The 57,671-nt window shown below is 39.5% G+C and carries 49 protein-coding genes (2 of these 49 cut by a window edge); 14 read left to right on the top strand and 35 right to left on the bottom strand.

All coding sequences use genetic code 11. The features are described from left to right. The 6 genes from R2R28_RS06330 to R2R28_RS06305 form a co-directional block, all read right to left on the bottom strand. Positions 1-823, bottom strand: the 5' portion of a protein-coding gene (locus R2R28_RS06330; protein ID WP_316824867.1) for a gliding motility-associated C-terminal domain-containing protein. Its footprint begins 116 nt before the window's first position; 823 of the gene's 939 nt are visible here — the first part of the coding sequence; it begins with the start codon at positions 821-823; its stop codon lies off the left edge, out of view. Between the two features lie 18 nt (positions 824-841). Continuing rightward, positions 842-1,561, bottom strand: a complete 720-nt coding sequence (locus R2R28_RS06325) for a hypothetical protein (protein WP_316824866.1) — start codon at positions 1,559-1,561, stop codon at positions 842-844. A 36-nt stretch (positions 1,562-1,597) separates the two neighbouring features. Next, positions 1,598-3,775: an Ig-like domain-containing protein gene (locus tag R2R28_RS06320; protein WP_316824865.1), complete on the bottom strand. Its 2,178-nt coding sequence runs from the start codon at positions 3,773-3,775 to the stop codon at positions 1,598-1,600. A 481-nt stretch (positions 3,776-4,256) separates the two neighbouring features. Beyond that, positions 4,257-5,693: an AAA family ATPase gene (locus tag R2R28_RS06315; RefSeq protein ID WP_316824864.1), complete on the bottom strand. Its 1,437-nt coding sequence runs from the start codon at positions 5,691-5,693 to the stop codon at positions 4,257-4,259. Between the two features lie 181 nt (positions 5,694-5,874). Next, a complete protein-coding gene (gene glgB / locus R2R28_RS06310) occupies positions 5,875-7,836 on the bottom strand; it encodes a 1,4-alpha-glucan branching protein GlgB (protein ID WP_316824863.1) in 1,962 nt (653 codons plus the stop codon). 58 nt (positions 7,837-7,894) lie between these two features. Continuing rightward, the gene (locus tag R2R28_RS06305; protein ID WP_316824862.1) at positions 7,895-10,357 is read right to left on the bottom strand and encodes a glycoside hydrolase family 31 protein; all 2,463 of its coding nucleotides are present in this window, start codon (positions 10,355-10,357) and stop codon (positions 7,895-7,897) included. Between the two features lie 335 nt (positions 10,358-10,692). Between R2R28_RS06305 and R2R28_RS06300 the strand changes: the two genes are divergently transcribed. The 5 genes from R2R28_RS06300 to R2R28_RS06280 all read left to right on the top strand — a co-directional run bounded on the left by R2R28_RS06300 (position 10,693) and on the right by R2R28_RS06280 (position 14,317). Further along, the gene (locus R2R28_RS06300) at positions 10,693-11,331 is read left to right on the top strand and encodes a hypothetical protein (RefSeq protein ID WP_316824861.1); all 639 of its coding nucleotides are present in this window, start codon (positions 10,693-10,695) and stop codon (positions 11,329-11,331) included. Further along, positions 11,328-12,179 carry a nucleotidyl transferase AbiEii/AbiGii toxin family protein gene (locus R2R28_RS06295; RefSeq protein ID WP_316824860.1) on the top strand — a complete coding sequence of 284 codons (852 nt, stop codon included), beginning with the start codon at positions 11,328-11,330 and terminating at the stop codon, positions 12,177-12,179. The genes R2R28_RS06300 and R2R28_RS06295 overlap by 4 nt, the downstream gene beginning before the upstream one ends. Positions 12,180-12,221: 42 nt before the next feature. Then, the gene (locus R2R28_RS06290; protein WP_316824859.1) at positions 12,222-12,455 is read left to right on the top strand and encodes a hypothetical protein; all 234 of its coding nucleotides are present in this window, start codon (positions 12,222-12,224) and stop codon (positions 12,453-12,455) included. Beyond that, positions 12,455-12,712: a nucleotidyl transferase AbiEii/AbiGii toxin family protein gene (locus tag R2R28_RS06285; RefSeq protein WP_316824858.1), complete on the top strand. Its 258-nt coding sequence runs from the start codon at positions 12,455-12,457 to the stop codon at positions 12,710-12,712. Before R2R28_RS06290 ends, R2R28_RS06285 begins: the two co-directional genes overlap by 1 nt. Positions 12,713-13,189: 477 nt before the next feature. Further along, positions 13,190-14,317 (top strand): TlpA disulfide reductase family protein, encoded by a 1,128-nt coding sequence (locus tag R2R28_RS06280; RefSeq protein ID WP_316824857.1) that lies wholly within the window; start codon positions 13,190-13,192, stop codon positions 14,315-14,317. 109 nt (positions 14,318-14,426) lie between these two features. On the opposite strand, the gene R2R28_RS06275 is transcribed toward R2R28_RS06280, so the two are convergent. Continuing rightward, positions 14,427-17,348: a TonB-dependent receptor gene (locus tag R2R28_RS06275; protein WP_316824856.1), complete on the bottom strand. Its 2,922-nt coding sequence runs from the start codon at positions 17,346-17,348 to the stop codon at positions 14,427-14,429. Between the two features lie 220 nt (positions 17,349-17,568). On the opposite strand from R2R28_RS06275, the gene R2R28_RS06270 reads away from it, so the two are divergent. Genes R2R28_RS06270 through R2R28_RS06260 form a run of 3 tightly spaced genes read left to right on the top strand, consistent with a single transcriptional unit; the run spans position 17,569 to position 21,367 of the window. Beyond that, the gene (locus R2R28_RS06270; protein ID WP_316824855.1) at positions 17,569-19,998 is read left to right on the top strand and encodes a penicillin acylase family protein; all 2,430 of its coding nucleotides are present in this window, start codon (positions 17,569-17,571) and stop codon (positions 19,996-19,998) included. A 6-nt stretch (positions 19,999-20,004) separates the two neighbouring features. Further along, complete coding sequence (locus tag R2R28_RS06265) at positions 20,005-20,364, top strand: hypothetical protein (RefSeq protein ID WP_316824854.1); 360 nt, start codon at positions 20,005-20,007, stop codon at positions 20,362-20,364. A gap of 19 nt (positions 20,365-20,383) precedes the next feature. Further along, positions 20,384-21,367 carry an acyl transferase gene (locus tag R2R28_RS06260; protein WP_316824853.1) on the top strand — a complete coding sequence of 328 codons (984 nt, stop codon included), beginning with the start codon at positions 20,384-20,386 and terminating at the stop codon, positions 21,365-21,367. On the opposite strand, the gene R2R28_RS06255 is transcribed toward R2R28_RS06260, so the two are convergent. The 8 genes from R2R28_RS06255 to R2R28_RS06220 are packed head-to-tail and all read right to left on the bottom strand — an operon-like array spanning position 21,368 to position 25,550. After that, positions 21,368-21,805 (bottom strand): Fur family transcriptional regulator, encoded by a 438-nt coding sequence (locus R2R28_RS06255; protein ID WP_316824852.1) that lies wholly within the window; start codon positions 21,803-21,805, stop codon positions 21,368-21,370. Positions 21,806-21,825: 20 nt separating this feature from the next. Beyond that, positions 21,826-22,275 carry a hypothetical protein gene (locus R2R28_RS06250; protein ID WP_316824851.1) on the bottom strand — a complete coding sequence of 150 codons (450 nt, stop codon included), beginning with the start codon at positions 22,273-22,275 and terminating at the stop codon, positions 21,826-21,828. After that, the gene (locus R2R28_RS06245) at positions 22,272-22,709 is read right to left on the bottom strand and encodes a hypothetical protein (protein WP_316824850.1); all 438 of its coding nucleotides are present in this window, start codon (positions 22,707-22,709) and stop codon (positions 22,272-22,274) included. Before R2R28_RS06245 ends, R2R28_RS06250 begins: the two co-directional genes overlap by 4 nt. Beyond that, on the bottom strand, positions 22,706-23,143 hold the full coding sequence (locus R2R28_RS06240; protein ID WP_316824849.1) for a hypothetical protein: 438 nt from the start codon (positions 23,141-23,143) through the stop codon (positions 22,706-22,708). The genes R2R28_RS06245 and R2R28_RS06240 overlap by 4 nt, the downstream gene beginning before the upstream one ends. A gap of 4 nt (positions 23,144-23,147) precedes the next feature. After that, positions 23,148-24,362, bottom strand: a complete 1,215-nt coding sequence (locus tag R2R28_RS06235; protein WP_316824848.1) for an ABC transporter permease — start codon at positions 24,360-24,362, stop codon at positions 23,148-23,150. Next, positions 24,362-24,988, bottom strand: coding sequence for an ABC transporter ATP-binding protein (locus R2R28_RS06230; protein WP_316824847.1), 627 nt, complete (start codon positions 24,986-24,988; stop codon positions 24,362-24,364). The genes R2R28_RS06235 and R2R28_RS06230 overlap by 1 nt, the downstream gene beginning before the upstream one ends. After that, on the bottom strand, positions 24,981-25,145 hold the full coding sequence (locus R2R28_RS06225; protein WP_316824846.1) for a hypothetical protein: 165 nt from the start codon (positions 25,143-25,145) through the stop codon (positions 24,981-24,983). The genes R2R28_RS06230 and R2R28_RS06225 overlap by 8 nt, the downstream gene beginning before the upstream one ends. 9 nt (positions 25,146-25,154) lie before the next feature. After that, entirely contained in the window at positions 25,155-25,550 is a 396-nt protein-coding gene (locus tag R2R28_RS06220) for a MerC domain-containing protein (RefSeq protein WP_316824845.1), read from the bottom strand. Between the two features lie 85 nt (positions 25,551-25,635). Here R2R28_RS06220 and R2R28_RS06215 point away from each other — a divergent pair, with 85 nt between their 5' ends. Further along, positions 25,636-26,838, top strand: a complete 1,203-nt coding sequence (locus R2R28_RS06215) for a GTP-binding protein (RefSeq protein WP_316824844.1) — start codon at positions 25,636-25,638, stop codon at positions 26,836-26,838. 424 nt (positions 26,839-27,262) lie between these two features. On the opposite strand, the gene tyrS is transcribed toward R2R28_RS06215, so the two are convergent. Beyond that, positions 27,263-28,549 carry a tyrosine--tRNA ligase gene (gene tyrS / locus R2R28_RS06210; protein ID WP_316824843.1) on the bottom strand — a complete coding sequence of 429 codons (1,287 nt, stop codon included), beginning with the start codon at positions 28,547-28,549 and terminating at the stop codon, positions 27,263-27,265. Positions 28,550-28,599: 50 nt separating this feature from the next. Beyond that, complete coding sequence (locus R2R28_RS06205; RefSeq protein ID WP_316824842.1) at positions 28,600-29,901, bottom strand: patatin-like phospholipase family protein; 1,302 nt, start codon at positions 29,899-29,901, stop codon at positions 28,600-28,602. 118 nt (positions 29,902-30,019) lie between these two features. On the opposite strand from R2R28_RS06205, the gene R2R28_RS06200 reads away from it, so the two are divergent. The 4 genes from R2R28_RS06200 (at position 30,020) to R2R28_RS06185 (ending at position 34,424) form a co-directional block, all read left to right on the top strand. Beyond that, positions 30,020-30,697 (top strand): hypothetical protein, encoded by a 678-nt coding sequence (locus R2R28_RS06200; protein ID WP_316824841.1) that lies wholly within the window; start codon positions 30,020-30,022, stop codon positions 30,695-30,697. 240 nt (positions 30,698-30,937) lie between these two features. After that, positions 30,938-32,950, top strand: a complete 2,013-nt coding sequence (ligA, locus tag R2R28_RS06195) for an NAD-dependent DNA ligase LigA (RefSeq protein ID WP_316824840.1) — start codon at positions 30,938-30,940, stop codon at positions 32,948-32,950. 89 nt (positions 32,951-33,039) lie between these two features. Beyond that, complete coding sequence (dapA, locus tag R2R28_RS06190; protein WP_316824839.1) at positions 33,040-33,927, top strand: 4-hydroxy-tetrahydrodipicolinate synthase; 888 nt, start codon at positions 33,040-33,042, stop codon at positions 33,925-33,927. 224 nt (positions 33,928-34,151) lie between these two features. Next, positions 34,152-34,424 carry a hypothetical protein gene (locus R2R28_RS06185; RefSeq protein WP_316824838.1) on the top strand — a complete coding sequence of 91 codons (273 nt, stop codon included), beginning with the start codon at positions 34,152-34,154 and terminating at the stop codon, positions 34,422-34,424. Between the two features lie 40 nt (positions 34,425-34,464). Here R2R28_RS06185 and R2R28_RS06180 read toward each other — a convergent pair whose 3' ends face one another. The 17 genes from R2R28_RS06180 to mraZ form a co-directional block, all read right to left on the bottom strand. After that, the gene (locus R2R28_RS06180) at positions 34,465-34,938 is read right to left on the bottom strand and encodes an N-acetyltransferase family protein (RefSeq protein ID WP_316824837.1); all 474 of its coding nucleotides are present in this window, start codon (positions 34,936-34,938) and stop codon (positions 34,465-34,467) included. Positions 34,939-35,131: 193 nt separating this feature from the next. Then, positions 35,132-36,106, bottom strand: coding sequence for a helix-turn-helix domain-containing protein (locus R2R28_RS06175; RefSeq protein WP_316824836.1), 975 nt, complete (start codon positions 36,104-36,106; stop codon positions 35,132-35,134). Positions 36,107-36,466: 360 nt separating this feature from the next. Further along, positions 36,467-36,643: a histone H1 gene (locus tag R2R28_RS06170; protein ID WP_316824835.1), complete on the bottom strand. Its 177-nt coding sequence runs from the start codon at positions 36,641-36,643 to the stop codon at positions 36,467-36,469. A gap of 258 nt (positions 36,644-36,901) precedes the next feature. Further along, on the bottom strand, positions 36,902-38,143 hold the full coding sequence (locus R2R28_RS06165) for an aminotransferase class I/II-fold pyridoxal phosphate-dependent enzyme (protein ID WP_025144499.1): 1,242 nt from the start codon (positions 38,141-38,143) through the stop codon (positions 36,902-36,904). Positions 38,144-38,311: 168 nt separating this feature from the next. Then, on the bottom strand, positions 38,312-39,943 hold the full coding sequence (gene ftsZ / locus R2R28_RS06160) for a cell division protein FtsZ (RefSeq protein WP_316824834.1): 1,632 nt from the start codon (positions 39,941-39,943) through the stop codon (positions 38,312-38,314). A gap of 130 nt (positions 39,944-40,073) precedes the next feature. Further along, positions 40,074-41,432 (bottom strand): cell division protein FtsA, encoded by a 1,359-nt coding sequence (gene ftsA, locus R2R28_RS06155; protein ID WP_086545007.1) that lies wholly within the window; start codon positions 41,430-41,432, stop codon positions 40,074-40,076. A 5-nt stretch (positions 41,433-41,437) separates the two neighbouring features. Then, complete coding sequence (locus R2R28_RS06150; RefSeq protein WP_316824833.1) at positions 41,438-42,661, bottom strand: cell division protein FtsQ; 1,224 nt, start codon at positions 42,659-42,661, stop codon at positions 41,438-41,440. Further along, entirely contained in the window at positions 42,654-44,009 is a 1,356-nt protein-coding gene (gene murC, locus R2R28_RS06145) for a UDP-N-acetylmuramate--L-alanine ligase (protein WP_316824832.1), read from the bottom strand. The genes R2R28_RS06150 and murC overlap by 8 nt, the downstream gene beginning before the upstream one ends. Positions 44,010-44,176: 167 nt before the next feature. Further along, positions 44,177-45,289, bottom strand: coding sequence for an undecaprenyldiphospho-muramoylpentapeptide beta-N-acetylglucosaminyltransferase (gene murG / locus R2R28_RS06140; RefSeq protein WP_316824831.1), 1,113 nt, complete (start codon positions 45,287-45,289; stop codon positions 44,177-44,179). A 332-nt stretch (positions 45,290-45,621) separates the two neighbouring features. Beyond that, positions 45,622-46,809: an FtsW/RodA/SpoVE family cell cycle protein gene (locus R2R28_RS06135; RefSeq protein ID WP_316824830.1), complete on the bottom strand. Its 1,188-nt coding sequence runs from the start codon at positions 46,807-46,809 to the stop codon at positions 45,622-45,624. A 14-nt stretch (positions 46,810-46,823) separates the two neighbouring features. Next, on the bottom strand, positions 46,824-48,212 hold the full coding sequence (murD, locus tag R2R28_RS06130) for a UDP-N-acetylmuramoyl-L-alanine--D-glutamate ligase (protein WP_316824829.1): 1,389 nt from the start codon (positions 48,210-48,212) through the stop codon (positions 46,824-46,826). 61 nt (positions 48,213-48,273) lie between these two features. Continuing rightward, on the bottom strand, positions 48,274-49,521 hold the full coding sequence (gene mraY, locus R2R28_RS06125) for a phospho-N-acetylmuramoyl-pentapeptide-transferase (RefSeq protein WP_025144491.1): 1,248 nt from the start codon (positions 49,519-49,521) through the stop codon (positions 48,274-48,276). After that, the gene (locus R2R28_RS06120; RefSeq protein WP_316824828.1) at positions 49,521-50,978 is read right to left on the bottom strand and encodes a UDP-N-acetylmuramoyl-L-alanyl-D-glutamate--2,6-diaminopimelate ligase; all 1,458 of its coding nucleotides are present in this window, start codon (positions 50,976-50,978) and stop codon (positions 49,521-49,523) included. The genes mraY and R2R28_RS06120 overlap by 1 nt, the downstream gene beginning before the upstream one ends. A 73-nt stretch (positions 50,979-51,051) precedes the next feature. After that, positions 51,052-53,154 (bottom strand): penicillin-binding protein, encoded by a 2,103-nt coding sequence (locus R2R28_RS06115; RefSeq protein WP_316824827.1) that lies wholly within the window; start codon positions 53,152-53,154, stop codon positions 51,052-51,054. After that, on the bottom strand, positions 53,144-53,566 hold the full coding sequence (locus tag R2R28_RS06110) for an FtsL-like putative cell division protein (RefSeq protein ID WP_316824826.1): 423 nt from the start codon (positions 53,564-53,566) through the stop codon (positions 53,144-53,146). Before R2R28_RS06110 ends, R2R28_RS06115 begins: the two co-directional genes overlap by 11 nt. Next, positions 53,563-54,468: a 16S rRNA (cytosine(1402)-N(4))-methyltransferase RsmH gene (rsmH, locus tag R2R28_RS06105; RefSeq protein ID WP_316824825.1), complete on the bottom strand. Its 906-nt coding sequence runs from the start codon at positions 54,466-54,468 to the stop codon at positions 53,563-53,565. Before rsmH ends, R2R28_RS06110 begins: the two co-directional genes overlap by 4 nt. Beyond that, on the bottom strand, positions 54,458-54,925 hold the full coding sequence (gene mraZ, locus R2R28_RS06100) for a division/cell wall cluster transcriptional repressor MraZ (protein ID WP_316824824.1): 468 nt from the start codon (positions 54,923-54,925) through the stop codon (positions 54,458-54,460). The genes rsmH and mraZ overlap by 11 nt, the downstream gene beginning before the upstream one ends. Before the next feature lie 483 nt (positions 54,926-55,408). Between mraZ and R2R28_RS06095 the strand changes: the two genes are divergently transcribed. Further along, positions 55,409-56,980, top strand: coding sequence for a PepSY-associated TM helix domain-containing protein (locus R2R28_RS06095; RefSeq protein WP_316824823.1), 1,572 nt, complete (start codon positions 55,409-55,411; stop codon positions 56,978-56,980). Between the two features lie 117 nt (positions 56,981-57,097). Here R2R28_RS06095 and R2R28_RS06090 read toward each other — a convergent pair whose 3' ends face one another. Continuing rightward, positions 57,098-57,671, bottom strand: the 3' portion of a protein-coding gene (locus tag R2R28_RS06090; RefSeq protein ID WP_316824822.1) for a DUF1080 domain-containing protein. Its footprint extends 401 nt past the window's final position; only the last 574 of its 975 coding nucleotides appear in the window; its start codon lies off the right edge, out of view — the gene reads right to left on this strand; it ends in the stop codon at positions 57,098-57,100.

Raw genomic sequence — 57,671 nt, 5'->3', positions numbered from 1 at the left:
AATAGCCGCTTTTTTCATATACTGTACTTCCCCAGCGGTTAATAATGGTTAGTTGGTTTTCACTGTAACGGTCGAGGCGTTCAATAAAGAAGGTTTCATTTTTCCCATCGCCGTTTGGCGTAAATACATTCGGGATTTTAAGACCGGTAATTTCTTTGGTATCTACCGAGATGTTATTGGCAGGATCCGGATCGATTTCATTGATGGTTACGGTAGCACTATTTACCACCTTACCTGGTTTCATGGCCCTCACGTTAATCGTTAGTTCTACAAAACTGCCATTTGCCAAAGTAGGTATTACCCACGAAAGGATTTTACCGGTTTCGTTATAAGTTGCCACACCAACCATAGGCTGATCGATGCTTACCATCTGGAGGTTTTCCGGAAGTTCGTCTTTCACCTGTATATTGGTAGCTTCACCTAACCCATTATTTCTGACCAATAAATTGTATTTAAACACCTCTGTATTAACAACCTGCCGGCTTTCTGATCTTTTCATGATCGAAACATCTGCAGATACAGCAGTTAACATCACTACTTCCATTTCTTCTGATAGATCAGAGTTGCAGCCGCCTAAACTAAAGGTTATTACCGTATATTTCCCTGCGGTTTTTACGACATAATCTTGTCCGGTAGCTCCAAAAATGGCGTCACCATTTCTGAACCATTGGTAACTGGATGCCCCGGTTGCATTGGCCCTGAGTTTAACAGTAGTACCAGGTTTAATATTCACAGCGTTCGGATTTCCAGATTGCGCAAAGCATGCTGCCGCCGGAAACAGCAGCACGCCGAACGTAATTATTCCTAACCTGTTAAACTTCATGAGGCTTAAACCAACAATTTAAGGTGCTACGGCAATGGTTGCTTTGCCCGGTTTAAGCGTAACAGTGATGGCTTTTGAGGCAGTTGCAGTACAGGTTGTGGCAGGTACAATCGGAACAGCACCTGTTGCATAACTTCCAACAGCAGTAAAATTATAAGCACCTGCAGCTACACCAGCTTTAAGTGTAAAAGTATCTCCTGATGCAGAGGCAGCACCCAAAGTTGTAATATCTGCTACTGCAGTACCTGCAAGGGTTGCCGACCATGTGTAAGCCATGGTTACACCTGTTGGCAACGTAATTGAAGCATCTTTACTTGCCGTAAACACAGTTGATGCAGTTTGATCAGTACAGTAAATGCTCCCTGGCGCAGATACAGCAATTAACGGTGTAGGTAATTTCTCTACCACGGTATTATCTGATGCATCACTAGGACATAAGTTGGCATCAGCAGGCTGGACCTGAACTGAATATGTGTGGGTACCTGCGGCTAAACCTGCTGCAATTTGATAAAAGGCGTTACTTCCATTGTACACAACCGCAGCCTCAGCAACACCATCAACGGTCCACACAATTTTGTCTCCAGTAACAGGTGCATAACCTGTAAAGGTTGGGTTTAACTTAACCGTACCCGTTCCGCATAAGTATACGTTCGGTGTTTGTGCAAATGCACTTATTGGTAATAAGAACATTAAGAATACGAAGATCCTTAAATTGCGTTTTGTAGATTTTTTTGTCATGATTTTAATCTGTTAGGGATTTATGGTTTATTTTTTTTAATTGATGGATACTGTAGGTTTATGCGGCACCAGCTTTACCCTAAAATTGAAAGGGATAGCCTGCTCACAGCCGTTTGCATTTTTTATGGTTAAAATTCCCTGGTACACCGCAACAGGTGTGCTGGAAGGTATGGTGATGGTAATTTCGTTTGCCGGTAAAGTTTGATTTGAAACTGCCGGTAAAAGCCCGCCCATCCATGAGATGCTATAAGTGATGGGATTAAAAACCGGATTGGTGTACGTAATTTTTGTTGTGCTTAACCCTTCACAGATTCCAGGGTCAGTCATTAGGGTTAAGTTTGGCTGTGGATTTACGGTTAAATTAAAATCTACCTTTTTAGCACAATAAGTAACATCGTCGGCAACAGTATAACTGATTACTACATTGCCGGCAGAAACCGCGTTTACCAGGCCCCCAGCATTTACCGTTGCAATACCTGCATCACTGCTGCTCCATGTTCCGTTGGGATAAACATTTGTTAATGTTGTACTTGTTCCTCCGCACATGGTTGTAACACCGGTAATAGCAGGCACGGGCGCGTATTGTTTTACTTTAACCTCTACTGCCCTGGCTCCTCCTGCATTTTTGCATCCGGAGAAAGTATTAACTGCTTCAACATAATAAGTGGTGGTAGTTGTGAGTGCTGGTGTGGTATAGGATGTACCCACGTTAAATGGCGCTCCACCGGAAGATGACGTATACCAGTTATAGGTAAAGCCGGCATCCGGACTGGTAACAGCAAGTACAGTAGAAGATCCATTACAAATAGTTGCTCCCGCAACGGTAAGTGTTGGCAATGGATTAACCTTAAGTTTTACCCTTAAACGCTCTGATACTGCCGTAATACAATAGGTCCTGCTGGATTGCACATAATAATTATAATTACCTGCAACCAAACCTGTTGGCGTATAGGCTAAACCCGTATGTAAGAGATTACCACCCGTTTCAGCATCGTACCATTTGTATTCGGTACAATCCTGAGGATTATTTACCTCAAAAGTGGTACTTCCTCCTTCACAAATTACTCTGCTATCTTCCGCAACAGGATCGATCAAGGTACGTGGTTTTGCTAATTTTCTCTTGATATCATAAACCCTGAGCGAACCCAATACGCCAGCCAGGCCTCCGGTAGTAATTTCTAAGCGGTCGTACACCTGGCTAATCGGAAAGGTTAACACATATTGATCTGTTGCACCTGGAAAAAGTTTCAGGTTTAGAAAAGTTCCGGTATTATCAAAGGCAGCACCAGCTTTTGCACCATTTAAATAAGGTTGTATGGTAAAGCCGGTCAGCAGGTTCAGGCTTAATAAACCTCCTCCGGGTTTGCCGAGAATAATACTTACCGAATCACGCGGTTGTGAAGGTTTATTAAATATTGCCGTGAGGAAAATTTTATTTAAAACAGATGCGCCAACATCCATCAGGGCGTAACTGTCCTTATCGCTATCAATTGCATTGAAAGGGTCAGTTACCTTTCCGGTAGCATTTAATACTCCGCCTATAATAGTGGGCTGCACACCAGATAATACATCAATTACTTCATCACAATCGATTTTCGCCGTTGTCGTTTCCATAATATAAGCATGGAACAGTTTTGCGGATAAGGCCACAGAAAGTAAATTACCTGAAACTTTAACGTAAATCCCATTGTATAGCTGGCCTGGCGTAAGTGTAATCTCTACCTCACCCGAACCACTGATTACACCCGCAATATTGGTGGAATTATAAATGGGCGTCATACTGCTTGCCGTATATCCTGCATCATGCCCGGGCCCGATTATCCCCAAGAAAGGCCAATCCGCACCAATGGTTTGTAGGCCGGTAAAACTTCCTATTTCTACCCCGCTTAATACGCTTAAAACCTCTGTTGGTAATGAAATTTTAATGGTAACCGGGGTATTTGCAGGGATAGACCGCGGGCCGGTACCACTTACATCGCTAAATTGCAAAAATTGAGTTGAAGAAGCTAAACCTGCCAAACCAAGCCCAACCCCTAAGGTTGATGCATCTTTAACCTGCCCGTTAACCGCATTTGGTGCATCAGAAATGGTTCCCATAATTAAAGAACCACCCAATATTTTAAAGCCATACTGAATCGAACCCTGAAAATCGGCGTAAGTACGCTTCGTATTTTCACATGGTGTGGTAACCTGCGCATATAAATATACAGGCATAAAACCAAGTACAAATACCAGGAAGGATAGACAAGAGCGCCTTTTCAATGTATTCGGGATGTGACGTAAAACAGTTTGTTTGTTAATGCAAAAGTAGGGTTGGCCAGCAGGAGATTAGCCGTTCACTTTATTCATTAAAACTTTTCAGAATACGTAACATGCTGTTTTATTGATATTTATCAACAAAACTGACATTTTTCGGTTAAGAACACAAAATTTAGGCTTAATGGTAAATTAACCTTCTGTAAGGTTGAATAAAAGTTAGCGCAACCACAGGATGGATGCTGTATTTCCCTTGATAAAAAAAGGAATTTGGGCCTACCGATTGATCGAAACAAATTATTTAGTAAATAATATTTGCAAGAGAAAAGAGTTATCGTATCTTTGCACCCTCTCTGGAAGCTTCCACTCCAGAGTTTAAGAAAGCTTTCCAGCAATGGGAGGCTTTTCTTATTTAAACAGGGTTGAGAATCATTGGCCACTAATGATTAAACAATATATCCATCGTAATCTCTTTTTGCACCAACCCCGGATAGTTCTCTCCGTTTTTCACCCCATAAGTTGTAATCATGCTTAAAAACAATACTTTTCTTGTTCTGGTTTGCGATTGAAACACCTTTAGTTTGTTATTTAACTCTTTTTCGTAAGACTTGCTGATTTCAAAAGGTGCAACTGAAAACTTCATTTCGCAGATATTGATGCAGGAATCGTTACGATCAATCAAAAGATCAATCTGCGCTCCTTGCTCCTCTTTGTTTTTAGGCAGATATCGCCATACTGATATTTCGGCATAAACATTTTCTATTCCTATTGCCTTTTTAATCTGCGCAATATGTTTCATGCAAATACTTTCGAAAGCATATCCACTCCAGCTTTTCCACGAGGTGCCCGAATAGAATTTTAACCAGGTACCTGTGCCCATGGCTTTATTGCCATTAATAAATTTGAGGTAAAAAATCGAATACTCATCGGTGAGTTTGTATAGGGCATCTTTGGTCGTTTTATCGAAAGGAATATATGGAGTGATAAAACCAGATTCGGCTAGTTCAGCCAGCAATTGTGTGGCATAACCACCACTGCTCAGCTTACAGGCATTGATAATTTCGGTGCGTGTTAAACCTTTGCTTTTTTTAGCCAGAGCCTGCACAATATCGATGTGGTTTTCGGCCTTATCGAATAAGGAATAATATAGATTCTTAAATTCTTCGAGCAGTAAGCCATCCTTGGTAAAAAATAACCTGTCTATAATCTGCGCAACACTTTCTCCAGGTTCTATCTCCTTAAGGTATTGCGGTATGCCACCCATAGCCATGTAAACCTGCAAAAGCTGGTATTTATCGAGTTTTATTTTCCTGTATTTAAGGTATGCTGCTGTTTCGCCAATAGTAAATGGCAAAAGCCTGATTCTTCTGGTAACACGGTTATGTAAACCCCCACGATTATTGATCACTTTATTGATCATCCAGGAGGCGGCCGAACCGCAGATCACTACAATAAGTTTCTTTTCCCTGGAAGCCCAGCTGTTCCAGAAGTTTTCGAAGGCAGGCAAAAACCCTGATCGTGCCGTATTGATCCACGGAAATTCGTCGATAAATATGATGGTCCTTTCTTTTTTGACTAAAGGCGTAAGGTATTGAGTGAGCATTTGGAAAGCGGCGATCCAGCTTTCGGGCCTGGCAAGTGGAAGGCCACCTGTTACTTTGGTCAGCACCAGGCTAAAGTTTTCCAGTTGCTGGCTTAAGGTTGCATTATGGATTCCTGAGAATTCGAATGCAATATCTTTACTAAAGCCATTTCTGATTAAATAAGTTTTTCCGACCCGCCTGCGCCCATACATGGCAATCAGTTCAGCGTCACCAGACTTTTCAATCTTATTTAACAGCAATTTCTCGTCGGCCCTGCCTACAACCTGCTCCATAAGCCATCAATTTATAATCACAAAGATAACAAATTTATGAGTTTTGGCGCAATATAAAAAGCTATATCACGCCAAAACTATATTTTTAATGATGGTTTTGGCGTGATATAAAAAGCTATACTACGCCAAAACTATGTTTTTATTGATGGTTTTGGCGTGATATAGAAATAAAAAAAGTGTTTTATTTACTCTTGAAAATAACCACTGCTAAGGGTGGCAGGTCAACAACGATGGCATATTCCTGCCCGTTATAGCCCTCCAAATGAGGTACTATATCGCCACGGTTATTAATTCCGCCACCGTAATATACAATATCGTCGGTATTAAAAATTTCTGTCCACTTGGTTTTAAAAGGAACACCAATTTTATAATTTTCGCGAACAACAGGGGTAAGGTTAACGGCAATGATCAAAGTATCTTTTGCTTTCGGGCCTTTGCGCATATAGGTAAACACCGATTCGTTTGCATTATCAGCATCAAGCCATTGAAAACCTTCGTAACTAAAATTAAAATGATACAATGCAGGTTCTTTGCGGTACAGGAAGTTTAAGGCTTTAACCGTTTCCTGCATGCCTTTGTGTGGTGGATATTGGAGTAAATGCCAATCTAACGACTGGGTAAAGTTCCATTCGTTGGTTTGGCCAAATTCGTTCCCCATAAACAAAAGTTTTGCTCCCGGATGGGTAAACATATAACCATAAAGCGCTCTTAAGTTGGCAAATTTCTGCCAGTCATCTCCAGGCATTTTATATAACATAGGCGATTTACCATGCACCACTTCATCATGCGAAAAAGGCAGCATAAAGTTTTCGGTAAAGGCATAAGTCATGCTAAAGCTTAACTGGTGGTGGTGGTGTTTCCGGCCAAGGGTATCTATTTTGAAATACTTCAAGGTGTCGTTCATCCAGCCCATCATCCATTTCATGCCAAAACCCAGGCCACCATTATGCACCGGGTGGGTTACGCCCGGATAGGTACTGCTTTCTTCGGCAATGGTTTGTACACCATCAAATTCACCATATACTGCTACATTCAGGTCTTGCAAAAACTGAATTGCGCCAAAATTTTCACTGCCTCCATATTCGTTGGTTGCGGCATCACCATCTTCTCTCGAAAAGTTAAAGTATAACATCGAGGCTACAGCATCAACCCTTAATCCGTCTGCATGGTACTGATCAAGCCAAAATATGGCATTACTGATCAGGAAAGAGCGTACTTCGTTACGGTCGTAATTGAAGATATATGATTTCCAATCGGGGTGAAAACCTTTCTTCATATCAGCATGCTCGTACAAATGCGTTCCATCAAACTCATACAAACCGTGCCTGTCGCCCGGAAAATGGGAAGGAACCCAATCCAATATTACAGCAATATTGGCTTTATGCAATTCATCGATCAGGTACATTAAATCCTGTGGTGAGCCATAACGCGAACTTGCGCCAAAGTATCCGGTAATCTGATATCCCCAGCTTGGGAAGTATGGAAATTCCATTACCGGCATCAGTTCTACGTGGGTAAAACCCATTTCTTTAACATAAGGTACGAGCCTGTGGGCTACTTCCCTGCAGTTCAATACCCTTTCCGGATTATCAGGATCGCGCTCCCATGAACCTAAATGTATTTCGTAAACGGATATTGGTTGATCTAAAGCATTTAATTTGGCTCTTTTATTGAGCCAGGTTTTGTCTTTCCAGGTGTAATCGGTATCCCAAACAATACAGGCCGTTTGTGGCGGATGCTCCCATCGGCGGGCATAAGGATCTCCTTTAAGGTGTTCAGATTCATCAAAGCCCTTAACAAAATATTTATATACTTCGCCTTTGGCAATGCCGGGAATAAAACCTTCCCAGATACCTGATTTATCCCAACGTTTGTACAGCGGATGTGATTCGTTATCCCAATCGTTAAAATTACCAACAACGCTTACCTTAGTGGCATTTGGTGCCCAAACCGAGAAATAAGTTCCAGCGGTTTCCTCAACACTAATGAGATGAGAACCCATTTTTTCATACAGCCTAAAATGTTTTCCAACAAGGAAAAGATCAATGTCGTAATCGGTAAATAAACTGTGTACCCAAACGGATTTCTTTTTATCGATTTTAGGTAACGCTGCTTTTTTTGCAGGAACTTTTTTTGCTGACATAGATATTTTGGCTAGATAAATGAAGCCCCAAACACTAAACAGCATTTGGGGCTAAATGTTACAGACTTAAAATCTGAATTTCCAGGAAATTTTTATTGCACTTGAAATGCAGGATGTTCTGATCGTCGGTGTAAAAGTCTTCAACTTCTTTATTATCAACAATGATCTTTTTAACCTGGAATTTTACGCCAATAATATTGCAAAGATAAAATTCGTAATTTGGTGTATATAAGCCTTCGCTACGTTGATTTACTTTAATGGCCTGATGATCGCCTTTTACGGTAAATTTCTTTTCCAGGTAAATATCCTGTTCGTAGGCAAAAGTATCGCCATGATCTTCGTACATGTACGAGTTCACTTCGTAATCACTGTGGTAGATATTCAGGGTTACCTCGGTAATCGATTTTTCATCTACATATTGCATTACCGGATACTCTGGCAAAACAGAACCCGCACGCACAAACATCGGCATACTGTCTATCTTCGCATCAACGGTATATTCGTTGCCACCATCCAGGATTTCGTTCGTCCAGAAATTGTACCAGGTGCCTTTTGGCAGGTAAACCCTTCTCGATATTGCGCCTTGTTCTAAAACCGGGCAGATCAATAACTTATCGCCATAACAAAATTCATCCTGGCGAAAACTGTTACTGATATTTTCCTGCTCGAGCATAACCAATGGCCTTAAAATTGGAAAGCCATAACGGTGATGTTCCCAGAAAACAGAATATAGGTAAGGCATTAAACGATACCTTAATTCAATAAACTTGCGGTTGATATTTTCAAAAAATTCGCCAAAACTCCAGGGTTCGCGCTCAGCAGTATCGCCGGCAGAGTGTGCCCGCATAAACGGAGAAAACGTACCTAACTGGATCCAGCGGGTAAATAATTCACCATCTGGTTCGCCGCTAAAGCCGCCAATATCGGTTCCACAGAAAGGCACACCAGAAACAGATAAACGCTGACACTGGATATTGCCTATTTTTAAATGTTCCCAGGTAGCGATGTTATCACCTGTCCAAACGCTGGCATAACGCTGCATACCTGCATAACCTGCCCTTGTAATGGTAAAGGGACGTTTATTACGCATTAGTTTTTTAAGTCCTTCGTAAGTAGAACGTACCATCTGCATACCATAAACATTATGTGCTTTACGGTGCGAACCGCGGTAACCATCGTAATTATGGCGTACATCGTTAGGGAAAGTGCCTGAACCAAATACAGCAGGTTCATTCATATCGTTCCAGAAACCAGCCACGCCCATATCTACCAGTTCTTTGTAAAGGTTACCCCACCAGGTACGTACTTTTGGGTTGGTAAAATCGGGAAACTGACAACGGCCCGGCCAAACGTGCCCTTCCATATAATAATCGTCGCTGCGTCGACAGAAAAATCTTTTTTCTTTACCTTCTTTAAAAACCCAGTAATCATCATCTACTTTAATTCCCGGGTCGATCATTACAACGGTTTTAAAACCATCATCAGAAAGTTCTTTAATCATCCGCCGTGGATCAGGAAAATATTTTTTATTCCAGGTAAAACAGCGGTACCCATCCATATAATCGATGTCGAGATAAATGGCATCACAAGGAATTTTACGGTCCCTGAATTGTTTGGCTATTTCTTTAACCTTTGTTTCAGGATAATAACTCCAACGGCATTGTTGATAGCCCAATGTCCATTTTGGTGGCATCGGATGCGTTCCGGTTAAGGTTGCGTAACGTTTTACCACATCCATAATGTGTGGCCCGTGGATATAATAATATTGCAATTCGCCGCCATCAGCCCAGAAACTGGTTTTGTTTACATCTTCGCCCCCAAAATCGAAATACGACTTAAAGGTATTATCGAAAAATATACCATAAGCCGCCTGGTTGTGCAAACCAATATAAAAAGGTATGGTACGGTAAAGTGGATCCTGGTTCCAGCCGAAAGAATACGCATCGGTATTCCAGTTTTCGAAACGGCGGCCACGCAGGTTAAAATTACCAGATTTATCGCCTAACCCAAAAAAGTTCTCTTCAGGATGGCATTTTTTGGTTGCATAAATATAATATCCACCAAAATCTACATTTTCTTCCCAGTGCATGGAGTTGGCTTCATCCACCATCATTACATTGGTAATATTATCGTGGAAAGAAATATGAAAATTTGCTTTCTCTATTTTACAGGTTACGGCATGTGTAGAAACGGTATAATGGTCATCATGCTCCTGCATTTTAAAAACAGAAACTTTTTGATCTACCTCTGGTACGGCATAAGAGAAATCCTCCAAAAAAACACCATGTGGTGCAAGGCGTACCCGGATGATATCATCACTTACTACCCGTACTTCTACCCTCGCATCGCCATCTGAAAAATAAAAACGGTTACCTTCTTTCTTTACTTTTTTAACTTCTCCGAGGTATTGTTTAACGATTGGTTTTACCGATATATCAACCGGATTGTTTAAATGCTGTATTTCCTGCTCTTTTTCGATCAGGTCATTTGTGTCATTCGGTTTTTCGTTTTGCGCTTCCATCCTTATTTATTCAATTTTTTAAATTCATAGCTCTTAAACCGGGACGTGCTTAAGAAAGTACTATAATACAAATATTTTATAAAAGGGATGTAGGTTTTTTACAAAAGATGCATTTAATAGTGTAAGTTTTACACTAAGCTAGGTTATTTAAGTAAGATATGACTGAGATGAATGAAAATTTATTATTGGCGAGGGCATGAAAGATGTAAATTTAGCATAGGATAAACTAAAAATAACCGTTTATCCTATTTAAATTTGGCAGTATAAATTATTAAATGTAATTTTAACACAAGATAAACGATTTAAATTCGTTTATCTTACTTATTTTTTACATTATGAATATTCAGACAGCTCTTATAAGTAAATCTCATCAACCGATAACCCATCAGCTGCTAGTCGATTTGTTAAAAGATTATAAAAGACCAAATGATAAAATACTGGCATTAAAGGCTGATGGATTGATCGAACCCATAAAAAAAGGACTTTATATTGTGGGGAGATCTGTCGGACCGGAGAGGCCTGAAAACGCATTATTGGCTAACCATATACTCGGGCCGAGTTATCTTTCGATGGAGAGCGCACTGTCGCATTACGGGCTCATCCCGGAAAAAGTTTATGCAGTTACCTCAATGACAACAAAGGCGTCCAGAAAATTCGAAACTCAAATAGGGTTATTCACCTATACAAACCTTCCTTTGCCATACTATGCTTTCGGCTTGGCCATGATAAACTTTTCCAAAGATCAGAAAGCGATGGTTGCAACCCCGGAAAAAGCCTTATGTGATAAAATTGTCACAACAGCAGGTATTAATTTAAGGAGCGTTTCCTCAGCAAAAGATTATGTATTCAGGAATCTTCGGATGGAAGAAATTGAAATTGCAAAATTTGATGTATCAGCTATAAATAGCTGGCTTGAACATGCCCCTAAAAGTACAAGCCTGGAAATGCTAACTAAAATGATCGCAACAATATGATAAAAGACTGGCTAGATAGCTATCATCCAGCTAACAGAGATGAGGCAAAAGATGCATTAAGGGAAATTATGCAGCAAATTGCCCTTGCCGGACTAAACCGGGCCGGTTTTTTTGAAAAGGCAGCATTTTACGGAGAAACAGCACTAAGGATATTTTATGGTTTAGACCGTTTTTCAGAAGACCTGGATTTTTCCCTGCTCGCTCAAAATCCTGATTTTTCCTTAGAAAAATACCAGGATGCTGTTGTAAACGAATTTGCGGCACTGGGTATGCAGGTATCCATTACTGAAAAGAAGAAAACAATAAAGAATAATATCAATTCAGCATTTTTAAAATCGGAAACCATCTGGAAAGAACTCGTTTTGAAAGAGATTATTCCTCAAAACGGGCTTAAAGAAGTGGCAAATATCAAAATCAAAATCGAGGTAGACATAGAACCGCCACTGGGTTTTGCAACAGAAGAAAAACTATTGTTACAACCCTTTTCGTTTTATGTAAAGTGTCTTTCACTTCCTGATCTTTTCGCTGGAAAAATGCACGCACTTTTATTCCGCAAATGGGGCACCAATGTTAAAGGGCGCGATTGGTACGACATGGAATGGTATATTAAAAAAGGTTATAAACTTAACCTCAATCACTTCCTCCTGCGAGCGATAGATAGTGGCGACTGGAAAAAGGATAAAATCAGTGAAGCAGAATTCAGGGTTTTATTAAGCGAAAAGATTAATCATGTAAAATTAGATTTTGTTAAGGCAGATATCTCACGTTTTATTAAGGACCCTAAAAAACTTGAAATATGGTCAACACAGTATTTCCATGATTTGGTTGAAAAACTAAAAATCAGTTAAGGCATTTGAGAAACCAAAACTTAAATATAAACATTTTTGATTATGGAAAAATTGATCAGTAAATTTAAAGGAATCCATCCAGGGATTATTTTGGAACGGGAACTTAAAAGGAAAGGATTAAAAAAAGGTCCGTTTGCACTTTCACTGAATGAATATCCACAAACTCTAAATGACATTACAAAAGGCAAAAGAGGGATAACAGCCTCTCTTTGGATTAAATTTGACCAGAGGCTTGGCTTGGAAGAAGGCACGATGTTTCTACTTTACTTGAGCTGATGCAGGTTCCCGAATTAGCAGAGTTTAGACTGGTCGGTGGAACTGCACTGAATTTTTATCTTGGTCATCGTTTATCAGTTGACATAGACCTTTTTACTGATGCAAAGTATGGATCAATTGATTTTGAACGCATTGAAAAACTGTTAAGAAAAAAGTTCAATTATGTTCAAGGCGATTTCGGACTATTTGCCGGTTTAGGAAAATCCTACCTTGTTGGCACAGAAAAAGACAATGTTATAAAACTTGACCTCTTTTAGAGTATGGATCCATTTTTTGAAAAACCCGTATATCAAGAAAAAACCGGGATGGCATCCATACCAGAAATTATTGCAATGAAAATGGATATTGTACTAAGAGGCGGGAGAAAAAAGACTTTTGGGATCTGCACGAACTTTTAGATATTTATACCCCAACAGCAATGATCGAGATGCATAAAAAACGTTTTGAATGGACGCACGATGAATTTCAAATCAGGAAAAACTTCACTAATTTTCATCAGGCAGGTAATGATTTTGATCCAACTGTCTAAAAGGAAAAATCTGGTAATTTATTAAGGAAGATTTAACCGAAGCAATGGATAAATAAAATTAACCGAATCACCTAAAACATAGCGTTAAAAAAAATCAAGCCAAATTTTAACATAAGATAACATCTGTTACCGCAAAAAACTTTTCATTAAAACCTATATTGCAATTTTAACAATGCTCATTAATAGCTTTACCAATAGCGCTAACATGAAAAAAATTGCCGTCGCCTTAATCTTTGCCTCGTCGTTTCCACTATTTACCCTCGGGCAAACAAACAGCTTAAAAAACTTTACCATTTCAGGAGAGGTAAACCTTGATACAGGAACTGTTCAACTTCTCCCTAATGAATTAAACACAGCCCTTTATCCAACTGGTTTTAAACCGGTAAGTGCCAAAATAAATAAAGGAAAGTTCAAATTTAACGGGCAAATAGATGGACCAGTGTGGATGTATTTCAAAATTGGCGATAAATATCAATCTGCAGGCACAGCTATAAGCCCTGGAGAGCAGCATATTTCGATCGATACCGCATTGAATTATAAAGGGCCAATCAATGATAATTTAGTGATGAAGGATGCTAAAAGTTATGATCAGTCACTTATTCCTGCAGATGCATTACGCAAACAATACCGATTACATTACGATAGTTTGTTTAGTATCTATGGCAGAAAATTCCCTGAAGAAATTGACCTGAAATCAATGAAGGAACTGAAAGCAACTTATGAGGCTAATGATGCTGCAATTTTATCATTCGCTAAAGAAAATCCAAATTCTTATTATGCACTTTATCAGTTATATGCGCTTTTAAATTTTGGTTATAATGCTACTTTAGGCAACACGTTCGAACGTTTTTCAACAACACTTAAAGATTCAAGACTTGGCCAGGCTACGTTGGAGCGGATTTTATCTTCGAAACAGATTGCTGTTGGCGAAATACTCCCCAAATTTAATGTCGTGGACTTAAGAGGAGTAAAAATTGCAGATAATGTATACAATTCCAATAAACTAACCTTAATAGATCTGTGGTATAGTCATTGTATGCCCTGTATCGCTCAGTTTGAAGACTTAAAAGGAATCAGAAATACATACCTTGATAAAGGCTTCGAAATAATTGGAATTTCAACAGATAAAACCAAGTACATAGAAGATTGGAAGCTTGCCATTGATAAGTATAAACTAACCTGGCCGCAATATTTAGATTTAAATGGCATTGAAACCAGCAAATACAATATCCATATTTTTCCAACGAGCTTGTTGGTTAACCAGCAAGGTAAAATTGTGGCTACCGGACTTACTCCAGTTGGGTTAAAAGAATTCCTGAAAGAAAATTTGTAATATCAAAATATACCACGGACTGAAACTGTTAAAAAATATTCTTTCATCGTACATAAAAAAGCCCTTCATACTTTAAAGTAAGAAGGGCTTTTTGAGTATAACCAGAAGCTTATGGATTAAAGCTATAAGCTATATAATAAATTGCTCCTGCTGATGGATTGCCATAAGAAGTGAAATAATATTTATTCAATACGTTTGAGCCACCGAGTTTAATTACCGATTGTACTGAAGGAATTCTTAAGCTAACCTGTGCATCAAGCGAGCTGTATGCCGGCACCTGACCTGAGGCGAAAGAAGAATTCCAGTAGAACTGATCCTGCCAGCGGTAAGAAACGTTGAAACCAAAGTTTTTAATAATCTCTTTATTACCTAAACCCAGGTTATAACGGATTTTCGGTGTATTGAAATCGTTAATGTAATTTTCAGGTAAATCGCCGATCTGGTTGTAAGAAACGTTTCCACTAATGGCATATTTACCAACCAGGTAATCTAAACCTAAAGCAGCACCGTACGAGGTTACTTTGCCAGCTGCATTTACGGGAACGCCGAATTTCACAAAACTGCCGTTTACATTCTGATACACATCAACTGCAGTGATAAAATCTTTATAGATGTTGTAATAACCATAGGCATCAATCAATAAATTAGGTAAGATTAAACCTTTATAACCCACTTCATAAGACTGAACACTTTCAGGACGGACACCTTTTGCATCAAAAGTATATTGCTGTAAAAGTGCTTGGTTAGGGGTACCGGTTGCTGCCGAAGCTAAAAATGCACGGTAACTCACATCTGTAAATGGTTTATTGCTATCAAGATGGTATTTACTGAACATAACTTCTGGCAAACCACCAATCAGGCGCTGAGATCCGCCTCCTACAGAAAGGTCGATATACTGGTTTTGAGTGGTTGGATTACGATAACCCGTTTGATAAGAAACCCTGATGTTATTGTTTTTTGCCACGGTGAATACACCTGTTATCCTTGGGGTAAACCTGCCTTCAAAATTCTGGCTTTTATCGTAACGGCCGGCAAAAGTAAACTTAACTTTATCGTTAAAAAGTTTTTTACCGATTTGTGCAAAAGCGCCATATTCTTTAATATCGATTGACTCGTTTAAATCGTTAAAAATGGTTCCTGCTGAATTTAAATCGTATAAACGGTATGATGCACCTACCTGAAACTCGACTACTTTATTAAAAAGGTTGGTAAAGTTGTACATGCCTTCGTAATGGTAAAGGTTAGATTTGTCGTCGAATTTTGCACCGTAAACACTTTTAGAAGGATCAACTGAATTAATATTGGTTGCGCTGATGGTGGTGTTTAAAATTTTATCTTTTGCCACCTCATACTGTGCGCTGCCCGGTACAAAACGGCCCTGATCTGCAATACCTCTGGCAAAGGCCTGTGCTTGCGCATCAGTTTGTCCTGCAGCCCTTGCACCTACATAATTGCCAATATACTGCGGAAACCACGTGGTTGATGGTTTAGAAACCTCATTGATGTAACTGCCCAAAATCGAAGAAATATAAGAATCACCTGACCGTTCCTGCGTGGTATAGGCTTTTAAGAAAAAGTCTTCCCCTTTTAATTCCAATTTATATTGGCCGATATTAAAATTACGAAGCGAATAACGGTCAGATCCAGTATATACTGAGGTACCTGTACCCCAGTTGGCTTGTCCTACTATTTGTACCGTATTGCTAATATTGTAATATAATGCTCCGGATGCTTTTAACGATTTGGTATCATAATCAACCAGATTTTCTTCGTTATAACCAGTTCTGGAAATATTTTGATCAGGAATTAAACCAGCTTTTAAACCTACATAAAAAGGCAGATAACTTTGCACCGCAGGCCTTACCCCTGCTGGTAAACCAGCTAAAAAACCTGCCTGCTGTGCAGCATTTGGAATGGCATTTCCAAAGACACCATCTAATGATGATTTAATATTTGGAATTAAACCACCTGTAGCAGCATTAATCCCGGCTATAGTTCCATTCTGAACACTAATGGCCACATTACGCATATTCTGGCTTACTTCATCACCATACACGTTGATACCATCGTAATTAGGATCGCTGCTTCTGTCGCCGGATTTTGCTGCTCTCGCAACCCTGTCGAAGTTTGAATAGTTGTTACCAAACCAATCTTTGGCCTGTAAAAATGAGAATGCTGCTTTTACCCCAAACTTATTGTTCCACGATCTTGCCACACGTACATCCAGTTGTTTAAACGGCTGTACCTTGCTGTTATCATCGTTAACATGGTTGATACCGGTTTTAAACTGAAAACTATTCCCCGGATATTTAAAAGGGTCTTTAGATGTCATTAATAAAGTACCATTTATACCGCCAGCACCATAAAGCGCTGAGGAAGCACCTGGCAATAATTCTACATTATCTACATCCAATTCGGTTATACCCACAATATTACCTACCGAGAAATTCAGGCCCGGTGCCTGGTTATCCATTCCATCAATATATTGGTTAAAACGGGTATTACCGTTTGAATTGAAACCACGGGTATTGATGGATTTAAAAGTTAAACTCTGCGTACTGCTTTCTACACCTTTCATATTATTTAAGGCGTCATAGAATGAAGGAGCTGCTATTTCCCTGATCGAGGCTGCACTCATGCGCTCGATAGAAACCGGCGATTCTAAAATCCGTTCTGGCGTACGTGAAGCCGAAACCACCACATCTCCACCCAATACAACAGCTGTTTCAATTTCGAAGTTAATACCTGTAGTATTTCCGGTAATCTGCTGTTCTACAGCACCATAACCCACATAAGAGGCTACTAAAGTAAAAGGGACTTTTGCTGTTGTGGTAAAGCTGAAACTGCCATTGCTGGTAGAAGCTGTACCGCCAGATTGGCCTTTAATGGTTAAACTTACGCCTGCAAGGCCCTCTTTTGATTGCTTATCTTTTACGGTACCACTCACCGTAATGCTTTGTGCCTGAGCCACAATATTAATTGTGCACATCAATAATAACACGTAGAAGATCTGTGTAAAAATTCTGCTCATAAAAGATTGTTAATTTGGTTATGGAGTGATTAGTTAATTCGGTTGTTTGTATTATTAGTTATATAAACTTAAATCCTTTTTTTGAATTAAACAAATTATGTCAGCATAATAATCTCAATTCAAATTATAATTTTGATTGATATACAGTTTGTTGTATTTTGCATGAAACATAAACCGTCATTTTGCGCTATCTTAGTAAAAGACTTGTTAGCTAACCATTATGAATAAAATTAAGGCCTTATTCTGCATCGTCATTCCGATAGCATTAGCTTTTTTATTTAATACCAAATTAGGTAGTACGCCTCCTTTGTTAAAATTCCTCAACCCATTTATGGGCTTCTGGCAAAATGCAGAGAACAATCACTTTATGTTTAACCATAAAGCGAAAATTAAAGGGGCAATAGATAAAATTGAAATCGTTTTTGACGACCGCATGATCCCACATATTTTTGCACAGAACGATCACGATCTTTACCTGGCGCAGGGTTATGTAACGGCCATGCACCGCCTTTGGCAGATGGATTTTCAAACCCGTTTTGCAGCGGGCAGAATTAGTGAAGTAGTGGGGAGCAAAGCCATTGAGGTTGACCGTTACCAACGCAGAATGGGTATGGTTTATGGTGCAGAAAACTCTTTAAAGGGCATGATGGCCGATCCAAAGGCCAAAGAAATGATTTTAGCCTATACCGAAGGGATTAATGCTTACATCAAAACACTTTCGCATGCCAATTACCCGCTGGAATATAAAATACTCGATTTTAAACCAGAAGACTGGACGCCTGTAAAATGTGCCTTGTTGCTCAAACAGATGTCGGCCGTTTTAGCCATGGGATCAGACGAGTTTTACATGACCAATATCCTGAAAAAATTCGGTCCTGAGGTTACCAAAGATCTTTTCCCTGATTATCCTTTCCGTGAAGATCCTATTATCCCTGTAGGCACCAAATGGAATTTCTCACCGCTGCCAATCCCTAAAACACCAGAAAGTTTTACACAGGCACAAACCGGCGAGGTAAAAACAAAAGAAAAAGTAGAAGGCATCGGTAGTAATAACTGGGCGCTATCAGGTGCTAAAACTGCTTCAGGTTACCCAATTTTGGCAAACGATCCGCATTTGGACTTAACGCTTCCATCCATCTGGTACCAGATTCAATTGCATGCACCAGGGGTGAATACCTATGGTGTTTCTTTGCCAGGTGCACCCGGCGTTATTATTGGTTTTAACCAGAAAATTGCCTGGGGTGTAACCAATGTTGCTGCTGATGTACTGGATTTCTATCAGATTAAATTTAAGGATTCATCACACAATGAGTATTGGTACAACAACCAGTGGAAAGCCACCAAGAAAAGATTGGAAACCATCAAAATCCGCGGCGCAAAAGATGAAATAGATACAGTTTATTATACCCACCACGGGCCAGTGGTTTATTTCCAGAAACCAAAATACGGCAGGGCCGATAATGTACCTGTTGGCGATGCTTTAAGGTGGATAGCGCATGAGGAATCGAATGAACTGATGACTTTCTACTACCTCAATCGTGGAAAAAATTATACCGATTACCGCAAAGCTTTAACTTTTTATACCGCTCCGGCACAGAATTTTGTTTTTGCCAGCGTGGATAATGATATCGCCATTACGCCAAACGGTAAATTTCCTTTAAAATGGAAAGATCAGGGTAAATTTATCCTTGATGGTACCGATCCGGCTTACGATTGGCAGGGCTGGATTCCAAATGCACAGAACCCAACGGTAAAAAATCCGCCGCGTGGTTTTGTCAGTTCAGCCAATCAATCTTCAACGGATAAAACTTATCCCTATTATATCAACTGGGAATTTTCACCCTATGAACGTGGCAAGAGAATTAACGACCGCTTATCGGCCATGAACAAAGCCACAATGGATAGTATCCGTTTGATGCAGACTGATAATTACAGCATTTTAGCACAAAACCTGGTACCGGCATTGTTGCCTTTATTAAACAATGAGCAGTTAAATGCTACACAAAAGGAAGCACTTTCTTACCTCAACAAATGGAACAAACGTTACGATGCACATGAAATTGCCGCCAGTGTATTCGAGATATGGACCAAACGTTTAACTTATGATATCTGGGCGGATGAATTTGAAGTTAAAGGTATCCCGATGCGTTATCCATCAAGAGACCGCACAGTAGAAATGATCTTGAAGGAACCCAACGCAACCTGGTACGACAACATCAATACCCCTAAAAAAGAAACACTTGCTGATCTGGTAAATGAATCTTTTAAATATAGCTGCGATAGTTTGGAGCGGCGTTTTGGTCCGATAAATAAAGATTGGGACTGGGCAAATGTAAAACAGAGCAACGTACCTCACCTGGCCAAAATACCCGGATTTGGATCAAAGATTTTACAGATTGGCGGAGCAAAATCGACCATTAATGCACTGGGCGAAAGCAACGGTCCATCATGGAGGATGGTGATTGAATTGGGTAAAACACCAAAAGGACATGGCGTTTATCCTGGCGGCCAGTCAGGCAATCCCGGAAGTAAATTTTATGATAACATGATCGATACCTGGGCAAATGGTAAATTATACGATCTGTTTTATATGCAAAGTCCTGATGATAAGTCGGGTACAATTATCTCTCGTTTAAAAATTTCTAAATAGGCTAAAATGGTTTTCATTGTTATCGTAATAATCTGTTTTTTCTTGCAAATGATCGCTCCCTGGTGGATCATCATTGTTATTTCTTTTGCAACTTGTGGTATTATCGGCAAAACCGGCAAAATTGCCTTCTGGCAATCATTTCTGGCCATCTTTTTACTTTGGATAGGTTATGCACTTTTTAAGAGCCTGCCTAACGATAATGTACTTGCCGGGCGTGTAGCGGTGATGACAGGTATAAAAATCTGGTGGGCTTTGTTACTGGTTACCGGTATTTTAAGTGGTTTGGTTGCCGGGATCAGTGGTTATTGTGGCTACCAGTTCCGTATGGCGATGCTGGCAAAAAAAACTGACGAGAAAATAGCATAATGCTTCGTACTTTTGCAGCGTGAATTTAACAGCTGAGGATATATTTTCTATAAAAAGTGCCGGTGATTTTAATGCGCTGGCCTTAAATATTTTTAAGTTACAGGCCGAAAACTGTAATGTTTACCGCGAATATATTTTTCATTTGGGTATCGATGCCGATGAAATAACAGCCGTAGAACAGATTCCATTCCTGCCGATCAGCTTTTTTAAAAGTCATTCGGTATTGAGTAATACGGCTCCAGTTGAGGTTACTTTCAGCAGTTCGGGTACGACGGGTATGGCACAGAGCAGCCACCATGTAACCGATGTAAAACTTTATGAGCAGAGTTATCTCCAGGCTTTTACCCAGTTTTATGGAGCGGTTACAGAATATTGCTTTTTGGCACTTCTTCCGTCCTACCAGCAACGCGCTGGTTCATCCTTAATCTATATGGTGAACGACCTGATTGAAAAAAGCGCACATCCACAAAGTGGTTATTTCTTGTATAACCATGATGAGCTTTTACGTACCCTACTCAATCTCAAATCGAAAAAACAGAAAACTGTTCTAATTGGTGTTACTTATGCCCTGCTCGATTTTATTGAAAATTTTGATATTGACTTCCCTGAACTGATTGTAATGGAAACCGGTGGCATGAAAGGGAAACGTAAAGAAATGGTGCGTGAAGAACTGCATGAGCAATTAACTAAAGGTTTTGGTGTAAAAGCCATCCACAGTGAATATGGGATGACAGAATTACTTTCTCAGGCTTATTCTTTAGGCGAAGGTGTTTTCAACTGTCCGGAATGGATGCAGGTGCTCATACGCGATACCAATGATCCTTTAAGTTTGATGCCAAACGGCAGGACTGGCGGCATCAACGTAATCGATCTGGCGAATATCAATTCTTGTTCATTTATTGCTACGCAGGATCTAGGCAGAATCAATCCCGATCAAAGTTTCGAAGTGCTGGGCAGGTTCGACAATGCCGATATCAGGGGCTGTAACCTTTTGGTACAGTAATTAATTTACCTTATCTGAGCAGTTTGCGCAAAGGCCGGTAGCAATCAGGTTTAAACGCTCTACTTTAAAACCAGCAGGCACTTTTAATGCCGGAATTTTAACGGCATCCAAGCAATAAATTTTATGACAGTTATCGCAGTTAAAATGCACATGCTCATCGTGATGTTCGTGTGCACTGCAGCTATCCGAACAAATGGCGTAATTGGCAGTTCCCTGCTGATCTAAAACCTTATGGATAATTCCTTTTTCTTCAAAAGCCTGCAATACACGGTATAAAGTAACGCGATCGGCATCCTTACCCATTACCTGCTCTAAATAGGGCTGAGAAGTTGCAGAATCTCTTCCACTCAAAATTTCCAGCACCTGCAAACGTGGGGCAGTTCTTTTTAATCCGTTTTTAACCAAAAGTTTTTCGAAACGCTCTGTGTTATTTTCCATAGCAATACAAAAATAAGCAATTAATTAATGAGTTTGGCATTTTTGATGGTGATTGGTGGTGCATAACTTGCATCCTTTTGTTCCAATTTTAAAATTCCTTTTACATGGATCGGCTTTTCGCTGTAAGCTGTGGCACTTTCCATTTCAATCATAATCATCACCGGAACACCATTTTGTCCACAAAAATAACATTGGTTAATGGGCAGTGTGGCCAGCAAGAATTTCTGTTGTTTCTGTCCGCTTTTTATTGGGATAAGGTAACCGGTTAAATCAAATTCACGGTTTTCAAAACGTTTGATCGATTCAGAGAACATTGGGAAAAGTTCATTTTTATCGGTCAGTTCAAATTTTACCGAACCGATTACATCCCAGTTCAAAGAGCGCAACTGATCGTTAGGATTGTGTTTCTGTACTTGTGCCAGCGCAGTAACGCTCCAAAACAGAAAGGAAATAAAACAGAGTTTTTTCATTTTTTTACAGCATCTAACAGGAAAAAGGCAGACCGGCTATCACCCGAATCGTTGATTACAAGTTTGCCTGTAAGGATTATGGGCTCTTCCGTCCAGGTTATGGGTTTTAACGTTTTCACCTCTATCATCGATGGAATATCGCCGGTACCACAATACGGACACGAAGCAACCGGTACAATGGAGAACATAAACTCGGTAAAACTATTGCCCACCTTAGTTGGAATGATAAAACCAGGCAGTTCAACGATCTTATTATTAATTGCCTTTAACGCCGGTGGAAAGATGGCCTGCCAAACCAGGGGTTTAACCTGTTTATCGTATTTAAGCCCGATGAGGTTCCAGGTTGGCGTGCGCATATCGGTATGTACATTTACCTGCGCAATAGCCGTAAAAGAGAAAAGCACCAATAAAAATGAAATATATTTTTTCATCATAACTGTTTTGCATTTAAAAGGAAAAACTCACTCCGGTCATCTCCTGAATCGTTAATAATGAATATTCCCTTAAGTTTAACCGGTTTTTCGGTAATGGGAATGGCACTCAACATTTTCACCTGGATCATGGCTGGGATATCGCCCGAGCCACAGTACGGACAGGAGGCAATGGGCACAATAGAGAACATAAACTCACTAAATTTCGAACCTACTTTGGTGGGAATAATATAACCCGGCAGTTCGATTACCTTATTATTTAAGGCTTTTAACGCTGGCGGAAAAATACTTCCCCATTTACCAGGTGCTAGTTCGGCATCGTACCTCAAACCGATTACATTCCAGGTTGGCGTGCGCATGTCGGTATGTACCCGAACCTGCGCCGCCGATAACTGGACACCTAAACATAAAACAACCCAAAAAATCAATTTCTTCATCACATTAACGGTCTTTCGTTAAAGTTGCTGCAATATCTACCTTGTAAATCTGCATGGCCGGAATCAGGGATGCCAGCGTGCCGATCAATAATCCAATCCAGATTAAATAAACCTCTTGCGGCACAGCAATAAATCCGGTTAATTTTGCCTGTGATGATTCCTGGTTGGCTCCGATTACTTCAAGCGCCAAATGGCCCAGCAGTAAGCCAAAACAAGCACCGATCAGCGTTACCAAAATCCCTTCGAATAATACAAGGAAAAACAATTTTGATTTTGAAGCGCCAAGACAACGCATAATGGCCAGGTCGTATTTACGCTCTTTCATGGCATTATACAGGCTGATGAAAATACTCAGCGCTGCAATGGCCATAATAAATACCGCGAACCACTGTAAGGTATCAATCCCAACCCCGATTAGCGAAAACAACCTTGCACTTTCCATCGCTGGCGAGGCCGCCTGCATGTTGGTGCTTTGGTTTACCATCCTCGGAAAAAGAATAACCGACATCGGCGATTTATACTGGATCAATAATGCGGTAATCTGTTTATCGTTAATTTCTTTGGCTTCTGATGAAGCATGGTTATGGACAGCTTCTTCATGCTTTTCTTCGTGCATTTTATACACGCTGCCAATGTTGGTGAGGATCAGGTTATCAGTAATATTTCCCTGTGGCTTTAAAATCCCTTTCACCACATAAGCATGCTGCTTATGAATATCTCCATTACCGGTTAAGCCATGTGCACCAAAAAAAGAATCGCCGATTTTTAGTTTTGACGCAGTGGCGACTGTACTACCTAGGGTTACTTCTAAATCTTTTTGCCAGAAATTACCTTTCTCAATGGATAAACTATAAAGATGACTGAAAGTGGTATCGGTACCTACAATTCGGTAACCGTTATAATTATCGCCCAATGCCAACGGAACGGCCCTTTTAACCATGGGGTGATGTGCCAGTTGATAAGCATCCTTAGCCGGAATATTTCCTGTTGGGTAATCAATATGATAAATACTGCTTAATATTAATTGCAGCGGGCTTCCCTTCGCCCCCACCACAAGATCGATATCTTTAGCGTTCCTTTCGAGTTTATTTCCAATCTGGTTAGATGCCAGAAATAAAATAGACAGGATGCCGACACCAAAGGCGACTAAAATAATGTTGAGGATAGTCGTCAGTTTATTTCTGACGAGGTTTTTGCTGCTGATTTTAAAAATATTCATTAGAGTAGATAGGTTTTAGCAATATGTTCCCGCACCCTTTGATCGTGCGTGGCAATAATCAGTGCTGCACCATTATCTTTCGCCTGGGCTGTGAGCATCCGGATCACCTGTGCTGCATTTTCGTCATCTAAGCTCGAGGTTGGTTCATCGGCGATTAGCAGATCGGGTTTATTTACCAATGCCCTGGCCACCGAAACCCTTTGCAACTGTCCCTGGCTCAACTCATCAGGATATCTTTTGGGCAGCTCCGCAATATCAAGTTCTTTTAAAAGCAAAAGGTTACGTTCATGGTCAGTTGGCAAACCAGCCATTACCGCAGCAAGCTCCAGGTTATCGAGCACATTAAGCGAACGAATCAAGTGTGGCCTTTGAAAAATAATACCGATATGCCTTCCCCTGAAACGGTCCATATTCCGTGCGGTTAAACTGTAGAGGTTGGTATCGTTGATCAGAATTTCTCCTTGTGTTGGCTTTAACAAACCTGAAATAATATTTAATAAAGTGCTTTTACCGCAGCCCGATGCCCCGAGCAAAAGCCATTGGTCCATGTCTGCAATTTCCCAATCGGGAAATTTTATTCTTCTTCCCTGTTCGTAAACATGGGATAATGATTTGATGTTAATCATGATATACCGTTTTTTGCACTTTTTTAACCATTATATTTTTAATGGCATAACGCCTGTAAAGTTCTATAGCATCATTTGTACCATGCTTACAAGCAGGATTCAACATCGTAATAAAAAGCAGGGAAGGGATAAAAAGTATTTTATGATTTTTAAACATGGGGATATTTTAGTGTTGGTGATCCAGCGGACAGGATTTAAGCATCCGCAGGTTAATAAAATGGGCAGTAGCAATGGTAAAGCCGCCTAATGGGACCAGCACTGGCTCAAGCAGCTCAATTCCTGAGAAATGCCCAAATGCTATACAGGCAAAACCTGCAATAAGCACCGAAATTGGAGTAATGCGTTTATGTTGTTTGCGGTAAGCCGAACTTAAGCTCCAGATACCAAGAATCAATGAAACTACAATCATGGTAATTTCAACCGCTTCATTGGCCAGAAAACCCATGCCCCACATGGGCAAAACGGTAATTAAAAAAGGTAAGGCCGCGCAATGTATGGCACAAAGTGTTGAGGCGGTAATTCCGATCCGATCGAGGTTGATTTTATAGCTCCGTAATTTCATTAAGATAAATTTATGCACAAATATAAAAGCAATACAGTTGCATTTAAAATATTCAAGCCTATATTTGCAACATAATTGCATTAACATGATAAAAAAATTACCGGTAACTGTACTAAGCGGTTTCTTAGGCAGTGGCAAAACCACTTTATTGAACGCTATTTTGAGGAACAAACAGGATTTAAAAGTAGCCGTAATTGTGAACGATATGAGCGAGGTAAACATTGATGCGTCATTAGTTAAAAACCAACATACACTATCTAAAACAGAAGAAAAACTGGTAGAGATGAGCAATGGCTGCATTTGCTGCACCCTGCGTGAAGACCTGATGATAGCGGTTGAAAAACTGGCGAAAGAAAACCGTTTTGATTACCTGCTGATTGAAAGCACGGGAATATCAGAACCAATTCCCGTGGCGCAAACCTTTTCCTTTATTGATGAAACTTCGGGTATCGATCTTAGCAGGTTTAGCCAGCTGGATACCATGGTAACCGTGGTGGATGCCTATAATTTTTATAAAGATTTTGGCTCGGCCGAAAAACTGGCCGACCGGAATATGGTGGACGATGCAGCAGACAGGCGTACCATTGTAAACCTGCTTACTGACCAGATTGAATTTGCCAACGTAATTTTATTGAACAAGGCCGATTTGGTAAGTGATAACGATATTAAGGTATTAAAGGCGCTCATTACCAAATTAAATCCTGGTGCTAAAATTTATGAGACCCTTTTTAGTGAAATAGATCCTGCTCTGATTTTAAATACCGGATTGTTTGATTTCGAATCAGCATCAGAAGGTGCTGGCTGGAAAAAAGAACTGGAAGAAATTCACCAGCCCGAAACAGAAGAATACGGGATCAGTTCGACGGTATTCCGTTCCAATAAACCCTTCCACCCCGAAAGATTCTGGAATTACATCAACAAAGAATTCCCTCAAAACATTATCCGCTCAAAGGGCATATTCTATCTTGCTGCGATGCCGGAGCAGGCCATTAATTTTTCGCAGGCGGGCGGCTCATTACGTATAGATCCTGCCGGAGTTTGGTGGGCAAGCATGAACCTCCAGGAGCGGGAACAATACAGCGATTATGTAGAAAACCAGACAGAGATACAGGCTAATTGGGATAACGATTTTGGCGATCGAAAGAATGAACTGGTTTTTATCGGTCAGGAAATGGATAGTGATGAACTAAAAAAATCGCTAACTACATGTTTATTAACACCTAACGAAGTTGAAGATTATAAAGCGCAAATATGGTTTAAAAACCCTTTTGAAGCGGTAATCTTCTAGATTGGGTCAAAATAGTCGACGAAATGAATAAAATGGTAGTTTTTCTACTACATTATTTGCATTTATTTTGTTTAGATTTGGTTTCCCAAACAACTATACTTATTATGATAACGCCGAAGGAATTAACCGTGGTTTCAACCTGCCCATCATGTCCCAAATGCAAAAATTTTGAGACCTATAGGGTACCGAGAGGTTTTATATTTAAAACATTAATGCCATGGGTATCAATTAAGCGATACAAATGCTACAAATGTTTTAATAAATTTTACGTTTTTAAATAGTCGTCTGCAAATTAGCACACTCATTAAAGCCATTGCAAAAGTGGCTTTTTTTGTGCCTAAAAACGATCACTGCACATCACCTGTCTTAAATTCAAGCCCAATGAAAAAATCTTTTACCTTTAATTTCATTGGGCCGGTAAATATTATTCAGCAATTAAAAGGAAATAGTTTTTCTTTCCTTTTTGCACTACAATGAATTTATCATTAATCAGGTGATCTGCATTAAAGATCTGGGCCATTTCGGCTACCTTTTCTTTATTTACCGAAACACCTCCCCCCTGAATGGTTTTCTTAGCCTCTCCCTTTGATGGGAAGATAGCCGATTTTTCTGCCAGCAAACTTGCGGCATCAATTCCAGCTCCAAGTTCTTCAATTAAAATCTTGTATTGTGGTATACCATCAAAAATATCTAATACTTCTTTATCAGATAAACCCCTTAAAAATTCAAGAGATCCATTTCCGAATAAAAACTCAGATGTTTTAATGGCGGTTTCCAATGCTTCTGCTGAGTGGGTTTTAACGGTGATATCTTCGGCTAAAGCTTTTTGAAGAATACGCAAATGCGGTGCAGCATCATGTTCTTTTTCTAAAGCTTCAATTTCTTCTTTATTTTTTAAGGTAAAAATGCGGATCCATTTTTTCACATCATCATCCGACGCGTTTAACCAAAACTGGTAAAATTTATATGGAGAAGTTTTTTCAGGATCTAACCAAACGGCTCCACTTTCGGTTTTACCAAATTTGGTTCCATCTGCTTTTTTAATCAGCTGGGTGGTGATGGCATATGCTGTTCCGGCATCTTTCCTTCTAATCAATTCAGTACCGGTAACAATATTGCCCCACTGATCAGATCCACCCATTTGCACCAAACAGTTTTCGTTTTTCCATAAATGGTAAAAATCGTAACCCTGGATTAACTGGTAACAGAACTCGGTAAAAGATAATCCAGAATCGCCTTCTAAACGTCTTTTAACGCTGTCTTTCGCCATCATGTAGTTTACGGTAATGTGTTTACCCACATCGCGGATGAAGGTAAAAAGATTCATATCCTTAAACCAATCAGCATTATTAACCATTACCGCACCATTGCCACCTTCTTCAAATTGCAGGAATTTAGCCAGTTGCTTTTTCATTCCCTTCAGGTTGTGCTCAATCATTTCTGGCGTTTGCAGGTTACGCTCATCAGATTTACCTGAAGGATCGCCTACCATACCTGTAGCACCACCAACCAGGGCAAACGGTTTGTGACCAGCGTTCTGAAAATGGATCAGCGTCATGATCTGCGTTAAGTGCCCAACATGCAACGAATCTGCAGTAGGGTCGAAACCGATATAACCCGATGTCATACCCTCGTTTAACTTTTCTTCAGTATTCGGCATAATATCATGCAGCATGCCACGCCATCTTAACTCTTCAACAAAATTCGTCATTGTACAAACACTTTAATAATGTGCGTGCAAAGATAAAATTTTAGCTTAGTTTAAAGCAAATTAGTTGGTTTTGTAAACCAGCTTTTAAAATCGGTTTTTGCAGCTTCAAAATCAGCGTGCCCAATCAGGCAATTCAGGCTGCTATTGTTCCGGATCGACTGGTTAGGAACACCTGAACCATTTAGCCAGTTATCGCACAGTTTTCCAATTAAAGCCACTTCTTCATCTTCTACCGCGTCCATATCCATGGTATGCAGTTTTAGGTATTCAGCCTCAGTTATTCCGGCAGGCAGGTCCCAATATTTACTTGTGACATCACCAGCCAGCATAGGCCTTAATGCAGGGTTCATGCGGATAAAATCTACGGGTTTAGCTGGCATATCAGGATTTAAGATCATGTAAGCTACAAAAGCAGCAGTATCAGGCGGATCGTTTAAAATACTTTTACTCAGTTTCTGAATATCCCTGATCAAACCAGGAGCCTCCTGCCTGGCTTTAAGTTCTTCATATTTCACGGGGATATCTTCATCATACTGCAGTTGAGAAACCGTACCTGTACCGATTGAAAGCACCTGTACGTTTTCGATCTGGTATTGGGCCTTGTTGCATATGGCCTCTGTTACCGCAACCAGAACAGGATTATTATTACCGGTAACACCTCCATCCCAATAATACTTCGGTTTATTATTCACAATAAAGGTGGCAGGTTCATTAAAATAATTAACAGGTGCCGTACTGGAAGCATGAATGGCATCTACCAAGGTCACCATACAATCTGTCGTGGTTTCAGCCTGTACATGCTGGTTGTTAATTTTTCGTTCTATAGCTGAGGTTGAGGCCATACTATCGCAATCAGACCGGAAAAGTTCGGCCCTGTTCCGGTAATAATCATAGCCAATAATCAGAAACTGTGTTTTGATCTCGTTATTGATTGCAACATAAGCCGGAATATCCGTCATATCAACTTTTGCAATACCCGGTAAAATTTCTTTCAGCGCGGTATGTTTTCGTTTGGTTGCATATTTTGCGCCAATCTTAAATATCCTGGCAACGCTTGCCAGTAAACTTTTTTCAAAAAAACTCAGTTTCGAAAAAACCTTGTTCCGAAGTGCTTTATCTTCAAATATCTTTTCGATTTCAGAAAGTTTCATGTTTTCGGCCATGGCAGCCGCCACTAAACTGCCCCCACTATTGGCAGATACGAGATCGAACTGTGCCAAAACCTCATGTCCACCCGGATCGGGATTATTAAATGTTTCGGCAAATAATTTGCGTAAACATTTTACTTGGATAAGCGCCCAGGATCCACCGCCATCAAGCGATAACACCCTGTAAGTTTTATCATCAGGCATCGTAAGAAGATTATGACGATAAATTTAAGCATAATTGGTACAGAAAACAATACAAGCTTCTTTGGCATTAATTTGGCTTTCTGGTTTATCAGGTTAACAGAAAACATTACCTTGCAGCATGAACTTTTTATCCCATTATTATTTCGACCGAGCAAATAAAGATGCCAATGTGGTAATGGGAACGGTTTTACCTGACCTGATTAAAAATGCAGTAAAAGAAGCCAATTTGTACCCTCAGAAAAATGAATTTCTGTTTAAAGGAAATCCTGATGAGGAAAACCTGCTTGCCGGCTGGAAAAGGCATTTGGCTGTCGACTTGTTTTTTCATTCGTCCAATTTTTTTCTGGAAAAAACCACAGAACTTAAACAGCTTATCAAGCCTATTGTAGAAAATACTGCAGTACGGCCGTCATTTCTTGCACATATTGGGTTAGAACTTTTATTGGATCATCTACTTGTTGAACACAATTTAATTCAGATAGATCATTTTTATGACAACCTGAGTGCCGTTAAAAAAGAATCGTTAAGCGATTTTCTGGAGCATTGTAAAATGAAAGAACCGGTAATATTCTTCAACTTTTTAGAGAAGTTCATTAGCAGCAAATATTTGTTTAGCTACCAGAAACTCGAAAACATTAGTTATGCACTGAACCGGATTTGCATGCGCTTATGGCCCGAAACACTGAACGAAAAACAATTACAGCAACTTACTTTTGAACTGGGGATTTTTAAAACTATTCTTGAAAAGGATTTTATGGATATTTTTGAAGAGATTGAGGGGGAATTAGACTTGTAAGAGAAATTGTCATCTCCTGAAATGCAGCGGAATGGAGAGATCTAAAAAAGTCGTTATTGCGAGGAGGAACAACGAAGCAATCTTACAACAATCGCTATAACACACGGTAGGAGATTGCTTCGCCGGCTAAAAAAGCCTTCTCGCAATGACTATTTCTCCCAAACGTCATAAAAAAGATTAAATAGAGCTGTTTTTTTTCTCACACCATAAAACCCTTTCATCCTTTTTTTATATTTGTACATGCCCCTAACTGCAATACAAAAAGAAATGGATGCCCTTGTGGCCGAGTTAAACCAGCACAATTATAATTATTACGTGCTGGCCATGCCAACCATCGGCGATTATGAGTTTGATAAAAAATTAAAGCATTTAGTAGAACTGGAAAAAGCAAACCCCGATTTTGCAGATCCCAATTCGCCTACCCAGCGCGTAGGAGGAGATATTACCAAAAATTTTATTAGTGTAAATCATAAATACCCCATGTTATCGCTGGGGAATACCTATAACGAACAGGATCTTCGCGATTTTGATGAACGGATTCGTAAAGCCATTGGCGATAATTTCGAATATGTTTGCGAATTGAAGTTTGATGGTTTGTCTATTAGCCTTACTTACGAAAATGGCAAACTTTTACGTGCCGTTACCCGTGGCGATGGTACCAAAGGTGATGAGGTGACCAGTAACGTAAAAACCATCCATACCATCCCACATCAGATTAAATCAGCAGTTGCACCAGCACACTTCGAAATCCGTGGAGAAATTTTTATGCACAAAGCTGCCTTTTTAAGATTAAATGCAGCACGTGAAGAATTAGGAGAAATCCAGTACGCCAACCCACGGAATTTTGCTTCGGGTACCATAAAAATGCAGGATAGCAAGGAAGTAGCCAAAAGGCCTTTGGATGGTTTTATCTACTTTTTATATACCGATAAAAACGAATTCAAAACTCATTGGGATAGTTTAAATGCAGTAAAAGAATGGGGATTTCATGTTTGTGAGCATACAAAACTGGTTTCGGGTATAGATGCTGTTCTCGAATTTATCCACTATTGGGAAAACGAACGTTTTAAACTGAGCTATGATATTGATGGAATTGTAATTAAGGTAAACAGTTATGCACAACAACAGGAACTGGGTTTCACTTCCAAATCACCACGCTGGGCAATTTCTTATAAATATAAAGCGGCTGAAGTAGAAACCGTTTTAGAAAAAGTGACATACCAGGTAGGCAGAACCGGTGCGGTTACTCCTGTTGCCAATTTAAATCCCGTTTTACTGGCCGGAACTACTGTTAAGCGTGCAACTTTACATAATGCTAACGAAATTGAGCGTTTAGATCTTCACGAAGGCGATACCGTTTATGTAGAAAAGGGTGGAGAAATTATCCCAAAAATCATTAAGGTAAATCTGGATAAACGTTTACCGGGAGCAGCAAAGGTACATTACCTGCACAATTGTCCTGAGTGCGGTACTGAACTGATCAGAAAAGAAGGTGAAGCAGTACACTACTGTCCTAACGATGAAGGTTGTCCACCGCAGATTGTAGGTAAAATTCAGCACTTCATTTCACGCAAAGCCATGAACATTGATGGACTGGGTGATGAAACCATCGAAACCTTTTATAAACATGGATTGGTTAACCACATTAGCGATTTATACACTTTATACCAAAAATCGGATCAGCTTAAAACCTTAGACCGTTTTGGAGAACGTTCGATTGAAAATATGCTTGCCGGAATTGAAAAATCGAAGGAAATGCCTTTCGAGAAAGTGCTTTTTGGTTTGGGCATCCGTTATGTTGGCGAAACCGTTGCTAAAAAAACAGCAGCAGGTGTAAAGAACATCGAGAACCTTTCTCATGCTACTGTAGAAGAATTAATCGCCATTGACGAGATCGGCCAACGGATTGCGGAGAGTATTGTTGAGTATTTTGGAAAATCGGAGCATTTACAGCAGGTAGAATTATTAAAATTAGCAGGATTACAGTTTCAAATTGAAGAAAAAGTAATTACACTTGATAGTGATAAACTTATTGGAAAAACATTCGTAATTTCGGGCGTTTTTGAAAACTATAGCCGCGATGAGCTAAAGGACATGATTGAGGCCAATGGAGGCAAAATGCTGAGCAGTATTTCGGGTAAATTGAATTACCTGGTTGCTGGAGATAATATGGGCCCATCGAAGCTGGAAAAAGCGAACAAGTTAAATGTTCCGATTATCAGCGATGCTGAGCTGTTGGAAATGATAAAATAAAATGAGAGCATGATTGAATTAGTGAATGATACCATTTAGCAGATATGCTATCATTCACTAATTCAAAATTCAATAATTATAAATTAAAAATGAACAAATTTCAGGGTACTGGTGTAGCATTGGTTACGCCTTTCAACACAGATGGATCAGTTGATTATAACGGTTTAAAAAACCTGATTAATCATTTGGTAGACGGAGGGATAGATTACCTCGTTTCTTTAGGTACAACCGGCGAAACCGCTACAATGACCAAGGACGAGAAGAAGAAGGTGTGGGCCTATACTGCTGAAATTAACAATAACAGATTACCTTTAGTTGCTGGCATAGGTGGCAATAACACATTAGCCGTTGCCGAAGATATTAAAACATTTGATGCCACAGGCTATAGCGCCATTTTATCAGTTAGTCCATATTATAACAAACCTACTCAGGAAGGCATTTACCAGCATTATAAATATTTAGCTGAAATTTCTCCTCTGGATTTGATTTTGTACAACGTACCAGGTCGTACTGGGAGCAACATGAGCCCGGAAACCACCTGTAGGTTAGCACATGATTTTAAAAACATCATTGCAACAAAGGAAGCATCAGGCAGTTTCGATCAGTTTAACCAGATTATGAGGGATAAACCTAAAGATTTCCTTTTAATCTCTGGTGATGATCCTGTTACCTTACCGATGATTGCATTGGGTGCAGCCGGTATTATTTCGGTAATAGGAAACGCTTTACCTAAACAATTTACCGATATGGTAAACCTATGTTTAGCCGGCGATTACAAGGCAGCTTTACCTGCACATTTAAGCCTAATTGAGTTTACCCGTTTGGCTTTTGCAGAAGGTAATCCGGCTGGGGTTAAGGCAGCCTTAAAACATATCGGTATCTGTGGAGATACGGTACGCCTGCCACTGGTTAAGGCTTCTTCAGCTTTAGAGCAATTAATCATTGCAGAAGTAGAAAAATTAAGTGTAGTAGCTTAATCCCCTATAAACAATAATATTCAGGAACAGACTGTTTGATTTTGCTAAAAATGCAAAACATAGCAGTCTGTTTTTTTCTGTGTAAATAAAAAATTACTAAAATAAACAAGCTCAAAATCAATACATTAGAGCCAAAAATAAAAATTTCAGCTCAATAGATGTTTTAGTGATGTTCAGGGGCATTATTATTGAATTGCGTTTCTACACACACAAATAAACACACAATGAGAAAATTAATTTTAATTGGCCTGGCATTGGTTATGCTGAGCTGCAGGGCTTTTGTTGGCTTCGAACCTACTTTTACAATGGGCATGTCGGAATCTGATTTTAAAAAGAAAAACAAGCCAGAACTGGTTGCTGCTAATGAAGATGGAACCAGAATTTACAGTACTTATCATGCCTCTACGGATTTCAAATTTTTCTTCTTCCGTAATGAAAAACTTGTACGGTTCGAAAAAGGGAAAAATGCAGATGATTATCAGCTATTGAGATACTAACAAAAAGGCTTCGAATGATCTTCGAGGCCATTTTATTCTATCAGGCAATTAATTTATTTCTCCGTTCCATCAGCAGATTATCCTGCCATACCCCTTTAGTTTTCCCTATTTTCTCCCGAAAACCAACCACCCTGAAACCAGCTTTTTCATGGATTTTTAATAAAGCAGAATTTTGCAAAAAGATACCCGCCTGAAGCATCCAAATACCTTTGTTTTCACTTTCTGTAATCAAAGCACTTAACAAAGAAGAGCCAATACCTTGCCCTTTGTAACCGTGTTTAACGTATACTTCAATTTCTCCAACACCTGCTGCGTCGTAATTTGCCAATACTGGTAAAAGGGCACTCCATCCTGTAATTTCTTTACCTTGAACAGCCACAAACCTACAGGCTTTAAGATGTGCTGAATCCCAGTCTTTCCAGGAAATTTCCGGAGTTCTAAAACTTGCAGTACCTGTTTCGATCCCTTCCCGATAGATAGCACTGACCTCTTCCCAATCTGTTGAGCGCATCATTCTAATCATAGTTTAATCAATTTTGGCTGATTTTATAACCTATAAAATCTATAGTTTATATTTGATTTACTAAATTAACGAAACGGAACGTTTTACACAGAAACAAGTTTGTCCTGTATTATAAATCAACACAACCATATATCAAGAGTACCAAAACAAGCTGCTTTTGTAACAAAAACGTTAAACTGACGTTTTATTTCGTCGACGTTTTTAGGTATTCTACAGGGCTCATGCCGACCAGTTTTTTAAAGGCATTATAAAAGGCACTACGGGATGAAAAGCCTGAACTATAAGCCAGAGCCTCTAAAGTAAAATTGTGCATAATATCTGGATTTCTGATCCTTTCCTTAATCCAGTTAACACGATACTGATTAATGTAATCGATAAAACTCTTGTTAAAATAGTTGTTTAATATAATAGAAAGCCGATGGCTACTGATGCCAATCTCTAATGCAAGGGAATGGAGCCTGATATCTTTGTTCCGAAAGGATTGGTGCTTGTTGACATACGATTCTAACTTCTGCCCACATGCTTTCAATTCTTCATTTTGATTTTTAGAAATAGAAAAACTTTTTTTAATGAATAAAAGGGTCGAAGGTTTGATATTTAAAAGAGAGGCAATTAATTCTAAAGGCAGGCGATCTAAATAACCCGGATTGGTTTTTGCATAATATAAATATCTTTCTTTGGCATTTCCTACGCGTATAATATGTGCCCGCTGCTGGGCGTCTTTATAATATTTTTCTAAAACTACCCTGAAAATATAATTTAACTCGAAATGATGGGCAAAAAGAAGGTTTAGCTCATCATTATGCATGGCCAACAGCTCTGTATCCTCTACAGCTACCACATATTCCTGTGAATATTGGGAACCATGAAGCCCTGATATAGAACTTACAAAATCATTTTCTACAGATATATAAGTGGTGATTTTTTGCATGTTGTGGCTGGTACAGCCCATTAGCGCCCCCTTCACAATAAAATACATGTATTGGCAAACTTCGTTTTCATTAAACAGGATCTGCCCCTTTTTTACCTTAACCTGTAAGAGGTGCTTTTCGAATGCTTCGGTTAATTTATGATCTATGGGGTGCACGGTATGCATGACATCCAAGACAAGCCTGACATCTTCGCTGTTCGCGGGGATATATTGCAAAGGTTCTAACACTGATACCGTTAATAATGTAAATTATTTAATATCTGTTTATCCAAATAGAAGATAAACCGGATATCTTTTTGAGAGCGGATTTAGTGTTTTTGTTTGTTTTTTACAATTCATTAGCAAGCGTTAATAAGCCACAGAATAGTGAAAGTCAATATTGCTATTGGTTTATCAGGTTACCTGAAATGAATATACCTTTTTTAAAAGAAGAAAACTAAAAAAACTTGCGCAATGAATGATAATTTGTCTTATATATTTTACAGTACTTAAGATATTGGAGCATAAAGCAGTGTAAAAGAAAATTATTGGGCATAAAAAAGCCTCAGAAAACTATTCTGAGGCTTCAATATAAAATATTTTGATCGCTTAAGCTTTGTTTTTGGTATCCTGTACTTCTAAACGGATTGCCTGGGCTAAATTTTTCAGATCCTGCATCCCTTTACGTATACGGGTACCGGCAGCGCTATTACCTTTGTTATAAAATTTGTCTGCATCAGCTTCCAAAGCTGTCACTAAACTTTTTACTTCTTCAAATTTTTTCATTTTAATTAATTTATGGTTCTTTTAAGGTTTGATTTTAATTACGTTACTCTAATTTAAAGGGTTTGGTTAAATAAAAAAATTTTTGGAAGAATAAAAAACAGGCTTCTTTAGCGTATTTTTCCACATTTATGGTATTTATACACATACAGGACTGAGAAACAACAGCTAAACAACTGAAAAACAACATGTTAAAAATTATTTAAAAATAAAAAAGCCCTCTAAACAGGTTTAAAGGGCTTTGTAAAATTTTAATAGATCTTAAACGGTTGCGAAAAGATTCTCTTTATAATATCCGTTTTCCAATTTTTCTGCTACTTCGCTAAAAGCATCCAATGTACGTTGTACATCTTCCAAAGTATGAACAGCAGTAGGAATTAAGCGTAACTCAATCATTCCCTTTGGAATTACCGGGTACACCACTATCGAGCAGAAAATACTATAGTTTTCACGTAAATCGTAAGTAATAGCGGTTGCATCCGAAAGTTCACCTTTTAAGAAAACCGGTGTAACTACCGAATCGGTAACACCTAAATCGAAACCACGTTCGCGCAAACCTTTTTGTAAGGTCATGGCAATTTCCCAAAGTTTGTCTTTTAATTCAGGTTGGCTTTTTAATAGCTCTAAGCGCTTTAATAATCCAATTACCATTGGCATTGGCAAAGCCTTGGCAAAAGTCTGAGAACGCATGTTATACCTTAAGAAATTGGTAATCTGTTCGGTTGATGCAACAAAAGCACCAATACCTGCCATAGATTTGGCAAAAGTTCCGAAATAAACATCAATCCCGTCAATACAATCCTGCGCTTCGTGCGTACCGGCACCGGTTTTACCCATTGTACCGAAACCATGAGCATCATCAACCAGGATACGAAAGTTAAACTCTTTTTTAAGTTCAACAATTTCCTTTAATTTTCCCTGGGCACCGCTCATTCCAAAAACACCTTCTGTAATTAAAAGAATACCACCGCCAGTTTCTTCAACTAATTTGGTAGCACGCTCCAATTGTTTGCGGGCACTTTCTATATCGTTGTGTTTGTATACAAAACGTTTACCCATGTGCAGGCGTAAGCCATCTACAATACAGGCATGCGATTCTGCATCATACACCACTACATCATTGCGGTCAACCAAAGTATCGATAATGGATACCATACCCTGATAACCATAGTTTAATAAAAATGCATCGGGTTTGCCCACAAATTCTGCCAGTTCCTGCTCTAACTGTTCGTGATAGTTAGAGTTACCGCTCATCATACGGGCACCCATCGGGTAAGCCATACCAAATTTAGCTGCAGCTTCTTCATCTGCTTTTCTAACCTCTGGGTGATTGGCTAAGCCTAAGTAATTGTTTAAGCTCCAAACCAAATGCTCTTTTCCGCGAAACTGCATGTGAGGTGCAATTTCTCCCTCTAATTTTGGAAAAGAGAAATACCCATGAGACCATTTCTGGTGTTGCCCCAGCGGCCCCATGTGTTTTGCTATTTTATCAAATATATCCAATGTATTATCTGTTTTTTATAATAAAAATTTTGCGAATTTAAGCTTTATTCGTCTTAAAATCAACCAACTTGATTTTTTAGGTGTTAATTAAGATTTTTTAACACGCTAATTTAATGCCAAAAAAGCCCCGGTTTTACATCGGGGCTTTAAAATTATATTTGGTTTGATCTAATCAACGTTATCGTGTAAGAAAGAATTGTTCGGTCTGATCTCTGTACCACCGTCCTGATCGTTGCTTAAAGTAAAGCGGCTCACCTGCGATTCAGATGAATGCTGTACCTGTTGCAACTGCATTTGTTTGCGTTTGTAAGCAGGTTCGTTTTCCAATTCCTGTAAGCCATTGGTGGTCCGCAGTTTCATGCTTAAATCTTTTAAACGTAAAATACGTTCTTTAGATTTTTTCAACTGCTCTTCCATCGATTCGTCGCTTTTATCATCATCTAAACCAACAACCGGCATTTCGATTTCTGGTTCAGGCTCTGGCATTGGCGGCATCTGGGCTACCGGAGTTTCGAACACAAAATTGGTTTCAGCCAATTTCACCTCGAATTCAAATCCTGTATCCTGTGCTTCTTCAACCTGCGGCTCTTCTTCCATTAGGGTATGACGAACTACATTATTTTCAGGCTCCTGAATTTTCTGAACTTCTGATTTGTTGAACATTCCACCAAAAAGATCTGCTTGCGATACTTCTTCTTTACTTTTTAAAACAGGTTCGTATGAATGAACTTCTTTTGGTTGCATAAAAGAATTTACCGGCTCAACAGGGCGAACCAACGGTGCTTCTTCTGGTGTTAAAAGTGATATTTTCTTTTTATTTTTTTCTTCTTTTACGCGTTCTTCCGAAGTTTGGAAACCGGTGGCAATAATGGTTACCGAAAGTTTATCGCTTAAAGATTCATCGGTACAGTTACCCCAGATTAAATCGGCAGATAAACCTGCTTTTTCCTGGATGTAATCGGTAATGATCGAAACTTCATCCATGGTTACTTCACGTAAACCAGAACTGATATTCAATAAAATATAACGGGCTCCTTCGATTTCATTGTCTTTTAACAATGGAGAAGCTAAAGCGCCTTCTACAGCCTGTAATGCACGGTCTTCGCCCTCAGCGGCAAAACTACCCATAATGGCTACGCCACTATCTTTCATTACGGTACGCACATCTTTAAAATCCACGTTGATATAACCCGGAACAGTAATGATTTCTGCGATACCTTTTGCTGCAGTTGTTAAAATATCATCAGCCTGACCAAAAGCAGAACCTAAGGTTAAGTTTCCGAAGATTTCGCGCAAGCGGTCGTTAGAGATCACCAGGTAAGAATCTACGTATTTCTTCAACTCTTCCATTCCCTCGTCGGCCTGTAACCTACGTCTTTTTCCTTCGAAAGAAAATGGCGTGGTAATGATGGCAACGGTTAAAATATCAAGTTCTTTAGCGGCTTTGGCGATAATTGGAGAAGCTCCTGTACCGGTACCACCACCCATTCCTGCTGTAATAAAAAGCATTTTAGTGGTACTACCTAACATCGCTTTAATATCATCTATATTTTCTATTGCTGAGTTTTTACCAACCTCAGGGATAGAGCCAGCTCCCATACCTTCGGTTAAACTAGCGCCTAATTGTACCTTGTTAGGTATCGGGCTAGATTCCAAAGCTTGGGCATCTGTATTACAAATAATAAAATCCACACCAGTGATACCTGAAAGGTACATATGGTTCACTGCGTTGCCGCCACCGCCTCCAACACCAATTACCTTGATGATTGAAGACTTATCTTTTAACATTTCGAACTGCATATCTTTATGAATCAGTTGTTTAAAAATTTTTAAATTCTGTTCATTACTCAATGTAATATTAACACTTTTTCAACAGACGTTTTCCACAAGTGTTGATAATGTGGAAAACTCTTCTTTTGTGGAAAAATAATTAACTTTTTAAGTAATCTTCATCACTTACATTCATATCATCCTGAATGAATGTTCTTGTTTTTGCCAATAATTTATCGAATAAACCTGGTCCGCGTTTTTCTTTTTCTTTTGCTGTTTTTGGTTTTTCTACAAAAACACCCGGTTGTTTCATCTCTTCGATCAGCTCTTCTGCCTTCTGGATTCCTTTAATTAACAAACCAACACTGGTTGCATACATCGGGCTTTTAAGGTCATCATAAATGGCTTTAGGCATATCTTCGTATTTAGATAAATGCTCGTTCGGGTAACCGATACGGCAATCTAAACCGGTTACATATTCTACCGCCTGCGATAAGTGTTTCAGCAAGGCACCACCGCCGGTAATTACGATACCACCAATCAGTTTTTTCTCGTATCCGGAAGATTTGATCTCGTAGTATACGTGCTCAATAATTTCTTCCATACGGGCCTGGATTACATAAGCCAGGTTTTTAACCGAAATTTCTTTTGGTTCGCGGCCACGAAGACCAGGAACGCAAATGATTTCATTTTCTTTGTTCTCCTCAGCAAGTGCAGAACCGAAACGCGTTTTTAATAACTCAGCCTGGTTACGCATCACTGAACAACCTTCCCTGATATCTTCGGTAACACTATTGCCACCAAAAGGAATTACGGCCGTGTGGCGAATAATACCCTCGTGAAAAATGGCAATATCTGTAGTACCACCACCAATATCAACCAATGCAATACCAGCTTCTTTTTCTTCCTCGCTCAACACCGATTCGGAAGAAGCCAATGGCTCAAGGATTAAATCCTGGGTTTGTAAACCTGCATTGTTTACACATTTGATAATATTTTTTACCGCAGTAACCTGACCAGAAATGATATGGAAGTTAGCTTCAAGGCGCACGCCTGCCATACCAATCGGATCTTTGATTCCCGGTTCGTTATCGATGGTAAATTCTTGTGGTAATACATGGATGATCTCCTCACCCGGTGGCATTACCAGTTTAAACATATCATCAATCAACTTATCGATGTCTTTTTTACCGATTTCGTTGTTTAATTCTCTTCTTGTTAAAATTCCCCTGTGCTGTAAGCTCTTAATGTGCTGACCAGCAATACCCACATTTACCACCTGTATTTCTACATTGGATTGTCCGCTTGCTACTTCAACTGCTTGAGCAATGCCCTGCACGGTTTTTTGAATGTTAGAAACCACTCCACGTGTTACACCCGCCGATTCTGCCTTGCCTATTCCTAATATTTCTATCTTACCGTGTTGTGTTCTACGACCAACGATAACACAAATTTTTGTAGTACCGATATCTAATCCTACTACAATGGGCGACTGACTGGTAAATTTTGCCTTGTCCATATTCGTTAATTTTGCTGAGTTTTATACTGTTTTTCCAGGGCTTTGATTTCTTTTTCTCTTGCTTCTTTTTCTTTTTTCAACTGGGCCTCAGATTTTGCCGGCTTTGGCTGTGTTGTTCCGGTTTGTTTCGGTTTTTCCTTTTTATCCGCAGGCTTTGTTTCCTTCGGTTTGGCAGCCGGCACAACTACCGGTTTTTTTGTTTCTGTTTTAACTGGTTCGGCTTTTTTGGGCTCCGCCTTTTTAGGCTCAACTTTCTTTTGCTCTACCTTTTTTATTTCTTCCTTTTTCGGTTCTGGTTTTTTAGGTACTACTGCTGCTGCTGGCGGATCGGCTTCAGGCCGATCGTCCATCACCGAACCAATTGTATTTCTGATTAATGAATCGGTTACACTTCGTTGTATCCTCAAACTATCAGCTGCCGAAAATGTTTTGGCTTTTTTCCCTAAACCTGTTGAATCTCTTTTTTCGCAAACAATCTGGTTGGTATATTTAATATTGATTGTTTTATAAGTATCCCAACCTACCTGCGGCATTGCTTTTTTATAGAATAACAGCAGGTTTTTCATTTTCTTTTCGAGCGAATCTGCATCGCCTAAAATAATGCGCTGATTGCCTACCCTTGGCACCAATTCGATATCGTTTTTCTGATCCACCACAATCTGTTCGATCTGTGCATCCCAAAGCGTATCCTTTTTTATATACTGAGCTGTTTTGTAAAGATCTCTTGCCAGTTGTGTGTGTAAAGTATCAACCCTGCTTCCAAAAACCTCGCTGATGTGGCCGGTTGCCACCAATACATTTGCGGTGAAGTTTGATGAAATTGGCATTTTCAATCCATCGTTATCGATGTAAAAATCCTGTCCGTTCTCATTTAAAATACGAAGAATAGGTTGACGTTGTTTTACTTCAATGTGCAGTACACCATCCATATCTACATATACCTTTGCAAAGCCGATGTAAGGGTTAGATTGCAGTTTTTTCTCGATCTTATGGATATTGATATTTTCGAGGTTACGACCCAATAATACCCCCTGATCTTCTTTTAAAATCGCATCAATTTCTTCGCGCTCGATAAAATTATCGGCACCAGGAATCAGGATTTTAATATCAGTACATTTAACAGTCTGCTTTTTCACATTGATAAAACTCAAAAGCACCACCACCCCTGCCAGGCTGATCAGCCAGGCAAAGCCAGTAAAAATTGCGCTCCAGTTTATCCGTTTAAGCATTGTTTATTGTGTTTTTTAAAGGCTCGATAATCGTATCAATATCGCCTGCACCTACTGTTAAAATTAATTCAGGTTTTGTGTCTTTAACATACTGAACCACAAAATCTTTTCCACATACTTTTTTATCGTTTAAGGTAATCTTATCGAGTAAAAACTGTGAATTTATCCCTTCTAAAGGCAATTCTCTCGCCGGGTAAATTTCCAGTAACAACAGTTCATCGGCAGTGCTTAAAACTCTTGCAAATTCATCTGCAAAATCTCTTGTACGCGTAAACAAATGCGGTTGAAAAATCACCGTTAACTTTTTATCAGGATATAACTGCCTTACCGCATCAAAGCAAGCTTTCAGTTCTTCAGGGTGATGTGCATAATCATCAATGTAAATCTGATCACCATTATTCACAATATATTCGAACCGGCGTTTAACCCCTTTAAAGTTTGCAACTGCCTGTTTTACCTTTTCAGCATCGATACCCAATTGTAAAGCGATGGCGATGGCAACAGTTGTATTTTCTACATTGTGTTTACCAGGAAGCATTAAACTAATATCTTTTATGCTTTGTGTGGCATCTGCATAATCGAATACAAATTTTGATCCTTCTACCCTCAAATTCTCTGCTTTTGCTTTTGCTGTTGAGCTTGCTGCATAACTGATATTATTTTCTAAAGGCAATCCTTCGTGTGCATACAATGTACCTTCGGCTTTAAGCTGCCCGGCAAATAACCTGAACGATTCTTCGAGGTGGCTTTTATCTCCATAGATATCTAAATGATCGGCATCCATAGAAGTTACAACTGCTATATCGGGGTGCAGGGTTAAGAAAGAGCGATCATATTCATCGGCCTCAACCACCACCACGTTATTATTACCGAAAAGCACATTACTATTGTAGTTACTGGTGATGCCCCCCAAAAACGCGGTACAATTGTAACCGGTATTTTTTAAAATATGTGCTACAATTGATGATGTAGTGGTTTTACCATGTGTACCGGCAACTGCGATGCAGAACATGCCTTTACTGATAATCCCTAAAACCTCTGAACGTTTTTTAAGCGAAAAACCTTTATCAATAAAGTGATTTAAAATTTTCGAATCTTTTGGAATTGCGGGCGTATAAACTACCAGTGTATCTTCGTGATGATCTAAAAACGCAGCCGGTACTGAAAAGGCTTCATCAAGATAGGTAATAGAAATCCCCTCCTGCTCCAAAGTCTCGGTAAGCTTTGTCCGGGTTTTATCGTAACCACAAACGACCTGTCCGCGTTTAGCAAAATAACGGGCAAGCGCACTCATGCCGATACCACCGATACCTACAAAGAAAACCCTATTTATTTTACTTAATTCCATGTTTTTAGCTAAAAGCGGAAAGACTAAAGCTTAAAGCTGTCTTTCTACCGTTTAATTTTAAATATGAAGTTGAAAGACCAAAGCTTAAAGCTTCCTCTCCCATCTTCCAGTTATATTTTTATTTTGTTTACTATTTATTCTTAGCTTTAGTCTTTGGCCTTTCAGCTTTAGTCCTTCAGCTTCATTAGTTTCAATACTTCGCCTGCAATAATTTCGTCGGCTTCAGGCAGTGCCATTTTACCTATATTTTCTGCAAGCTTTTCACTTTGCTCTTTGTTGTTTAACAGTGCCAGTGCTTCATTAACTAAGGTATCTTCTGCGGAGCGGTCGTTAATTAAAAGTGCAGCACCATTTTTTACCAGCGCCGTTGCGTTTTTGGTTTGATGGTCTTCTGCAACATTGGGCGAAGGCACCAAAATAACCGGTTTTTTAATCAAACAAAGCTCAGCAATGGTTCCGGCCCCAGCCCTGCTTACAATTACGTCGGCAGCAGCATAAGCGAGATCCATTTTATTTAAAAACTCCAGGATGCGAACATTAGGATGATACTCGAGTCCCAACCTTTCAATAATTCCCTGGTAATAATATTTTCCTGTTTGCCAGATTACCTGCACATCCTGCGCAATAATTTCTGGCAAATGTTTTTCTACTGCCTTATTCAGTGTACCCGCACCTAAACTCCCTCCGGTAACCATGATGGTTTTTTTTAAAGGATCGAGTTTTAACAGTTCGGCACCTTGAAAGTGTTTTCCCTGAATATCCACCACCTCTTTACGTACTGGATTTCCGGTTTTTAAAATCCTGTCAGCAGGAAAAAACTGGTCCATTTCATCAAAAGAGACACATATTTTTGCCGCTTTTTTACCCAGCCATTTATTGGTTACCCCCGCATAAGAATTCTGTTCCTGGATGAGGTATGGAATTCCTTTTAATGAGGCTGCATACAACAATGGTCCGGAAGCATAGCCCCCAACTCCCACAACTGCATCGGGTTTAAAATCGTTAATAATCTGCAAGGCCCTGCGCACACTGCCAATTACTTTGAATGGAAGGGCAAGATTTTTTACGATCGAGCCGCGCTGCATCCCACTGATGTTTAAACCAATTATTTTATATCCGGCAGCAGGAACTTTTTCCATTTCCATACGGCCATTTGCGCCCACAAATAAAATTTCACAAGCAGGCACCAAACGCTTAAGCGCGTTGGCTATGGCTACGGCGGGAAAAATGTGCCCGCCGGTGCCACCACCTGATATGATAATTTTTGGGGAATTATTCATTTTTAATATTTGTCTATTTTTTACCACCGAGTGCACTGAGTTTTCACAGAGGGCACCAAGTTCTCTATTTTTAACCGCAAAGAGTGCTAAGTTTTTCGCAGAGCACACTAAGCATTTTATGCTTTTACCGCCAAGGGCACTATGTTCTTACAGAGTGCACCGAGTTTTTTATTTTTAACTGCAAAGAGCCCTGGGTTTTTCTCAAAGCGCACAGAGCTTATATTTTCACCATGAAGGCACTAAGACACAAAGTGTTTTTATACCGAGTTTATTAGAGATTGGACAACTGGTCAAACATTTCAACTTTCCAATCCCTCGGCTTTTCAACCCCTCTATGCTATCGCCGGAATCTCTCCAACGATTATTTTATTATTTGTTTTTTCTTCTTTCGAAGTCAGTTTTGCATTTTCTTCTACATCACGGCTTACGCTCAAAATGATTCCGAAGGCCACACTGGTAAAAATCATCGAGGTACCACCCATACTCACTAATGGGAGCGGAACCCCCGTTACCGGGCCTAAACCTACCGCTACGGCCATGTTTGCAAAAGCTTGTATCGTGAGGCTAAAACTTAGTCCTGCAGCCAACAAAGCCCCGAAGGCCTTGGGCGCCCGGGTTACGATCTTGATACATCGATATAAAAGCACCAGGTAAAGCACCATAATTACAATTCCTCCCAAGGTTCCCCATTCTTCAATAATAATGGCGAAAATAAAATCGGAATATGGGTGTGGCAGGAAATTGCGCTGCGTACTATTACCTGGTCCTTTACCAAAAACACCACCAGTAGCTAAGGCAATTTTTGCCTGATCTGCCTGGAAAGTTTTGTCAGAATGCACCAACTCAGGATGCATAAATGTTTTTATACGTGATTTATAAGTTTCTCTCCTTGGCCCTAAAAAACCAACAATTAATAATAACACTAAACCACCGGCACAAACGATCGAAATCTGTTTGATACTGATCCGGCCAATAATTAACAGCAGAATACTTACACCAAATAACATTAAGGCAGTTGACATGTTTGCCAGTGCAATAAGCACGAAAACGGTACAAACTGAAGCCATGATCGGGATAAATGATTCTCTTAAATCTTTAATATTTTCCTGCTTTTTAGTCAGCATCCTTGCTAAAAATGTAATCAGTGCCAGTTTTGCCAAATCGGAGGTTTGAAAAGTCAATCCGATAACCGGAATTTTTACCCACCGTGATGCATCGTTCAGGTTTGTTCCAAAAATTAATGTATAAACCAGAAGTGGGATGGTAATAATCATTAATATTTTAGAGATCCCTGCATAATACCGATAATCGAGCAAATGGGCGATATAGATCATACCTATCCCCATCAACACAAAAATAAGGTGTTTGGTGAGCAAAAGTTTTTCTACTGCTTCGCCTTTCTTATAAGCCAGGGTACCTGTTGCACTATACACAGCCATTACTGATATAAGCGAAAGCAGGATGATGATCAACCAGATCCACCTGTCGCCTTTTGTTTTATTAAGTAACGCCTGAAACATATTTAAGCCTCCTATTATAATTCTCTAACTGCCGCTTTAAACTGGTTGCCGCGGTCTTCATAATTTTTAAACAAATCGAAACTTGCACAAGCGGGCGATAATAAAACCGCATCACCGCGTTTGGCTAAATGGAAAGCAATTTGCGCTGCCTCATCTGCCGAAAAAGTATTTACGATTACCTCAACATCATCCTCGAAAGCATCGTGAATGCGCTTGTTATCTTTACCCAAACACACAATAGCCTTAACTTTACTTTTAACCAAGTCTTTAAGCATGTTGTAATCGTTACCTTTATCAACGCCGCCCATAATCAGCACTACATCGCTGGTCATACTTTCTAAAGCATACCAGGTAGAGTTTACATTGGTGGCCTTACTGTCGTTGATGAAATCTATTCCAGAAATTTTGGCCACATGCTCTAACCTATGCTCAATATTTTTGAAATTGGTCATACTCTCCCGGATGGTCTCATTTCTTAACTCTAAAACTTTCGACACAATGCCCGACGCCATAGAATTATAAATATTGTGCTTGCCCTGCAAGGCTAAATCTGAAATCGTCATGGTTAGGGAGTTATTTGGTTCTGTAAGGATATGTATAGTAGTTTCTTCTAAATAAGCACCAGTTTCAACTTTTTTAGTAATTGAAAATGGAAAAGTTTTGGCTAAGGGATTGGTTAAAGCAATCGCTTTTAAGCTCTCTTCGTCATCTGCACAGTAAATGAAAACGTCTTCTGCCGTCTGGTTTTGAACAATACGCATTTTTGATGCTGCATAATTCTCCAGTTTATATTCGTAACGATCTAAGTGATCTGGTGTAATGTTCAGCAAAACTGCGATATCGGCTTTAAATTTGAACATATCATCAAGCATGAAACTTGAGATTTCCAGCACATAGTACTCGTAATCTTCGGTAGCCACCTGCGCAGCAAAGCTCTGACCAATATTACCTGCTAAACCCACATTTAAACCTGCATTTTTTAAAATGTGATAGGTTAATAAACTGGTGGTCGATTTGCCATTTGAACCGGTAATACAGATGGTTTTTGCATTGGTGTATCTTTTAGCAAACTCAATTTCTGAAACCACTGAGATTCCTTTAGCTACCAATTTTTTAATAATCGGCGCAGTTGGTGGAATACCAGGGCTTTTAATTACTTCGCCAGCATTTAAAATCAGCTCTTCGGTATGTTTTTCAGACTCGAAAGGGATAGCCAATTTTTCTAAAGCGGCTTTGTATTTATCGGTAATTACACCGAAATCAGATACAAAAACATCAAAGCCTTTTGCCTGAGCCAATTTTGCGGCACCAACGCCGCTTTCGCCGGCACCAAGAATAACCACACGGCTTTGCCCAGTCATTACTGACTTAGTTTTGCTTGATGTGATGTTATTGGTGCTCATTATTCTACCTAATTATTTTTTTACTATTTCTGTTATCTGTCTTTCAACTTTAGCCTTTTACCTATCTTAATTTCAATGTTACAATGGTCATAATAGCCAGCATGATTCCGATGATCCAGAAACGTGTTACAATTTTGGCTTCGTGATAACCTTTCTTTTGGTAATGGTGGTGTAAAGGCGACATCAGGAAAATCCGACGCCCCTCGCCAAATTTCTTCTTGGTATATTTAAAATACGATACCTGCATAATTACCGACACCAGTTCTACCAGGAAGATTCCGCATAAAATCGGGATCAATAATTCTTTGCGGATCATTAAGGCAAAAGCAGCAATAATACCGCCGATGGCCAAACTTCCGGTATCGCCCATAAAAATCTGAGCTGGGTAAGAGTTGTACCACAGAAAACCCACACATGCACCCACAAAAGCACCAGCAAAAATCATCAGCTCGGCGGAATTGGGGATGTACATAATATTAAGGTAATCGGCCATAATGGTGTTACCTGATACATAAGCCAAAATACCCAGGGTGATCCCAATCACTGCCGAAGTTCCCGTTGCCAGGCCATCAATACCATCAGTGATATTTGCACCATTAGAAACGGCTGTAATAATAAATACCGTAAATGCCAGGAATATGATAAATGCATATTTCTGATAATCGCCACCTAAAAACTTCAATACCTTAGCATAATCGAACTCATTGTTCTTATAAAAAGGCATGTTGGTTTTGGTCGATTTCACATCCTGGGTATAATAAAATGTTTCTCCTTTTTGGCGCAATACCATTGGCACACTTGAAGTATTTTTCACATTATCCTGAACGGTTTCCCTTACAACTATATTCGGGTGGAAATACATAGTAGTGCCTACAATTAATCCCAAACCCACTTGACCAACCACTTTAAAACGCCCCGCTAAACCTTCTTTATTCTTTTTGAAAACTTTGATATAATCATCTAAAAAGCCAATTGCGCCCATCCAAATTGTGGTGATGATCATCAAAATCACATAGATATTAGAAATATTGGCGAATAATAAGGTAGGAATCAAAATACCCAACAGGATGATGATACCACCCATGGTGGGCGTACCCTGTTTTTGCATCTGACCTTCTAAACCTAAATTCCTTACCGTTTCGCCTACCTGTTTCTTATGCAAAAAATCAATCAGTCTGCGACCATATACAGTAGTGATAATCAGCGACAAAATAATAGAAATGGAAGCACGGAAAGTGATGTACTGGAACAACCTCAACCCGGGAATATCGTAGTGCTTATGCAGGTATTCGAATAATAAATATAACATTAGCTGATTGGTTTTAATTGTTCAAGTAAAATTTCTTTATCATCAAAGTGGTTCCTTACGCCATTAATTTCCTGGTATTTCTCATGTCCTTTACCAGCCACCAGAATAATATCTCCTGGTTTTGCCAAATGACAGGCTGTTTTTATAGCTTCTCTTCTATCTAAAATGGATAAGGTTTTACGTTTGTTGGTTGGCGAAACCCCTTCTTCCATTTCGTTGATGATCGTTTGCGGATCTTCGGTACGTGGGTTATCAGAAGTTAAAATCACTTTATCACTCCAATCGCAGGCCACCTGTGCCATAATCGGACGTTTGGTTTTATCACGATCACCACCACAACCGAGCACCGTAATTACCTGTTCGGTTCCTTTACGGATATTAGCGATGGTACTCAATACATTCTGAACAGCATCTGGCGTGTGTGCATAATCTACAATACCAATAATCTTATTTTCGGAAGTGATATAATCAAATCTCCCCTCTGCACCTGATAAACGGCTCAACAAAGTCAAAACCTTTAATTTATCCTGTTCAAGCAAGACTGCCGTGCCATAAACGGCCAAAAGGTTATAGGCGTTAAAAGAACCAACCAGTTTGAAGAATACATCTTCATTATCAATATCTAAATGCAAACCGCTGAACTGGTTTTCGATAATTTTTGCTTTAAAATCGGCCAGTTGTTTCAGTGCATAAGTTTTTTTATGCGCTTTTGTGTTCTGCAACATCACCATACCATTTTTATCGTCGATATTGGTGAGCGCAAATGCTGATTTAGGTAAACCATCGAAAAAGGCCTTTTTAGCTTTTAAATAAGCGTCAAAGGTTTTATGAAAATCCAAATGATCATGTGTGATATTCGAAAATACACCGCCTGCAAATGTTAAACCCTCAATACGGTGTTGCGATACGGCATGGGAGCTCACCTCCATAAAACAATAATCACAACCTGCATCAACCATCTGCCTTAACAGTTCGTTTAATGCAATCGGATTTGGTGTGGTATGCGTAGCTACAACTACAGCATCATTAATATAATTTTCTACCGTTGATAAAAGCCCGGTTTTATACCCTAAATCTTTAAATAATTTAAAAAGAATGGTGGCAATGGTTGTTTTTCCGTTGGTTCCGGTAATGCCAATCAGTTTTAAATCAGCCGATGGATTTCCGAAATAATTACCGGCCATAATACCCAATGCAACCGAAGTATTTTCTACTTTAACATAGGTAACGGTAAAATCGTCAATCTCTGGCAAGCTCTCACAGATAATTACTCCTGCTCCCTGTTTTACAGTTTGATCGATAAATTGATGTCCATCCGCAACCGTACCAACTACAGCAAAGAAAACATCATCTTTAGCCACTTTACGCGAATCGAAATTAAGCGCATTGATTTCCCTATCGGTTTTACCAACCAATTCTTTAATCGTTACGCCATAAAGTAAATCCTGTAATTGCATTTTATTGTCTATTCTTTTATTATCAAGTAAAGAGTAGTGAGACCTTAAACCTTTCTACCCTCAGCCTGCTATCTTAATTCAACTCTATTTGTACACCAACTCCTTTACCCACCTTTGTTCCGGCGATAATGGACTGGCTGATTACTTTGCCGGAGCCATTAACTTTTGTTTTTAAACCTGCATTACCCAAAAGGTATAATGCATCTTTCAGGCCCATCCCCGAAACGTTTGGCATTACGCCTTTACGCTCGTTATTTTCCTGAAAAATAGTTCCTGCACTGGTATCTATAATATTGTAATACTCCGATTTTGAAGCAAAAAGTGGTTTAAACCCAAATGCTTTATATACTTTTTGAGTCGCTTTACTCTGTCCAGCTTTTGTTGGCGGATTACCGGTATTCCCTACTAAACGGGTTGGCACATCGTTATACATCTGCATGTCGCTGGCATAAATACGATCGGCAATTTCCCTGAAAACAGGTCCTGAAACTGATGCCCCATAATAATCGCCTTTTGGATCGTTGATTACCACAATCAAAGAATACTTAGGCTTATCAGCAGGAAAATAACCCACAAAAGAAGCTTGGTACTGTTTCTTTGCTTTATATCCCTTATTCGCATCAGCCACCTGGGCAGTACCCGTTTTACCTGCAATTGGATAAAGTGGATTATATACAATCCGTTTACCACTGCCCTCGGTAACCACACCTTCGAGCATTTTTTTGATTTTGCTTAAGGTTACATCCGAACAGATCTTATCATTGATCACCCTTGCTTTAAACTGCTCAATCGGGTTACCTAACCTTCTGATCTCTTTTACAAAAATTGGCGCTACCATTTTACCATTGTTGGCCACCGCATTATACATGGTGAGCATTTTCAATGGTGTTAACTGCATTTCATAACCATATGCCATTTGAGGAAGGGTCATGTTTTTGTTCCAGCTTCTATTCGTTTTTGGATTTTTAACCACCGGCATGGCTTCTCCAGGAATCTGCAACTCTAATTTTTTATTCAACTGCCAATCATATAAATGATCGGTAAATTTCATAGGATCATTTCCATAGTGCGTATTGATCAGCTTTGCAATTGCAGCGTTGGAAGACGTTTCAAAGGCTTTTTTTGCGGTAACCGTTTCAATTTTTGGATGTGAATCCGTAATCAGTTTGCCTGGAATCTGATAGTACCCCGTACCAATCATGGTATTGGTATCAATCAGCTTATCCTCTAAAAGCGCCATGTAGGAGGCTAGCTTAAAAGTTGATCCCGGATCCTGGTTACCGGCAATGGCGTAATTAAACTTCTCTTTATATACGCCTTCTTCCACTTTAGAAAAATTGGCCACTGCACGGATTTCTCCGGTTGCCACCTCCATTAAAATCACCGTACCATGATCGGCCTGCGATATAATCAGTTGTTTTTCTAAAGCACTTTGCGCTAAATCCTGCATATTTACATCGATGGTCGAAATAATATCCGCTCCATCTTTTGGCGCTACTTCAGCTTCTTCATTCACCGGAATGTAAACACCACCAGCAATACGCTGCATTAACCTCTTTCCTGTCTCGCCGTTGATATATTCTTTATAAGCACCCTCTAAACCTACACCGTTTTTAACATTCTCATTTTTGTAACCAATGGTACGGGCAGCCAAAGCCTGAAAAGGAAGAATCCGTTTGTTTTGCTGAACAGCAATCAAACCACCACTAAATTTACCAATGTTATATAATGGAAAAGTTCTGATGGTTTTAAGATCAGCATAACCCACTTTACGGTGAATCAGTAAATAACGGGCACTATCCTGACGACCTAAACGCAGGTAACGGGCATATTCTTTAGGTGTTTTATCTTTGAAAAGCAACGAAAGTTTATAACCCAGCGAGTCTACCTTTTCGTTAAAAACCTTATCCTCAGCAATGCCACCGGCAAACATATCCATACGCAATTCGTACTCAGGTACCGAAGTAGCCAACAAGCTGCCATCGTTAGAATAAATATTGCCACGGGTAGCCTCTACATTGACGTAGCGAGTAGAAAGACTATCTGCCATAGCTTTCCATTTTTTTCCTTGCACAAACTGCACCTGACCGAGGCGCAAAAACACCGCGAAAGCAAAAAGCACAATTAAGCCAAATGCCAGATATACACGAAGCAAGATGTTTGCTCTAATATTCATCGCTTTTAACAATTATTTTTTTTGGTGGTTCAATCAGTTCTTTTATCCCAAGGGTATCAACCTTTTTGGCAACCTCTGTTAATTTGCTTTTAAACATCAGGTCGGCCTTTAACGATTTATACTCCCATCTTAATTCTTTTACTTCTTTATTTAATTTATCAATGCGGCGAACGTTGTTTACCGCAAAATGGCTATTAGCAATGTATACCATCCCCAAAAGGGCCAAAAAACACAAATAAGGCAGAGCATCAGTTGCCGCCTCTTTAGTTACTAATCCATCATTAAAAAGCTTGCTGATAAATGAATTGCTATCCATTTTTTCTTCAGCAGTTTTTGGCCGTTTGGGCGCAACTTTTAGCTCAGGTTCGGGCCCAATCTCTTCTTCCTCTATCTCTTCCCTAAACCTGTTCATATCTTTTCTGCAATTCTTAGTTTCGCACTGCGGGCCCGGTTGTTCTGGGCAATTTCCTCATCAGTGGCAATTATCGCTTTTCGTGTAATTACATTAAATGGCTTTTGCTGGTTTCCAAAGAAATCTTTTTCCACCTCACCCTGAAATTTCCCCTTAGCCATAAAATTTTTAACCGGCCTGTCTTCCAGTGAATGGTAAGACATCACCACTAAATGACCACCAGGTTTTAACACCTCAGCAGCTTGTTGTAAAAAATCTTCAAGCACCTGGATTTCGGCATTAACCTCTATACGTAGCGCCTGAAAAACCTGCGCCAGGTATTTATTTTCTTTTCCTTTTGGGATATAACCTGAAATGGCCGATTTCAAACTGTCGATATCAGTAAAAGGTTGCTCCAAACGAGCAGTAACAATAGCACGCGCTAATGACTTCGCATTTTTAACTTCCCCATAAATCCCAAAGATTTTATGCAATTTATCTTCTGTATAGGTATTCAGGATTTGGGCAGCAGTTAAATCGCGGTGCTGATCCATACGCATATCGAGATCAGCGTTATGACGGATAGAAAAACCACGTTTCGGCACATCAAACTGATGTGAAGACACTCCAAGATCAGCCAGAATCCCATCTACCTGTCTGAAACCTTTTAAACGGAGGTTATTTTTTAAGAAACCAAAATTCTGATCAATAAAGATAAAACGCTCATCAGCAGGAATATTAGCCTGAGCATCAGGATCCTGATCAAAAGCAATCAACCTTCCTTTTGGACTCAAATGCTTTAAAATCTCTTTCGAATGACCACCGCCACCAAAAGTAACATCCACATATACGCCATCAGGGTTGATATTCAAACCATCAATACAAGGCTGCAACATTACAGGAACATGGTAATTATTCGCCATCCGCGCCTCCTTTCTTATCACCCATTACTTTTTGAGCAAGGTTTGCAAAGTTGACAGGAACATCGTCAAAAATATCTTCGTAAGATTTTTTATCCCAAACTTCGATACGATCCAACTGACAAGCCAGCACAAGATCGCTACCTATGCCAGCATACTCTACTAAAGATTTCGGTAACAATACCCGGCCAGCAGCATCAAGCGAAAGCTCGGTTGCCCCACGCGTAAAAGCCCTAACAAAGGCACGGTTTTCCTGATCGTAAATATTAAGCTTGGCAAGATCGGCTACAACAGCATCCCAAACATTTTTAGGATAGATGACCAGATTTTTCTCGAAACCGCGGTTAATGATAAGCCCATCGTTCTCGGCATCAGGCAATTGTTTCTTAAGCGCAGCAGGTACCATAAGGCGGCCCTTTGCGTCAAGTTTACAATCGAATTCTCCTAAAAGTTGGGTCATAGTGGTATCTACACTTTTTATCTAGTGTAAAAGTAAAGAGTTCTACCACTTTTTACCACTTTTTACCACAAAAAAGTTTTCCACATCGTTTTTGTTACAGAATCGATCCCACAATATAGTTAAAATATGCCTATTCACATACCGAGAAAGCCATTACACACTGATAATAAGCCAATTAAAATTAATTCCACATAAAGTGTTACGTCCGCCCATTTTTGCCCATACTTTAAGATTTTTTAATTAAAAGCGCTCATTTATAGCATTCAAAAAGTGGGAAGTCCTCCCACTTTTCGGCATTTTTTTGCCTTAGTTTAAAAGAAACGCAAACGTAGCACCAAGTGATAATCGGGACTTCATCTAAAAGATAAGATTATTATCTTATTTAGACTTATTAAATATAATTTGCACAAGAACAATTAAAACGATTTCTTTGTAGGCGTAAACCATTCTTAATTAATAAACAGGTGACAACTACGCTCAAAAATGAATTCAGAACAACAAGCTAAAAGTTTAAACTGGGCAAAACATCAAAAACGCTGGTTTGGCAAATGGCATTTATATGTGGGCATCATCGCTGGAGCAATAGTTGCTTTCGTGGGTTTAACAGGTAGTATCCTGGTTTTTCAGGATGATATCGATCGTGCATTAAACCCGAACCTTTTTGAAGTTATTGCGCAAAAACAAAAATTACCGGTTGAGGACATTGTACCCCTCATTAAAAAGAATTACCCCAAGATAAAAATAGATTACCTGCTGCTTAATGATGTCAAAAATCCAAATGAGGCGTATAGCATCACCAATTTAAAAACAAACGAACAAACTTTTATCAATCCATATAATGGAAAAATAACCGGAAAAAGGATTTACACCAGTTCTTTTATCCGTGTGGTTACCGAACTGCACCGAACCTTACTTATTCCGGTTGCGGGACGGTACATTTGTGGGCTGGCTTCGCTTTGTCTTTTAATTTTAACCATATCAGGCCTGCGTTTATGGATCCCAAAAAAATGGAAACAGTTAAAAACAGTACTAACAGTAAGGTTTAGCGGATCGTTTAAAAGACAAAATTACGATTGGCATAATTCACTGGGTTTTTACTCCTCACCCTTTGTGGCTATATTAAGTTTAACTGGATTTTCGATTACTTTTTCTACGCTGGTAATCCCCTTGTTATTTTTGCTAAGTGGTAAATCGCCGCAAGGTGTTGCCAAATTATTGGGCGCAAAATCTGCCTGGCATGCACAGGCAAATCCGCTACCTTTAAAAGATATTGTAGCTGCAGTGAAAGAAAAAATGCCTGATGGTTACATTGGTGGTATTGCTTTTCCGGCAGATAAAATGGGTACTTACCGCCTGGATGTAGTAAGTGGAAATCTCCCTAAAGTTGGGAAAAGGGAAATGTTGGTTGTGGATCAGTACACCGGCAAAACATTATTGAATAGCCGTAAGGATTTTCCGAATGTAGGTAATGCTTATTTAAGCTGGTTAACGCCAATCCACTATGGAAGTTTTGGCGGCAGGCCAACGCAGGTAATCGCCATTATTGCCGGTTTAATGCCGTTTGCACTCTTTATTACTGGATTTATCATTTGGTGGCCGCGTTATAAAAAACAAAAGAAGGGCAAAAAACATAAAACAAAAGAGTCAAAGTTGGATGAGCAGGCCCAAAGCCCGACATTGGTAAAAGATGGAAAAGCAGAAGTAATTAAAGCGCCACTTCCGAAATTAGGCCGATATTTCCTGATCAATTTTAAATCGGGTTTTAAATATGCGGCCATTATTCTTGCGATCAGTTCTATTATGGGTGCATTGTATGGCTTACCATCTGGGATAGTGATTCAACCAGCTATTTTTGTTGTTGCTTTTAGTTGTGTAATGGTCTGCCTGAATTTTATATGTGCGTTGTTGTCTGAAATATTCAATATTCTTTTTTTAGTTCCATTTAGAAAAGGAAGTCATAAAGTTACGCGATATTTCGCATTATCGGCCGCCTTCTTTATCTGTTATTTAACTGTATATATAGTATTACTGAATACGGGGCTGGAAGTTTTTTAGTTGACAGTAATACCAGATATAGGCTTTGCAGCTTGCATTAAGGTTCCCGTATACGCGGGAATGACGACCAACCCTTGGTGCCAGATGTTGCCATCTGACACCAAACCTGGCGTTGAATTATTTTGTTGGTGTAATTACAATTTTTCTGAATTCGATAGGTGCATGATCTCCCTGAAGGTAAATAGGCCCTGGCTCTCCTTCATTACTGTCTAACGCTCCTCCTGTAATGCCCGGAATTTCCTGGTTACTGATAATGGTTTTGCCATTGGCCACCACAGTTACCAAACGGCCAACGAGGGTAATATCGTAACTCTGCCATTCATCCGGACCAAGGGTAACCATTTCATTGGCGGTTAAAAAGCCATAAATACCACCAAACAATACGCTATTAGGGTGTGCATCCTTATTACTGTCTTCAATCTGTACTTCATAACGGCCTCTTAAATAAACACCACTATTTCCTCCTTTTGCGTACTTAAATTCGACATGAAGTTTAAAATCGTTATACTTTTGTTCGGTAATTAAATTTGAACCTGGCCTTGGGCTTGTTAAAATGCCATTTTTTACTACCCACTGGTTTTGTCCGGTGGTTTTCCAGCCAGCTAAGTCCTTTCCATTGAACAGATTTATCGGCTTGCCCCATGCAGGCGCTGCCGTTCTTTTTAGGTATGGTGCTTTCACCCCTTTCCAG

The sequence above is a fragment of the Pedobacter miscanthi genome, from assembly GCF_032678605.1.
Classification (GTDB): Bacteria; Bacteroidota; Bacteroidia; order Sphingobacteriales; family Sphingobacteriaceae; genus Pedobacter; species Pedobacter miscanthi_A.
Note: the sequence above shows the minus strand (reverse complement) of the source record. Positions and strands in the feature narration are given on the sequence as shown.

Bases quoted from the DNA above. Each gene is read 5' to 3' on its own strand.
- R2R28_RS06205 (WP_316824842.1), bottom strand. From the start codon at position 29,901: ATGCCTGATGATAAAACTTACAGGGTGTTATCGCTTGATGGCGGTGGA.
- R2R28_RS06235 (WP_316824848.1), bottom strand. From the start codon at position 24,362: ATGAATATTTTTAAAATCAGCAGCAAAAACCTCGTCAGAAATAAACTG.
- R2R28_RS06225 (WP_316824846.1), bottom strand. From the start codon at position 25,145: ATGTTTAAAAATCATAAAATACTTTTTATCCCTTCCCTGCTTTTTATT.
- R2R28_RS06170 (WP_316824835.1), bottom strand. From the start codon at position 36,643: ATGAAAAAATTTGAAGAAGTAAAAAGTTTAGTGACAGCTTTGGAAGCT.
- mraY (WP_025144491.1), bottom strand. From the start codon at position 49,521: ATGTTATATTTATTATTCGAATACCTGCATAAGCACTACGATATTCCC.
- R2R28_RS06280 (WP_316824857.1), top strand. From the start codon at position 13,190: ATGAAAAAAATTGCCGTCGCCTTAATCTTTGCCTCGTCGTTTCCACTA.
- ftsZ (WP_316824834.1), bottom strand. From the start codon at position 39,943: ATGCAGTTCGAAATGTTAAAAGATAAGTCTTCAATCATCAAGGTAATT.
- R2R28_RS06250 (WP_316824851.1), bottom strand. From the start codon at position 22,275: ATGAAAAAACTCTGTTTTATTTCCTTTCTGTTTTGGAGCGTTACTGCG.
- R2R28_RS06270 (WP_316824855.1), top strand. From the start codon at position 17,569: ATGAATAAAATTAAGGCCTTATTCTGCATCGTCATTCCGATAGCATTA.
- ligA (WP_316824840.1), top strand. From the start codon at position 30,938: ATGCCCCTAACTGCAATACAAAAAGAAATGGATGCCCTTGTGGCCGAG.
- R2R28_RS06245 (WP_316824850.1), bottom strand. From the start codon at position 22,709: ATGATGAAAAAATATATTTCATTTTTATTGGTGCTTTTCTCTTTTACG.
- R2R28_RS06315 (WP_316824864.1), bottom strand. From the start codon at position 5,693: ATGGAGCAGGTTGTAGGCAGGGCCGACGAGAAATTGCTGTTAAATAAG.
- R2R28_RS06215 (WP_316824844.1), top strand. From the start codon at position 25,636: ATGATAAAAAAATTACCGGTAACTGTACTAAGCGGTTTCTTAGGCAGT.
- R2R28_RS06300 (WP_316824861.1), top strand. From the start codon at position 10,693: ATGAATATTCAGACAGCTCTTATAAGTAAATCTCATCAACCGATAACC.
- R2R28_RS06185 (WP_316824838.1), top strand. From the start codon at position 34,152: ATGAGAAAATTAATTTTAATTGGCCTGGCATTGGTTATGCTGAGCTGC.
- R2R28_RS06135 (WP_316824830.1), bottom strand. From the start codon at position 46,809: ATGTTTCAGGCGTTACTTAATAAAACAAAAGGCGACAGGTGGATCTGG.
- R2R28_RS06275 (WP_316824856.1), bottom strand. From the start codon at position 17,348: ATGAGCAGAATTTTTACACAGATCTTCTACGTGTTATTATTGATGTGC.
- R2R28_RS06285 (WP_316824858.1), top strand. From the start codon at position 12,455: ATGCAGGTTCCCGAATTAGCAGAGTTTAGACTGGTCGGTGGAACTGCA.
- tyrS (WP_316824843.1), bottom strand. From the start codon at position 28,549: ATGACGAATTTTGTTGAAGAGTTAAGATGGCGTGGCATGCTGCATGAT.
- R2R28_RS06290 (WP_316824859.1), top strand. From the start codon at position 12,222: ATGGAAAAATTGATCAGTAAATTTAAAGGAATCCATCCAGGGATTATT.
- R2R28_RS06150 (WP_316824833.1), bottom strand. From the start codon at position 42,661: ATGCTTAAACGGATAAACTGGAGCGCAATTTTTACTGGCTTTGCCTGG.
- ftsA (WP_086545007.1), bottom strand. From the start codon at position 41,432: ATGGACAAGGCAAAATTTACCAGTCAGTCGCCCATTGTAGTAGGATTA.
- murD (WP_316824829.1), bottom strand. From the start codon at position 48,212: ATGAGCACCAATAACATCACATCAAGCAAAACTAAGTCAGTAATGACT.
- R2R28_RS06305 (WP_316824862.1), bottom strand. From the start codon at position 10,357: ATGGAAGCGCAAAACGAAAAACCGAATGACACAAATGACCTGATCGAA.
- R2R28_RS06320 (WP_316824865.1), bottom strand. From the start codon at position 3,775: ATGCCTGTATATTTATATGCGCAGGTTACCACACCATGTGAAAATACG.
- R2R28_RS06115 (WP_316824827.1), bottom strand. From the start codon at position 53,154: ATGAATATTAGAGCAAACATCTTGCTTCGTGTATATCTGGCATTTGGC.
- R2R28_RS06095 (WP_316824823.1), top strand. From the start codon at position 55,409: ATGAATTCAGAACAACAAGCTAAAAGTTTAAACTGGGCAAAACATCAA.
- R2R28_RS06240 (WP_316824849.1), bottom strand. From the start codon at position 23,143: ATGAAGAAATTGATTTTTTGGGTTGTTTTATGTTTAGGTGTCCAGTTA.
- dapA (WP_316824839.1), top strand. From the start codon at position 33,040: ATGAACAAATTTCAGGGTACTGGTGTAGCATTGGTTACGCCTTTCAAC.
- R2R28_RS06265 (WP_316824854.1), top strand. From the start codon at position 20,005: ATGGTTTTCATTGTTATCGTAATAATCTGTTTTTTCTTGCAAATGATC.
- mraZ (WP_316824824.1), bottom strand. From the start codon at position 54,925: ATGACCCAACTTTTAGGAGAATTCGATTGTAAACTTGACGCAAAGGGC.
- R2R28_RS06325 (WP_316824866.1), bottom strand. From the start codon at position 1,561: ATGACAAAAAAATCTACAAAACGCAATTTAAGGATCTTCGTATTCTTA.
- R2R28_RS06255 (WP_316824852.1), bottom strand. From the start codon at position 21,805: ATGGAAAATAACACAGAGCGTTTCGAAAAACTTTTGGTTAAAAACGGA.
- R2R28_RS06200 (WP_316824841.1), top strand. From the start codon at position 30,020: ATGAACTTTTTATCCCATTATTATTTCGACCGAGCAAATAAAGATGCC.
- rsmH (WP_316824825.1), bottom strand. From the start codon at position 54,468: ATGGCGAATAATTACCATGTTCCTGTAATGTTGCAGCCTTGTATTGAT.
- glgB (WP_316824863.1), bottom strand. From the start codon at position 7,836: ATGTCAGCAAAAAAAGTTCCTGCAAAAAAAGCAGCGTTACCTAAAATC.
- R2R28_RS06110 (WP_316824826.1), bottom strand. From the start codon at position 53,566: ATGAACAGGTTTAGGGAAGAGATAGAGGAAGAAGAGATTGGGCCCGAA.
- murG (WP_316824831.1), bottom strand. From the start codon at position 45,289: ATGAATAATTCCCCAAAAATTATCATATCAGGTGGTGGCACCGGCGGG.
- R2R28_RS06180 (WP_316824837.1), bottom strand. From the start codon at position 34,938: ATGATGCGCTCAACAGATTGGGAAGAGGTCAGTGCTATCTATCGGGAA.
- murC (WP_316824832.1), bottom strand. From the start codon at position 44,009: ATGGAATTAAGTAAAATAAATAGGGTTTTCTTTGTAGGTATCGGTGGT.
- R2R28_RS06295 (WP_316824860.1), top strand. From the start codon at position 11,328: ATGATAAAAGACTGGCTAGATAGCTATCATCCAGCTAACAGAGATGAG.
- R2R28_RS06120 (WP_316824828.1), bottom strand. From the start codon at position 50,978: ATGCAATTACAGGATTTACTTTATGGCGTAACGATTAAAGAATTGGTT.
- R2R28_RS06230 (WP_316824847.1), bottom strand. From the start codon at position 24,988: ATGATTAACATCAAATCATTATCCCATGTTTACGAACAGGGAAGAAGA.
- R2R28_RS06220 (WP_316824845.1), bottom strand. From the start codon at position 25,550: ATGAAATTACGGAGCTATAAAATCAACCTCGATCGGATCGGAATTACC.